Origin of the sequence: Wolbachia endosymbiont (group B) of Eucosma cana (assembly GCF_947250645.1) — a bacterium.
Taxonomy (GTDB): Bacteria; Pseudomonadota; Alphaproteobacteria; order Rickettsiales; family Anaplasmataceae; genus Wolbachia.
In genome coordinates this window covers 115,343-173,013 of the sequence record NZ_OX366334.1, presented here as the reverse complement: position 1 = coordinate 173,013, position 57,671 = coordinate 115,343, and the positions used below count along the sequence as shown (strand labels likewise).

General features: G+C 33.9%; 45 protein-coding genes, 1 tRNA gene and 1 pseudogene (1 of these 47 cut by a window edge). 17 read left to right on the top strand and 30 right to left on the bottom strand.

Going from position 1 to position 57,671, the window contains the following annotated elements:
- Positions 1–1,826 carry the 3' portion of an acetyl-CoA carboxylase biotin carboxylase subunit gene (locus OOK99_RS00855; RefSeq protein ID WP_264719892.1) on the top strand. It extends 154 nt beyond the left edge of the window, so only the last 1,826 of its 1,980 coding nucleotides appear in the window; the start codon falls outside the window, past its left edge; its stop codon occupies positions 1,824–1,826.
- Here the strand turns inward: OOK99_RS00855 and OOK99_RS00850 are convergent.
- The 6 genes from OOK99_RS00850 to OOK99_RS00825 are packed head-to-tail and all read right to left on the bottom strand — an operon-like array spanning position 1,809 to position 6,360.
- The gene (locus OOK99_RS00850; RefSeq protein ID WP_264719891.1) at positions 1,809–2,804 is read right to left on the bottom strand and encodes a COX15/CtaA family protein; all 996 of its coding nucleotides are present in this window, start codon (positions 2,802–2,804) and stop codon (positions 1,809–1,811) included. The two genes, OOK99_RS00855 and OOK99_RS00850, sit on opposite strands and share 18 nt — an antisense overlap.
- Positions 2,786–4,375, bottom strand: a complete 1,590-nt coding sequence (locus OOK99_RS00845; RefSeq protein WP_319803432.1) for a glycosyltransferase family 2 protein — start codon at positions 4,373–4,375, stop codon at positions 2,786–2,788. The genes OOK99_RS00850 and OOK99_RS00845 overlap by 19 nt, the downstream gene beginning before the upstream one ends.
- A 5-nt stretch (positions 4,376–4,380) precedes the next feature.
- A complete protein-coding gene (locus OOK99_RS00840; protein ID WP_052264897.1) occupies positions 4,381–4,857 on the bottom strand; it encodes a F0F1 ATP synthase subunit B family protein in 477 nt (158 codons plus the stop codon).
- A 7-nt stretch (positions 4,858–4,864) separates the two neighbouring features.
- Complete coding sequence (locus tag OOK99_RS00835) at positions 4,865–5,344, bottom strand: F0F1 ATP synthase subunit B family protein (RefSeq protein ID WP_007302046.1); 480 nt, start codon at positions 5,342–5,344, stop codon at positions 4,865–4,867.
- A gap of 3 nt (positions 5,345–5,347) precedes the next feature.
- Positions 5,348–5,575 (bottom strand): F0F1 ATP synthase subunit C, encoded by a 228-nt coding sequence (locus OOK99_RS00830; RefSeq protein WP_006014985.1) that lies wholly within the window; start codon positions 5,573–5,575, stop codon positions 5,348–5,350.
- A 59-nt stretch (positions 5,576–5,634) separates the two neighbouring features.
- A complete protein-coding gene (locus tag OOK99_RS00825; RefSeq protein WP_007302047.1) occupies positions 5,635–6,360 on the bottom strand; it encodes a F0F1 ATP synthase subunit A in 726 nt (241 codons plus the stop codon).
- Positions 6,361–6,576: 216 nt separating this feature from the next.
- On the opposite strand from OOK99_RS00825, the gene OOK99_RS00820 reads away from it, so the two are divergent.
- Together OOK99_RS00820 and pheT are read left to right on the top strand one after the other, a co-directional pair.
- A complete protein-coding gene (locus OOK99_RS00820) occupies positions 6,577–6,846 on the top strand; it encodes a hypothetical protein (RefSeq protein ID WP_254229521.1) in 270 nt (89 codons plus the stop codon).
- A gap of 110 nt (positions 6,847–6,956) precedes the next feature.
- Entirely contained in the window at positions 6,957–9,296 is a 2,340-nt protein-coding gene (gene pheT / locus OOK99_RS00815) for a phenylalanine--tRNA ligase subunit beta (protein WP_264719889.1), read from the top strand.
- On the opposite strand, the gene OOK99_RS00810 is transcribed toward pheT, so the two are convergent.
- From OOK99_RS00810 to miaB, 3 genes are all read right to left on the bottom strand, one after another.
- Positions 9,293–12,055 (bottom strand): hypothetical protein, encoded by a 2,763-nt coding sequence (locus tag OOK99_RS00810; protein WP_264719888.1) that lies wholly within the window; start codon positions 12,053–12,055, stop codon positions 9,293–9,295. The genes pheT and OOK99_RS00810 overlap by 4 nt on opposite strands.
- Positions 12,056–12,099: 44 nt before the next feature.
- Positions 12,100–15,270 carry an isoleucine--tRNA ligase gene (ileS, locus tag OOK99_RS00805; protein ID WP_264719887.1) on the bottom strand — a complete coding sequence of 1,057 codons (3,171 nt, stop codon included), beginning with the start codon at positions 15,268–15,270 and terminating at the stop codon, positions 12,100–12,102.
- 436 nt (positions 15,271–15,706) lie between these two features.
- Positions 15,707–17,029 (bottom strand): tRNA (N6-isopentenyl adenosine(37)-C2)-methylthiotransferase MiaB, encoded by a 1,323-nt coding sequence (miaB, locus tag OOK99_RS00800; RefSeq protein WP_264720205.1) that lies wholly within the window; start codon positions 17,027–17,029, stop codon positions 15,707–15,709.
- A 645-nt stretch (positions 17,030–17,674) separates the two neighbouring features.
- Here miaB and recJ point away from each other — a divergent pair.
- Complete coding sequence (gene recJ, locus OOK99_RS00795) at positions 17,675–19,414, top strand: single-stranded-DNA-specific exonuclease RecJ (RefSeq protein ID WP_264719886.1); 1,740 nt, start codon at positions 17,675–17,677, stop codon at positions 19,412–19,414.
- A gap of 18 nt (positions 19,415–19,432) precedes the next feature.
- Here recJ and OOK99_RS00790 read toward each other — a convergent pair whose 3' ends face one another.
- On the bottom strand, positions 19,433–20,605 hold the full coding sequence (locus tag OOK99_RS00790; RefSeq protein WP_264719885.1) for an NADH-quinone oxidoreductase subunit D: 1,173 nt from the start codon (positions 20,603–20,605) through the stop codon (positions 19,433–19,435).
- A 223-nt stretch (positions 20,606–20,828) separates the two neighbouring features.
- Here OOK99_RS00790 and OOK99_RS00785 point away from each other — a divergent pair, with 223 nt between their 5' ends.
- The 7 genes from OOK99_RS00785 to OOK99_RS00755 all read left to right on the top strand — a co-directional run bounded on the left by OOK99_RS00785 (position 20,829) and on the right by OOK99_RS00755 (position 30,926).
- Entirely contained in the window at positions 20,829–21,350 is a 522-nt protein-coding gene (locus OOK99_RS00785; RefSeq protein ID WP_264719884.1) for a cytochrome b, read from the top strand.
- A 5-nt stretch (positions 21,351–21,355) separates the two neighbouring features.
- On the top strand, positions 21,356–22,351 hold the full coding sequence (locus tag OOK99_RS00780) for an NAD(P)H-dependent flavin oxidoreductase (RefSeq protein ID WP_264719883.1): 996 nt from the start codon (positions 21,356–21,358) through the stop codon (positions 22,349–22,351).
- Between the two features lie 132 nt (positions 22,352–22,483).
- A complete protein-coding gene (locus OOK99_RS00775; RefSeq protein WP_264336243.1) occupies positions 22,484–23,851 on the top strand; it encodes a DUF350 domain-containing protein in 1,368 nt (455 codons plus the stop codon).
- Positions 23,852–23,955: 104 nt separating this feature from the next.
- Positions 23,956–24,321: a hypothetical protein gene (locus OOK99_RS00770; protein WP_226079535.1), complete on the top strand. Its 366-nt coding sequence runs from the start codon at positions 23,956–23,958 to the stop codon at positions 24,319–24,321.
- 51 nt (positions 24,322–24,372) lie between these two features.
- Positions 24,373–26,727, top strand: a complete 2,355-nt coding sequence (locus OOK99_RS00765) for a VirB4 family type IV secretion/conjugal transfer ATPase (RefSeq protein ID WP_264719882.1) — start codon at positions 24,373–24,375, stop codon at positions 26,725–26,727.
- Positions 26,708–29,530 carry a hypothetical protein gene (locus OOK99_RS00760; protein WP_264719881.1) on the top strand — a complete coding sequence of 941 codons (2,823 nt, stop codon included), beginning with the start codon at positions 26,708–26,710 and terminating at the stop codon, positions 29,528–29,530. The genes OOK99_RS00765 and OOK99_RS00760 overlap by 20 nt, the downstream gene beginning before the upstream one ends.
- A 281-nt stretch (positions 29,531–29,811) precedes the next feature.
- Positions 29,812–30,926, top strand: a protein-coding gene (locus tag OOK99_RS00755; RefSeq protein ID WP_214303219.1) for an IS3-like element ISWpi17 family transposase whose coding sequence is annotated in 2 segments (ribosomal slippage) — positions 29,812–30,085 and positions 30,085–30,926 — 1,116 coding nt in all. Because the reading frame shifts where the segments join, the coding sequence is not laid out codon by codon here.
- 106 nt (positions 30,927–31,032) lie between these two features.
- On the opposite strand, the gene OOK99_RS00750 is transcribed toward OOK99_RS00755, so the two are convergent.
- From OOK99_RS00750 to OOK99_RS00715, 8 genes are all read right to left on the bottom strand, one after another.
- On the bottom strand, positions 31,033–31,938 hold the full coding sequence (locus OOK99_RS00750) for an ankyrin repeat domain-containing protein (protein ID WP_264719880.1): 906 nt from the start codon (positions 31,936–31,938) through the stop codon (positions 31,033–31,035).
- A 90-nt stretch (positions 31,939–32,028) separates the two neighbouring features.
- Positions 32,029–32,808, bottom strand: coding sequence for an SDR family oxidoreductase (locus tag OOK99_RS00745; RefSeq protein ID WP_264719879.1), 780 nt, complete (start codon positions 32,806–32,808; stop codon positions 32,029–32,031).
- Between the two features lie 5 nt (positions 32,809–32,813).
- Positions 32,814–33,458 carry an alpha/beta hydrolase gene (locus OOK99_RS00740; RefSeq protein ID WP_017532167.1) on the bottom strand — a complete coding sequence of 215 codons (645 nt, stop codon included), beginning with the start codon at positions 33,456–33,458 and terminating at the stop codon, positions 32,814–32,816.
- A 97-nt stretch (positions 33,459–33,555) separates the two neighbouring features.
- Complete coding sequence (locus OOK99_RS00735; protein WP_250120040.1) at positions 33,556–33,921, bottom strand: arsenical pump-driving ATPase GET3; 366 nt, start codon at positions 33,919–33,921, stop codon at positions 33,556–33,558.
- Positions 33,922–34,015: 94 nt separating this feature from the next.
- Complete coding sequence (locus OOK99_RS00730) at positions 34,016–35,812, bottom strand: aminopeptidase P family protein (protein WP_264336247.1); 1,797 nt, start codon at positions 35,810–35,812, stop codon at positions 34,016–34,018.
- A gap of 1 nt (position 35,813) precedes the next feature.
- Positions 35,814–37,862: a tRNA uridine-5-carboxymethylaminomethyl(34) synthesis enzyme MnmG gene (gene mnmG / locus OOK99_RS00725; protein WP_264336248.1), complete on the bottom strand. Its 2,049-nt coding sequence runs from the start codon at positions 37,860–37,862 to the stop codon at positions 35,814–35,816.
- Between the two features lie 89 nt (positions 37,863–37,951).
- Positions 37,952–38,512, bottom strand: a complete 561-nt coding sequence (locus OOK99_RS00720; protein ID WP_264336249.1) for a hypothetical protein — start codon at positions 38,510–38,512, stop codon at positions 37,952–37,954.
- Between the two features lie 169 nt (positions 38,513–38,681).
- Positions 38,682–38,757, bottom strand: a tRNA-His gene (locus OOK99_RS00715).
- 144 nt (positions 38,758–38,901) lie between these two features.
- Here OOK99_RS00715 and murJ point away from each other — a divergent pair.
- Both murJ and OOK99_RS00705 read left to right on the top strand, forming a co-directional pair.
- Positions 38,902–40,398 (top strand): murein biosynthesis integral membrane protein MurJ, encoded by a 1,497-nt coding sequence (gene murJ / locus OOK99_RS00710; RefSeq protein ID WP_264719878.1) that lies wholly within the window; start codon positions 38,902–38,904, stop codon positions 40,396–40,398.
- A gap of 396 nt (positions 40,399–40,794) precedes the next feature.
- On the top strand, positions 40,795–43,278 hold the full coding sequence (locus OOK99_RS00705; RefSeq protein ID WP_264719877.1) for an AsmA-like C-terminal region-containing protein: 2,484 nt from the start codon (positions 40,795–40,797) through the stop codon (positions 43,276–43,278).
- A gap of 69 nt (positions 43,279–43,347) precedes the next feature.
- Here OOK99_RS00705 and OOK99_RS00700 read toward each other — a convergent pair whose 3' ends face one another.
- From OOK99_RS00700 to ligA, 6 genes and pseudogenes are all read right to left on the bottom strand, one after another.
- A complete protein-coding gene (locus OOK99_RS00700; protein WP_264719876.1) occupies positions 43,348–43,797 on the bottom strand; it encodes an ankyrin repeat domain-containing protein in 450 nt (149 codons plus the stop codon).
- Between the two features lie 36 nt (positions 43,798–43,833).
- Positions 43,834–44,845 (bottom strand): IS630 family transposase gene (locus OOK99_RS00695; RefSeq protein ID WP_264719384.1). Its coding sequence is split into 2 segments (ribosomal slippage): positions 43,834–44,382 and positions 44,384–44,845, totalling 1,011 coding nucleotides; the frame shifts between segments, so codons are not numbered across the junction.
- A gap of 186 nt (positions 44,846–45,031) precedes the next feature.
- Positions 45,032–45,508, bottom strand: a complete 477-nt coding sequence (locus OOK99_RS00690; RefSeq protein WP_264719875.1) for a hypothetical protein — start codon at positions 45,506–45,508, stop codon at positions 45,032–45,034.
- Positions 45,509–45,609: 101 nt separating this feature from the next.
- Positions 45,610–46,724 (bottom strand): IS3-like element ISWpi17 family transposase gene (locus tag OOK99_RS00685; protein ID WP_214303219.1). Its coding sequence is split into 2 segments (ribosomal slippage): positions 45,610–46,451 and positions 46,451–46,724, totalling 1,116 coding nucleotides; the frame shifts between segments, so codons are not numbered across the junction.
- Between the two features lie 57 nt (positions 46,725–46,781).
- A pseudogene (locus OOK99_RS00680) lies at positions 46,782–47,541 on the bottom strand (helix-turn-helix domain-containing protein); the annotation flags it as partial.
- A gap of 69 nt (positions 47,542–47,610) precedes the next feature.
- Positions 47,611–49,566, bottom strand: coding sequence for an NAD-dependent DNA ligase LigA (ligA, locus tag OOK99_RS00675; protein WP_264719874.1), 1,956 nt, complete (start codon positions 49,564–49,566; stop codon positions 47,611–47,613).
- A gap of 154 nt (positions 49,567–49,720) precedes the next feature.
- Between ligA and OOK99_RS00670 the strand changes: the two genes are divergently transcribed.
- The gene (locus OOK99_RS00670) at positions 49,721–50,293 is read left to right on the top strand and encodes a hypothetical protein (protein WP_264719873.1); all 573 of its coding nucleotides are present in this window, start codon (positions 49,721–49,723) and stop codon (positions 50,291–50,293) included.
- On the opposite strand, the gene OOK99_RS00665 is transcribed toward OOK99_RS00670, so the two are convergent.
- Positions 50,250–51,261 (bottom strand): IS630 family transposase gene (locus OOK99_RS00665; protein ID WP_264719384.1). Its coding sequence is split into 2 segments (ribosomal slippage): positions 50,250–50,798 and positions 50,800–51,261, totalling 1,011 coding nucleotides; the frame shifts between segments, so codons are not numbered across the junction. The genes OOK99_RS00670 and OOK99_RS00665 overlap by 44 nt on opposite strands.
- Positions 51,262–51,367: 106 nt before the next feature.
- On the opposite strand from OOK99_RS00665, the gene OOK99_RS00660 reads away from it, so the two are divergent.
- Complete coding sequence (locus OOK99_RS00660; RefSeq protein WP_264719872.1) at positions 51,368–51,556, top strand: hypothetical protein; 189 nt, start codon at positions 51,368–51,370, stop codon at positions 51,554–51,556.
- A gap of 346 nt (positions 51,557–51,902) precedes the next feature.
- Here OOK99_RS00660 and pyrE read toward each other — a convergent pair whose 3' ends face one another.
- Both pyrE and OOK99_RS00650 read right to left on the bottom strand, forming a co-directional pair.
- Positions 51,903–52,493, bottom strand: a complete 591-nt coding sequence (gene pyrE / locus OOK99_RS00655; protein ID WP_264719871.1) for an orotate phosphoribosyltransferase — start codon at positions 52,491–52,493, stop codon at positions 51,903–51,905.
- The gene (locus OOK99_RS00650; RefSeq protein ID WP_006015333.1) at positions 52,490–53,674 is read right to left on the bottom strand and encodes a dicarboxylate/amino acid:cation symporter; all 1,185 of its coding nucleotides are present in this window, start codon (positions 53,672–53,674) and stop codon (positions 52,490–52,492) included. Before OOK99_RS00650 ends, pyrE begins: the two co-directional genes overlap by 4 nt.
- Positions 53,675–53,795: 121 nt before the next feature.
- On the opposite strand from OOK99_RS00650, the gene OOK99_RS00645 reads away from it, so the two are divergent.
- Positions 53,796–54,029 carry a hypothetical protein gene (locus OOK99_RS00645; RefSeq protein ID WP_264719870.1) on the top strand — a complete coding sequence of 78 codons (234 nt, stop codon included), beginning with the start codon at positions 53,796–53,798 and terminating at the stop codon, positions 54,027–54,029.
- Positions 54,030–54,091: 62 nt separating this feature from the next.
- Positions 54,092–54,265, top strand: a complete 174-nt coding sequence (locus tag OOK99_RS00640) for a hypothetical protein (RefSeq protein ID WP_264719869.1) — start codon at positions 54,092–54,094, stop codon at positions 54,263–54,265.
- Between the two features lie 82 nt (positions 54,266–54,347).
- On the opposite strand, the gene murB is transcribed toward OOK99_RS00640, so the two are convergent.
- From murB to OOK99_RS00625, 3 genes are all read right to left on the bottom strand, one after another.
- Positions 54,348–55,232: a UDP-N-acetylmuramate dehydrogenase gene (gene murB / locus OOK99_RS00635; RefSeq protein WP_264719868.1), complete on the bottom strand. Its 885-nt coding sequence runs from the start codon at positions 55,230–55,232 to the stop codon at positions 54,348–54,350.
- Entirely contained in the window at positions 55,223–56,101 is an 879-nt protein-coding gene (gene hemC / locus OOK99_RS00630; protein WP_264683152.1) for a hydroxymethylbilane synthase, read from the bottom strand. The genes murB and hemC overlap by 10 nt, the downstream gene beginning before the upstream one ends.
- Before the next feature lie 260 nt (positions 56,102–56,361).
- Complete coding sequence (locus tag OOK99_RS00625) at positions 56,362–57,621, bottom strand: hypothetical protein (RefSeq protein WP_264719867.1); 1,260 nt, start codon at positions 57,619–57,621, stop codon at positions 56,362–56,364.
- Between the last annotated feature and the right edge of the window lie 50 nt (positions 57,622–57,671).

Genomic DNA, 57,671 nt, shown 5'->3' with positions numbered 1-57,671 from the left:
CAAGGCACATTGGCCCTTCGCCTGCTTATCTTAGTTACTTAAATATCGAAAAAATATGCGAAGTAGCAGTTGAAACAGGTGCCGAGGCGGTTCATCCTGGCTATGGGTTTTTAGCAGAAAATCCAGATTTTCCCCGTGCTCTGGAAAAACATAACATAGATTTCATTGGTCCAAGTGCAGAAACAATAGAAGTTACAGCCAACAAAATAACGGCAAAAGAAGAGGCAAGAAAGGCTGGAGTAAATGTAGTGCCAGGATATATGGGTAAGATCGAAAACGCTGACCATGCATCCATGGTTGCTGAAGAAATTGGTTTTCCCGTTATGCTCAAAGCTGCATCAGGTGGTGGTGGCAAAGGAATGCGAATTGTACATTCCAAAAAAGAAATTGAACTAGCATTTACATCAGCAACAAACGAAGCAGAAAAAAGTTTTAAAGATGGTAGTATTTTTATAGAGAAATATATAGAGCTGCCAAGACACATTGAAATACAAATTATAGCAGACAAATACGGGAATGTAGTGTGTCTTGGAGAGAGAGAATGTTCGATACAGAGAAACAACCAGAAAATAATAGAAGAAACTCCAAGTCCATTTATCAGTGAAAAGGTGAGACAAAAAATGTATGCTCAATGTGTCTCCCTTGCAAAACAAGTTGGCTATTTTTCAGCAGGCACTGTTGAGTTTGTTGTTGATAAAGACCAAAACTTCTATTTTCTTGAGGTAAATACGAGATTACAAGTTGAGCATCCAGTAACAGAATTCGTAACAGGAACAGACATAGTAGAAGAAATGATTAGAACTTCCTGTGGAGAAAAATTGAGATTCAATCAGGATGATATTAAACTTACTGGTTCTGCAATAGAAAGTAGAATTTGTGCTGAAGACCCATCAAAGAAATTTTTCCCTTCCAGCGGAAGAATAAAATATTACGATAAACCGGATGAAAATGATCATGTAAGAATAGATGATGGAGTAGCTAGCGGTTCAGAAATCAGCGTGTTCTACGACTCAATGATTGCAAAAGTTATAACCTATGGAAAAGATAGAATAGAAGCAATCAGCAGAATGCAAAGAGCTTTATCTGAGTGCTATATAGGAGAAGTAACAAACAACATAGAATTTCTAGAATCCATCTTCCATCATCCAAATTTTATTGCAGCAAAGCTCCACACGAGATTTATTCCCAACCATTATCCCAGTGGATTTCAAGGTGATTTTATCACAGAGGAATATATTAAAATATTTATTTTTACTGCACTGTATGTTCACTTAGAAAATGAGGAAAGGTATTACAGTAAGTCAATAGATGAAGCATTCATAGTGAAAATAGATGACAATGAGTATCCCGTAAATGCAAAATATCAAGATAACACATTAACAACAGTATATAACCACAATAAATACTCCGTGGTGGGTAAGTGGAAATCAAGTTACAGATTGCTATATATAACAATTAATGATGATAACAACATAGCACTTAAAATAGAAAGGCAAGGTAGCAAATACTGCATAAAACATGCGGGTATGAAAGTTGAATGTTTTGTATTGAAACCTTACATAGCTGAATTAAGCAGGTTAATGCTAAATAATGAAACTGAAGGGATTTCAGTAGATACTGTGAAATCTCCAATATCTGGTTTATTGGTTAAATTACATGTCAATGCTGGAGATCAGGTAGAGGTAGGACAACCTCTATTTGTTGTAGAGGCAATGAAAATGGAAAATATAATATGTGCTGAATCAGAAATGGTGATAAAAAATATCCCTGTTAAAGAAGGAAAAAATATACATGCTGGTGATTTGGTATTAGATCTGATTTCTTAAATAACGCAAGCAGTATAAACCTGATCCAAATAAGATAAATGAAAACATTTGATGGGCTATAGCAATAGCCATTGGTATATGCAGCAACAAAGTGACTATTCCTAGAATTACCTGAATGATGACAGAGAATAGCATAACATATAATGGTCTTATACTGGCATTTTTTATTGTGAGTATTGCTACCAGAACTAATATCAGCAATGCCAGTACTCTATGCACAAATTGCACTGTTGCTCTATTTTCAAAGATATTGAGCCATGTAGGCTGTAAGAAAAATAAATCTTCCGGAACAATTTGTCCATCCATCAGTGGAAAGGTATTGTAAATTAAACCAGCATTTAACCCTGCAACAAATGCACCGAAGATTATTTGTATTGCAACTAGGATTAAAATTATCCATATGTAACATGTAATGTTGCTATTAATTTTAATTATCTGTTTTGGTTTGATTTGGTAATTAAAAAATTGATATGACAATAATGCAAAGATACCCAATGCAAGCAGTAAGTGAAGTGCGAGCTTATAGTGACTAACATGAGGATTAGATACCAAACCGCTTTTAACCATATACCAACCGGCAAAAGCTTGTAAAATTCCAAATAATAGTGCTGTAGATAACCTTATTACTGCATTTTTAGGTATTCTTTTTTTTAGTGTAAAGTATATAAATGGTAAGATAAAAACTAAACCTGTCAGCCTTGCAATTAGTCTATGCACGTATTCTATTAAGTATATGGTGCGGAATTCTTCCATACTCATACCATAGTTAAATGCTTTATATTCAGGTGTAGCTTCATATTTTACTTTTTCTTTAATCCAGTCTTGTTCACTAAGCGGTGGCAATGTTCCGGTAATTGGTTTCCATTCCGTGATTGACAATCCTGCTTTTGAAAGTCTGGTAAATCCACCAATCCCCACCATGCAAATCACCATGAAAGAGCAGAGAAAAAGCCAAATAGCTACAGGTTTTGCTTCCATAAGCCATGCTGAGTTTTGTTCCATTGCTGAGGATGAATAACAAATTCCCACAAAGCGAGAAAAGCTGCAACGCTATGTAGTAGACTATAAACGGGAAAAAATATTGATATTATATAAAAATAAAAAGGCATTTTTTGCTGTTTGATAGCTATTATCAAAAAAATCAAGTTAATAACGTATACTACTATAAAATAATATAAAAATAATCCACTTAAAACTTGAGTTAGTATCAATGAAAGCAACAAAAAAGGAGTCATAAAAAACATCAAAGCTGAGGAACCAACAAAAAGGTTTAATAGCAAAATTCCTTTGAGTCCAGTGTGCTTAAAAAGTAATTTTATATTTTTTAAGTGAACAATGTAAGTTTGCATATAACCTTTAATCCAGCGTGCTCTTTGTTTGATCCAAGCAAACACAGTAGTTGGTGATTCTTCCAATGTTTCTGAATCAATAATCCTGGTTTTATATCCCATTTGCGCAAGTCTCAAACCAAGGTCAGCGTCTTCAGTGACATTGTAAGCATCCCAAAAAAGCACTTTCTTTAAAATTTCCACTGAAAAATGGTTACTGCTACCGCCCAAAGGTATTGGCATGTTCATTTTTTGAAATCCAGGCAAAAAATATTGAAACCAGTTCATATACTCGAGAGAAAAGAATTTTGTAAGAAAATTGCAACCAAAGTTATAGTAATTTAATTTCGCCTGTACACAAGCCAACTTTTCGTCGCCCTTATTAAATTCAATTAGTGCTTTTTTTAACTGCAACGGATCTGGCTTGTCATCTGCATCATATATTACCACATACTTTCCTCTAGCAAAGCTCATAGCATAATTGCATGACTTAGCTTTTGTTCTAGGCAGAGAATGAGGCACTTTTATTACTTCAAAATACTGTGGTAAAGTGCATTTTTCTATAGCTGCCAACATTTCTTGATCATCGCTCTCTATCACAAGCTTTACATCTAATTTTGATTTTAGATAATCCAAACTTTCAATGCTCTTAATCAATTGCTTTATAACCGCATTCTCTTTAAAAGCAGGCAATAAAATAGTATATATAGGTTCATTCATCTTATCATAATCTGCTTTTTGGTTAGAAATTTTACGCAAGCCAAAAATTTTAGTTACAAATTTGAATAAAGAACTAGAACATCCGATTATAAATATCAACACCAAAGCAAAATATGCATATTTTTTTGTCAGTGTTAAAGTCGAAATCATAACAAAGAAAGAGGAAAAAAAGATTGAACTGAGCCTAATGCTTTTAGCTGAAAAATTAGGATTCTTATAATATAAGTAGTTACTTGCGAATTCTGAAATACCAAAGTGTGAGTTAAGAAGATTTAAAATCTGTTTGCTATCTACTTTTATCAATACATATTCAATACCGTAATGAGATTCGACCCAAAGGTTGATATCTTGGCTTATGTCTTCAACCATAAAAAAAGTAGTATCATTTAATTTTTGCCAAGGAATTATATTAAACCTATAGTAGAAAAGTTTCTCTTGTTCTTTGCATAAACTAGAATCAAATTTAATTTTTTCTACATTATCAGTTTGAAGTACAGGCATTAAACTTAATGCAACTTTTTGCTCAAGTCACGTGAAAACGAAGATATAACCTCACTACTACGCTTATCATCTTTACGTTCATGCATTATTTTTTTTACAGCATCAGCAGCTATACTCGCTGTGTTAGCTTGTAAATCCCCAAGAGCTTTTTCAACTTGGTCAGTAACTTTCTTCAAATTAGAATGGGCATTTTCATCTAACGTTTGATCGAGTTGCTGTCTATTATGCTTAATAATACTATTAGCCTTATCAAGTGCTTCATTCATCATTTTGTTAACTTCTGCATCTAATTTTTTGTATTTTTCAGAAGATTTTTTGTAATACTCCAACATATCTTTTCTGAATTTTTCAGTTTCTTCACTTGAAAACTTGCTTTTGTTACGTTTATTGTTAAGCGCGTTTTTTATTACCTTCCTTAGCAATTTATATGAGAGGATAAAACCTACTAAAAAAGCAAGGCTTATAACTAGTAATGTAGACATAAAAACCCTAAAATTCTTTTGACACCAAGTCAGCAACAAATTCCTCTTCAATCTCAGAATTAGTTAACTTAGTATAGTAAATCAAAGCAATACTAGTAGCCATTTGTTTTAATTCACTAATATACTTAGATTTAAATTGTACTACCTTTTCTTCAACAAGTTTAATCATCTTCTTGTCTTCCTCTTCCAATATATCCTTAACATTCGCTCTCATTTCTTCTACTTGAGCAAATGCATCATCTATGATTTTTTTTGCCCGTACTCTAGCTTGATTTAAAGCTGCATTATACTTGGCAATTTGCTCTTCTGTAAGTCTTAAAAGGTGAATAGAACTATTAAATGAATCTAACACTTCTTTACTTCTAGTGCTTATTATTTCATCTAACTTCGGTAAAAACAAACAACTGACTACAAAAAAAAGTGAAGAGAAAAAAATTAAAAACCAAAAAATTTGAGAAGAGAAAGTTGAAACATCAAGCTGTGGCATCTGTTAAGCAGCAAATATTAATAACATTGCAAGTACAAACGCAAGCAACCCCATGATTTCAACCATGGCAGCACCAATATAAACGTAACTTTTCATTTTACCTTCTGACTCAGGATTTCTCGCAATCCCATTTAACATAGCAGAGAAGATATTAGCTATACCTAAACCAGCACCGAGCATTCCAAATACAGCCAAACCAATTGCTATAAATTTTAAAGCCACTAAATCCATATATTACCTTTAACTATTTCTTTATAATATAATTGTAAAATATTCTGCAAGGAAGTCAATTACTTTACTGCATCTGACAAATATACACATGTTAATATAGTAAATATATAAGCTTGCAAAACTGCAACAAATACTTCAAATCCTATTAGTGCAATTATAAACAAAAAAGGTGCAGGTGTAAAAAATATGTTCATATTTATGACGAATCCTGCTATCACTTTGATGATTGTATGACCCGCAATCATATTTGCTGCAAGCCTTATTGATAAACTAATCGGTCTTACTAAATAAGCAAATAATTTAATAATGATGATTATAGGTGCAAGCCACGAAGGAGTTCCTTTTGGTAGCAATATGCGTAAAAATTCTACTCCTCTTTCTTTAAACCCAACAATCGTTATATAAGTAAAAACCACCATTGATAAAGCGAAGGTAACTATCACATGACTTGTAACTGTGAAACTATAAGGAAGAACACCAACTAAATTACACGATAAAATGAAAATAAATACTGTAAATATCAAAGGAATGTGCTCCAAACCTTTGCTTCCAGTGTTACTTTCTATTATTGAAACAACAAAATCATATACATATTCAACTGCAGCTTGCAAATATCCTGGTATTACTGCACCTTTTCTTATTCCAAGGAGCAAAAACAGTACCATTAATATCACCGAGATCATCATAAAAAGAGATGAGTTGGTAAAGTTTATGTCATACCCAAATAATTTTGGTAGTTCTATTATTGTATATACTTTAAATTGTTCTAGCGGATTTAACGCCATTTTGACCCTGTATACTTAAACTGCAGCAGTAAATAAAGTATAAATTTTATAGAATAAAGTCAAGAATTAATATAAGGAGCTCTGTATTATTATAGCATTAACATATTAACAAAATATACAATTAAAATGCAAATTATAGTCAGCTACCAATCTTATTCTAAATTCTTGACTTAACATCTTATTTTAACTATAATTTAATTTTAATATGAGGCAATTATGAACGAAATAGATTTTACTAATCCACCTTTAAATTTAGAACAGGAATGTGGTAACGGGTACATCAAGTTTACAGATTATTCTTCTAACTCAGACACTGGTCTTTTCCACATGGCAGGTGAAATGCTAAATGAAAGCCATGATGTTATAGGAAATTTCACTGGTGATGCTTACATTTATAATTTCCATATAGATGATCACAATATGAACATTCAACTCTGCATGAAAATGGACTGCAAAGGTGATATAAAGAAAATTCTTTCTTTGTAGAAAGAGTAGGCTTCTCTGTTGTTTCTTGCAATATAGAAGCCACTTATTACAACAAACTTTAAAAACATCACATTTTACATTACAATGAATTGTTGTTTCTTGTTAGATAAATGAAGTTCACATTATCTTGGTTATTAGAGTACTTAGAAACCAATGCTAGTTTAGAGGAAATTACTGATAAATTAACTCACATAGGGTTGGAAGTAGAGAATGTGATCGACAATTCCAGATTGGCCGGGTTTGTTGTTGCAGAAGTATTAGAAGTCGCACCTCATCCAAATGCTGATAAATTAAAATTATGTAGAGTAAATGATGGAAGTAAAGTTCTGCAGATAGTCTGCGGAGCAAAAAATGTTAAAGAAGGCATGAAAACTGTACTTGCATTTCTTGGTAGCACATTGCCAGAAAGCAACTTTACAATTAAGCCTACAAAAATAAGAGGAGTGCTAAGTGAAGGGATGCTCTGCTCTGCCTCTGAGCTTTCGCTGACTCAAGATGAAAGTGAAGGAATAATCGAGCTTTCTGATGATTATAAAACAGGAGATAAATTTTTCAATTGCGATCCTGTAATTGACATAAACATCACTCCAAACCGTGGAGATTGCTTAGGTGTTTATGGAATAGCACGTGATCTAGCAGCAACTGGAATTGGAACGTTAAAGACTTTAATCATTCCACAACTTACCGCTTCTATGAACTCACTAATAAACGTCAAAGTCATCGATGGGGAGAGTTTTATTAGTGGAGTATATATCACTAATGTAAAAAATAAAGAGAGTCCAAAATGGCTAAAAGATAAATTGGAATCGATAGGAATGCGCTCCATTTCTGCAATAGTTGATATTACTAATTACATTATGATATCTTTCGGGCGCCCGATGCACGCGTATGATGCAAAAAAAATAGAAGGAGAGCTCATAGTACGCAAAGCAAATGACGAAGAAAAATTTATTGGTTTAAATGATAAAGAGTACTTATTAAACAAAGACATAAGCGTTATTTCTGATGATAAAAACGTTCAGGCAATTGCTGGAATTATGGGCAGTAAGTACAGTGAATGCACTCTTGAGACTACTGATATCTTTTTAGAGTCTGCTTGGTTTGACCCCATCTCTATCACTAAATCTTCAAGGCAGCTCAGCATCTCCACAGACTCAAGTTACAGGTTTGCACGCTCAGTTGATCATGGATTCATTCTTGATGGGCTGAATCTTGTAGCCCAGGTGATTTTGGAGTTATGTGGTGGAGAAGTGTCAAGTGTAGTGTCTGCTGGTAATCTGAATAAGGCTGATACCAAGATAAATTTTGATTATCAGAATGCAAACAAACTTGGAAGTGTATCTGCATCACCTGATGAAGTACTCAATATTTTAACAAAATTAGGGTTTAGTATTGATAAAAGAACTGAAAATAATTGGAGCGTACATGTACCAAGCTGGAGACCAGACATAACCATACCTGCTGACCTAGTTGAAGAGGTAGTAAGAATATACGGCTATGATAAAATAAAGGAAGAGCCATTAGCAGGCGATGTTGTGGTAGAATTTGATACACAGGATGATTTGCGCATTTTAATGACAAGCAGAGGATTTCATGAAGTGATGACTTGGTCTTTTATGAGTGAATCAATAGCTGAAAAGTTTGGTTACTTGAATAAGTTATTTATCATCGATAATCCATTTAATAATAACTTTAATACAATGAGGCCAAGTGTCATACCAAATTTGTTGCAAGTCACTGTAGATAATATTGCTCACGGGATATCTGATCTCGCAATTTTTGAAATTGGACCAATTTACAATGGTGAAGCTCAATCTAAGTACGTTTTAAGTGGAATTAGATCAGGAAATAATTTACCGCGAAACCATTATAACACTGATAGAAAAATAGATGTTTTTGACGCAAAGGCTGACCTCATAACGGCTTTGGAATTTTTTAACATTAATTGTGATAATTTAACAATAGAAAGAGCAGAAAAAGAATATTATCACCCAGGAAAGTCAGGCACCTTATCTTTTAGAAGTAAAATAGTTGGTTATTTTGGGGAATTGCACCCAAGTGTACTGGATTCTTTTGATATCAAACAAAAAATTGTAGCCTTTGAAGTGATGCTAGAAAACATTGAAAATTTACCTGTAAGTAAGAAAAAATTTATCGATTATAAATATCAAAGTGTAAAACGCGATTTTGCATTTATTGTGAGTAAAGACATAGTAGTAGGTAGCATAATCAATATGGTGAAAAAAAGCTCAGAGCTCATCACAGAAGTTTTGATATTCGATGTATACCATGGAAATAACATAGAGCCGAATAAGATGTCTATAGCATTGTCAGTTACTTTCTGCTCTCCAACTCACACTTTAACTGAAGAGGAAATCCAAAAAGAATCAAATATGATAGTCAACTTAGTGTGTGAAAATACTGAAGGAACTTTGAGAGCTCATCATTAAGCCGTAATCGCCGTTTCCTGATTTTGCTGTGTCACGTTTACTTCATCCAATTTATTCCCTATCTTGAATTCAATATCCTTGAAAAACCTATCCCACATTCCATGCAAATGCTCTTCTACTTTAGGCCATACATCATTTTTAAATGTCGTTCCATCATCAGAAAATAAATTACCCAAAAAAACTCCTACTTCCTCATAACTTGATTGAAAATGTTGAAGAAATGTCTCTACTTCCTTATGAGTATCATGTGCCACACTCAATGCTTTCCCTTCTGTGCTATTATCTTTGTTTACAGTAGCTGACCATCCAATCACATTATAATTAAAACCAACTTTGAGAGAGTTCCAAATCCTCCACACACCACTCTTATTATCTTTTGGTACATTATTTATTATAAGATTTGCTAATCTATCTACTAGAGGAGACAATAAATCTTGACAAAAGTGTTTGATATTATCTTTCATTTTAATTACAGGACTTTTTATGCACTTTTCTGCCAAATAGTACCCAAGCTCTGCTTTCTCTAGCAACTTCTTAATTGCTTCTTCATCAAAAATTTCATGCTCGAACGCCTCCAGTAAATCATCCTCTATTATTGCAAATTTTATTTTTTCACGAGATTCTAGCTCTTCTCTATAATTATTTTTTGTTTTTTCATTTATCAATAATCCTTCTTTTTCTAATTTTAACTGTTCTAATGCTTTTAGAATTTCTTTGTTATTTTCTAAGTGCTTCTGTATTAGCTTTGTATTTGGATGCTTTTCTCCTTTTCTCTTTCGCTCATCTTCTAAGTACTTATTTAAATCCTTACTTTCTTCTATTACTTCTCTTAACGATATAGGTTGATCTAAGCATTCTGCAATTTTCACTCGGTGCACATTAATCCTCTGTACTAAATCCGGCTCCTTTTCCTCTAACAGCTTACATGAATTCTCTATACCCTTTGCTTGACTTTTAAACAAATCTTGCGTTTTACGTTTCGTTATTTCTAAATACATCTTTGCTATAAAATCATTCACTTCATCTAAAGCTTCTTTTAAACTTTTCTTGCTAGAATGATGTTTTATCTTCTTTTCTAAACTTTGAAACTGATCTATTAAGCTAAGCATGCCTAATCGACCTAACTCACCCTTTGCTTTTTTCATTACTGATTTTATTAGCTTTTGCTCAACTTCTTGATCATTATACTCGAACTTAAAAAGATCCTCTAATTTCCTTTTTAAATCATTGTATGTTAAGTTATTTTTTCCTTCATCATATATTGCTTTCAATTTTTCATGTATCCTAATATATCTTTCCTGTCCTTCTTTTTTTAAACACTCAATCTCTCTTTTAGTGTTATCTAGAGCTTTCTTCGTTTCTTGAGGATATATATCCTCATAAACATCAATAATTGCCCTCTTAGATATTTTCCTTTCTTCTTTAAGCCGTTCCCATTCTGCTTTAAATACAGGAAGCTCACTATCTTCTAAGATATCTGGTACTTTTGCTCCTGCTTTTCTCAGATCTTTTATTATCATCTCTTTCTCATTTGGTAATTCCTTACCTTGACTTTCTAATTTCTGTTTCACTAAAGTATTTTTTAGCTCATCCTCCAGTAAAAAATCTTCTTCCCGTCTATTTTGATGAAACTTAATTGCTTGTATAAAAGCAACTTGATAAGCATTTTCTATTAAGTGAGTTGTCAACTTAGAATCTATGCTACTCACCACTTTCAGCCTGAATTCACTCAATAATTCCTTCAGTTTATCATGTGTAATATCTTTCTTTTTTAGCTTCATCAGCTCTTCCATAGTTCTTGCGCATTCTTGAATCGAAGTTGCAAGCACATTCTTGATTTCACTATGTAAGGGCTTAAGACCATTTTTTAAATTGATGTTAGTTGACAATTTCAGTACGATATTGCGCTCTGAATCCCGCGTTACACTAAACCACTGATTATTTTCATTATCGCACAAATCTCTAAGTAATTGTTTAAATTGCGGTGGAAACTTTATTTCCATATCATATGCAATGCTTGACTCAGAAACCTCCATTTCATGAAAAGATACCTCTATATTTTGGTGCTTATTAGAATACTGCCCCATAGTTATTTTAAGAGCAGTAACTAAAGAGCGAGATAAATCTCTATTTAAAAGATAAAAAGTAGCCAAAGCAACTGTTGCAGGAACGATTAAGGCTACAAGCACAGTCACATTAACAAAAATTGCCATTGCAGCAAGAGCGCCATATGCCAATCTTTTTGGCACACCTGTTTCACTCTTTTTTGTCTTATCTTCCACTACACCTTCTTGTGTCTTGCTATTTGCTTTAAATCTACTGTATATGACTAACCCCAGTGCAGTAAAAGCAATATAAGGGAGCATTAAAACTGACAGAGCTAAATTTAATACTTTCTTCTCTGGGCAAGCTCTGTTTATCTCTTTCAATATTTCGCTTGACATATTATACCAAGAGGTAAAAAAGTCAGAGTCATAATCCTTATAATGGAATATACTGAGCGGAACATTAAAAGCAGCTATTTGTTTAATTAACCAATCCTGCTTACTTACAGCATCAAAAAACTCTTCTTTCTCTTCTGAATTAGCAAGACCTAAATCATTCCCTTCTTCTACATTAGAAACATCTTCCATAGCATCAAAAAACTCTTCTTCCTCTTCCAAAGCAACATTGGAAATAGATTCTACTTTACCTAAACCATCACTATTGTTATTTAAATCAATAACTTCTCTATGACCATCTGCAACAACTTGATTCATATCACCACCCTACTTAAAGCAATTTAAGTATAGCATAAACATTACTAACTTTGCAACTTTATTAACTTAATACCAACTGTCAAACCTTGGTATTCCTTAGAATAGAAATCGGCCTCGATCTCTTTATTAGTGTCCAAAGATAAGGCAAGGGTCTGATCTTTTATATATTCAACCCATGTATTTATTGCTTCCTTAATTTTTTCATCTTCTGTTTTTATTATTACTTTGATTCTGTCTGATATATCGAAATCAGCTTGTTTTCTAGTTTCTTGAATAAGCCTCACAACATCTCTTGCGAGTCCTTCTAGAATTAGTTCGTCATTGAGCTCAGTAGTCAGAACAACAATCCCTTTATTGTTATCAAATACAGAAGAATATTCACTGTTTGCTTTTAACAATAGTTCATATTCACCTGTTTCTATAGTATAGTTCTCTGTTTCATCCCCCAGAAATATTTGCTCATTCTCAATTTGCTTCCACTTTTCTTCTTTGACATATTGAACTAGTTTCTTGATTTTATCTGCAACCTTCTTACCAAGTAGCGGAAAATTTAGTTTTAGCTCTAGTGATGCAATATCTTCAAGTCTGTTTACTAATTCTAATTTTTTTACATTTACCTCATCTCTTATTATCTCTTGATATTCATTTTCAAGGAAATCGCAGGAAGACCTATGATAAATGGTCATACTGCCAAGTGGCTGCCTGATGCGCATGTTAAACGTATTTCTGATGGATAATGCAGAGTTACATATCTCTCTTACCAAATCCATCTTGGCAATGAGCTGACTATTATATCTCTCTAATTGTGGGAAACCAGCCAAATGAACAGATGTTTCTTCATACCTAAGCCCCTGCCATATAGTCTCTGTTATAAGTGGCAATAAAGGAGCTGCAGCCCGAAGCATGTAATAAAAAACTGTGTATAGCACATTATAAGCGTCAGTTTTGTCTTGATCTAAATCACCTTTCCAAAAACGCTCACGACTGCGACGAATATACCAGTTATTTAGCACTTCAAAGAAATCTGTCAGGATTTTGCAAGCCTCCTGTGAGTTATAGTTGTTCATAGAAGCTTGGATACCTTCCACAGCTTCAAAACATTTTGAAATCATGTAGCGATCAATAGTACTTTGATAATCTTGACAAATCTCAGCTTTAATTCCATCTGCATTTGCATACATAGTAAAAAAGTGATAACTGTTCCAAATAGGTTTTATTACGTTTTTTAGAACATCACGAACTAAATTTCCTTCTTTGTCGAGTAGTAAATTACCACCGCAGACAATGGAACCAGACAGCATAAGAAAACGCAGCGCATCAGAACCATATTTGTCAAACACTTCCATTGGGTCCGCATAATTATTCAGACGTTTGGATAATTTCTGCCCTTTTACATCCAAAACAACGCCGTGGCATATGCAGTTCTTAAATGGCTCACTATCAAATAAAGCAGTGGAAAGTACAAAAAGCGTATAGAACCATCCTCTTGTTTGTGCTATATACTCGGTGATAAAATCTGCAGGAAAATTACTCTCAAACCACTCCTTATTTTCAAACGGATAGTGAACTTGCGCAAATGGCATTGAGCCAGATTCAAACCAACAGTCAAATACATCAGGTACACGACGCATAACTGATTTTCCTGTTGGATCATCAGGATTTGGTCTCGTCAAAGTATCGATAAACGGTCTGTGCAAGTCATCTATCTTAACATTAAAGTCTCGCTCTAGTTCTGCTATTGAGCCATACACATCCACTCTTGGATATTTTGCATCGTCTGATTTCCACACAGGAATTGGAGTACCCCAGAATCGATTGCGTGAAATAGACCAGTCGTGCGCTCCTTCAAGCCATTTTCCAAATTGACCATCTCTTATATGATTTGGCATCCAATTAACTCTCTTATTTAGCTCTGTCATTCTTCCCTTAAACTTTGTCACAGCAACATACCAAGAAGGCATAGTGCGGTAGATTAAAGGAGTGTCAGTTCTCCAGCAGTGTGGATAATTGTGAATATATTGCTCAGTTTTCAACCAGCTCCCCTGCCTTTTTAATTTCTTGATTACTGTATCATTAGCATCAAAAACATGAACTCCTGCCAAATCTGAAACTTCAGCAGTAAACTTTCCAGCGTTATCAATTGGACAAACAGCCCGAATATCATGTCTTTGGCAAAGGTAAAAATCTTCTTCACCAAATCCAGGAGCAGTGTGCACAACACCAGTACCATCTTCTCCTGTAACATAATCAGCAATGAAAACACGGAACGCATTCTTTGTATCTTTAAAGTAATCAAACAGTGGTTTATAGGAAAGACCTGCAAGATCACTCGCTTTAAGTTTTGTATTACAGTTTTCATATTGAATATTGCTTTGTTCACAGTGGCTGACAAATTTCTCTAAATAACTTTCAGCAAAGATGCAGACTTCACCATTTACTAACACCATACAATACTCAATATCCTCCCCTACTGCCAGTGCGAGGTTGCTTGGCAACGTCCAAGGGGTTGTAGTCCAAGCAAGCAACTTACATTTTTGTTTAAATTGCTTTGGGTTTTCTAAAAGTTCAAAAGCAACAGTTACAGCTTTGCTAATTTTTTCTCTATATGCATTATCAAGCCTTGTTTCAAAATTAGAGAGTGGAGTTTCGCACGCCCAGCTATAGGGAACAACGCGTATTGATTCATACACCAGACCTTTATCATAAAGCTGCTTAAATGCCCACATGACCGACTCCATGAATGACTTATCCATAGTCTTATAGTCATTGTGAAAATCTACCCATCTTGCTTGTCTATTTACATACTTCTCCCATTCTGATGAAAATTTCATCACAGAAGTACGGCAATGATTATTGAATTTTTCAATGCCAAATTTCTCTATCTCAGTTCTACCAGATATTCTAAGTTCCTTTTCCGCGCCCATCTCAGCCGGTAGCCCATGGCAATCCCAACCAAATCTGCGTTCAACCCTTTTTTGCAGCATAGTTTGATATCTTGCAAATGCATCTTTTATAAAACCAGTAAGCAAGTGTCCGTAATGCGGAAGTCCATTTGCAAACGGAGGCCCATCATAAAATACAAAACAATGATCCTTGGAACGTTTCTCGACTGACTGCTCAAAAATTTTATTTTCCTGCCAAAATTTTATGATTTCCTTTTCTAGCAATGAAAAATCAGGACTGCTGCTTGTATCAGGATAATACTTCATATTCATTTTAACTGGATAAAATCAAAAAATATAGAGCTTTCCAGAAAATTACAAATCCAAAAACTCTGTTTCTATAAACATTGATAGGTGTTGACATTATTATACAGCATATTAATAAATCAGACTTATTTACTTAAGTTAAAGATGAATAAAGACAATAACAGTTGACCTTATCAGAAATTTCACGATGCTAACAAAAATAATAGTAAAAGCAGCGTTATTTGGAGATCGCTTTCTTATGAATATAATAATTCTGGAAAGGTTGAAAAAGTACACTATCAGTGGGAAAAGAAAAAAAATCCCGCAAATCTATTATATCAAGTCTCATATGATTGCGTAACAGAGAGTTGTAGTCCTTTAAGGATTAAATCTAGATAGCTTATAAACTTATAAAAACACACAAAGTGCTTCTACATGAGACCATGGGAGCACTTTTCTCTAATTAGGCAGCGCATCCCAACAAACTATTTTGCCGAGCTTCCAATATCCTTACATTTACTATTTTATCTTTGTATTTATCGTCAGGATCATCAACGCATACTGATTGCATGTATGGGCTTTTACCAATAATTTGATTTTGGTGTTTACCTTTTTTATCACTGAATAGAACAGGAATAGTTTTTCCTATCATACTCTGATTAAATTCAAGTTGTTGCTTGCTAATTAATTCCTGTAAACGAAGAAGACGCTCTGTTTTAACCTCTTCTGGTACTTGATCTTTTCTTTCCGCCCCTGGCGTTCCTGGCCTTGGGCTATATTTAAAACTATAAGCCTGAGCGTACTTTACTTTTTCTACTAACTTCATAGTTTCCTCAAAATCTTTTTCAGTTTCTCCAGGAAAACCAACAATAAAATCAGAAGAAAATTCGATTTCAGGTTTCAATTTGCGCAATCTGTCTATTATTTCCAAATACTCCTCTGCAGTGTGTTTCCTGTTCATTGCATGCAATATTTTATTCGAACCTGACTGCACAGGTAGGTGAACAAACGGCATGAGTTTTGATTCCTCCGCATGTACCAAATAGAGAGATTCGTGCATATCTCTTGGATGAGAAGTTGTGTAGCGGATTCTTTCTAGCTTTTCAATTTTAGCAATGTGACTAATTAATTTTCCTAAATCCCACACCTCTCCTTCGCACTCTCCATGATAAGCATTGACGTTCTGACCAAGTAAAGTAATTTCCTTTGCTCCGTTTTTAACCAAATTCAATGCTTCACGAAATATTTCATTTACTGGTCGTGAGTACTCAGCCCCGCGAGTGTAAGGCACCACACAAAACGTACAAAATTTATCACAACCTTCTTGTATAGCAAGAAACGCAGAAGACCCTTGATTATTGCCATAACATTCATCCGGCAATTTATCAAACTTTGCAACTTCTGGAAAATCAGTATTTATTATATGACCTTTACTTCTACTTGCTTTGACTATCAACTCCGGTAAAGCAGGAATACTCTGCGGACCAACAACAATATCAACAAAAGGAGCCCTTCTGAACACTTCTTCTCCCTCTGCTTGCGCTACACATCCAGCCACCACTATAGTAATTTCCTTATTTTTTTGTGATGAATGAATCCTTCCAAGCTCTGAATAAAGTTTTTCTGTTGCCTTCTCTCTAATATGACAAGTATTTAATATCACCAAATCAGCTTGTTCTGCATCACTCACAACACTGAACCCTAGAGGCTTAACTATATTCTCCATTAAAACAGAGTCATAAACGTTCATCTGACAGCCGTAAGTTTTAATGTATAGGCCTTTCATATTAAAATTCTTCATATAAATCCTAGTAAATTATATGAAAAACTGGATTCCAGTACAACAGCCAATAAAGATTGCTTGACAAACCTTCTCGCTTTCCTTACTCTAACAGTAGGGGTATTTTAAGAGCTCAAAAATCTATCTCAGTCTGCAGACTTTTCAGTCAATTTCTCAATAAAAAGTGTAGCGTATCTTCTTCGGTTTATACTGTAGTATGTCTTTCTAATCTTTCAGGAGGATTTTATGTCCAGAATTCCAGATACTTAACCTTTATTCTTAAGCTAAAAACCGATTGGTACCTATGGTTTTTATAAAGAAAGTGCAAAAAATACTTTAAAGAATATGAAATAAAGGTAGAAAAGGCTTAAGTAGCCAAAAACTGTTTCCAGGCATAAATTTGTCATGTATACCAAAAAGTAATTACACTAATATAATATTCACACTTATATACTAATATGGATATAATACTAATTAAAGAGCATGTTATGCAAGAAGAAGTATCAGATTCTGCAGATGCTCTTTATCAAAATAAATGTGATTCCTTTCGAGTGACACTCTCCTATATCTTTCTTTAGGTTATACAGAAGTCTAACACAATTATAGAACAAGCTTAAAAGTTCTGGTAAAGTAGTTTTATTTATAAAGAGCATGCTACTTGATATTGAAAAACGCAGCATAACAAATGCACTTTGGAAGTTACAAGAAGCAGATCAAAGGGAGATTTTAACTCTTATACAGAGATTTGAGTTGCCAGAAATATTAGCAAGAATATTAGTTGCTCGTGGTGTTAACATAGAAAATGCACATGACTTCTTATATCCACTAATCAAATCGCTATTACCAGATCCCTTTCACCTCCTTGATATGGATAAAGCTGTTTCTCGTATAATACGGGCAATAAAAAATAATGAAAAAATTGCAATATTTGGTGATTATGATGTTGATGGTGCAACGTCATCAGCATTGATTAATAGGTACCTAAGAGCGATTGGAACACGCTCTATAATCTATATTCCAGATCGTGTTGATGAGGGCTATGGATTGAACACAGATGCTTTATTACAACTTAAAAAGAACGGAATTGATTTATGTATTTCTGTTGATTGCGGTACGCTTGCATATCAACCAATAGAAGATGCAAAAGTCTTTGGACTTGATATTATAGTTGTCGACCATCACCTTGGAACAGAAAAACTACCAATCGCTGTAGCGATTGTTAACCCAAACCGCCTTGATGAGAGCTCTCCTTATACTAATCTTGCAGCAGTTGGAGTGTCATTTCTGCTAATTGTTGCTCTTAACAGAAGCCTACGTGAGCAAGGATTTTTTACCAACAAAAAAGAACCAGATTTATTTGATCTACTGGATTTGGTTGCTCTTGGAACTGTCTGTGATGTTATGCAGATTACAGGCCTAAATAGGGCTTTTGTTTTACAAGGATTAAAAGTTATGTCAGCAAGAAAAAATGTTGGCTTACGTGTTTTGTTTGACGCTTTGGGAATCCTTGAAAAACCAAGTGTTTCACGATTAGGGTTTAGTATTGGGCCATGTATAAATGCCGGAGGAAGAATTGGAGAAGCATCGCTCGGTGCAAGGTTGCTTTCCACCGATGATGATGATGATGCACATTCAATCGCGCTAAAACTAATAGATTTGAATAATGCAAGAAAAATGCTAGAAAATGAGGCTATTTTGGAAGCTACAACACAAGCGGAAAATTTTGCCCACTTAGGTGTAAATTTTATAATGGTAAGTGGTAATTGGCACCAGGGAATAATTGGTATCATTGCATCAAGACTAAAAGAGCAGTTTCACTTACCAACGATAGTGATATCTTTAAACAATGGAATAGGAAAAGCAAGCTGCAGGTCAATTTCTGGGATAGATATTGGCGCTGCGGTTCTTTCTGCAAAATTTACCAACCTAATCATTGAAGGTGGTGGTCACAGTATGGCAGCAGGATTTTCGATTGAGGAAGGTAAAATAGGTGATCTATATGATTTTTTTACTGAAAGATTTGCAAACTCTACAAATGACAAAATCATAAAAGCCGATGGCATAGTAACAGCTAAAGCAATAAACTTATCCTTGTGGAATCAATTGCAACGCTTAGAGCCATTTGGTGTTGGCAATCCTGAACCGAGATTCATCATTCAAGGGGCAAAGATAAGAAAGCCGGAAGTTATAGGAGTTGATCATATAAAATGTTTTATTGCTGATGATAATGTTATGGTAAAAGCTATTGCGTTTCGCTCTGCAAATACTGAGCTTGGCTCTGCTATCATGCAGGGAAATGTTAAATCAATTTTAGGTAAAATCTCTATGAATTACTGGAATGGCAATGAATTTGTGCAGTTTTTGATAGAAGATGTCTTAACCATTAGTTAAGTTACTATTTTAAAATAATTACCTATCAATCTCACCAAAGACTATGTCGAGTGAACCGATAATTGCTGCAATGTCAGCAAGCATGTGTCCTTTTGCCATGAAATCTAAGGCCTGTAAATGCGCAAAACCAGGTGCTCTTATTCGACATCTATAAGGTCTATTGGTACCATCTGAAACTATATATACTCCGAATTCGCCTTTTGGCGCTTCAACAGCCACATAAGCCTCACCTTCTGGCACATGATATCCTTCTGAGTAAAGTTTAAAATGGTGAATCAGAGCTTCCATAGATTTTTTCATCTCTGCTCTTGGTGGTGGAGAAATTTTTCTATCTTCAGTTTTTATTGGGCCTCCAGGCATTTTCTCTATACACTGCTTCACCAAGCTGATAGATTGCCTAATCTCTGCCATTCTTACTAAATAACGGTCATAACAGTCACCATTTTGACCGATAGGTATATCAAAATCTAGCTGATCATATATCTCATATGGCTGGCTTTTCCGCAAGTCCCAAGCGAGACCAGCAGCACGCAGCATTGGTCCACTAAAGCCCCAATCAAGCGCCTGTTTTATTGATATTTCACTAATTCCTACAGTTCGTTGCTTCCATATCCTATTTTCTGTCAGAAGACCATCAACATCATCTATATACTTTGGAAATTGCTCTATAAATTTTGCAATATCCTCAATCAAACCTTCTGGAATATCTGCTGCAACTCCACCTGGTCTTATATAAGCTGCGTGAAATCTTGCACCTGAGGCCCTTTCATAGAACTCGAGTATTTTTTCTCTCTCTTCAAAGAGCCATAAAAGAGGAGTCATTGCTCCAACATCAAGCGCTTGGGAAGAGATGTTTAGTAAATGATTTAGTATTCTTGTCAGCTCACAAAATAGAACACGCAAATATTTTGCCCTAATCGGAACTTCGCACTGCAATAATTTCTCTACACATAACGAATATGCATGCTCTTGTGACATTGGTGACACATAATCAAGGCGGTCAAAATATGGCAAAGCTTGAAGATAGGTTTTATATTCTATCAATTTTTCAGTGCCACGGTGCAAAAGCCCAATATGAGGGTCTGCCCTCTCAATCACTTCACCATCCATTTCTAAAACAAGACGTAACACCCCGTGTGCAGCTGGATGCTGCGGTCCAAAGTTTAACATCATTGTCTTTAGATCAGGCATATTTGGCAGTTTAAGGTATTAAAGTTGTATAGGATAAAATGTGTTTAAAGTCAATACAATAGAAAAACTCCTTAAAAGTTCACCATCTCCTCATGATCTGATAGACAATATTTATTTGAACTACAATTATTATACTTGTGTTGATTAAGGTAGCAAAATTATGTATAGATAATTTTGACTAAAAAATAGTTTTTCAAGTCCTATTTTGGAGTAATCAAAATTAATGAAAGACAATAAATATAACTTAGGTTTAAGAATCATTCATTGGTTAATGTCTGCTCTTATTATTGGTATGCTTTGTTCTGGACTGTACATGAAAAGTTTGCCGATTAGCAGTGAAATTAAATTCAGCATATACGCTATTCATAAGGCTTGCGGTATCACCGTTCTTGGATTAATTATAGTACGCATATTTTTTCGCGTCTTTACTTATGTTCCACCACTTCCAGCCAATTTTTCTCGATTCGTAATTAATGCGAGCAAAACGATACACTTTGGTTTGTATGCTTTGATGATGCTAATGCCACTATCTGGTTATGTCATGTCTTCTGCTTCTAGTAAAGAGATCAAATATTTTGTTCATATCCCTTTGTTAATCAATGAAAACAAAGAGCTAGCTAGTGCAGCTAATCAGCTACATTCGATACTTGCGTATTTTATGGTACTCTTTATAGTCTTACATATACTTGGCGCTTTGAAACATACATTCATAGATAAACAAAACATTTTTAAACGTATGATATAGGCTATATGTTGAGCAGGCTTTGGAAGAAAGGAACGAATTTTCTCGGTAGTGAATTTTCAATAATGGGTGGTGCTATGAGCTGGGTTTCAGAGAGAAATTTAGTTTCGGCAATTTCAAATGCCGGTGGTTTTGGTGTAATTGCATGTGGTGCGATGTTCCCAGACTTACTGAAAAAAGAAATCATAGAAACACAGAAATTAACTAACAAGCCATTTGGTATAAACCTAATTACTATGCACCCAAAGTTGAGTGAGTTGATAGATGTGTGTATTGAAACGAAAGTAAGCCATATAGTGCTTGCTGGCGGATTACCAACAAAGCCTAATATAGAAAAAATCAAGAGTGCAGGCATTAAAGTTATGTGCTTTGCACCAGCATTAAGCCTTGCGAAAAGGCTAGTAAAAATGGGAGTAGATGCGTTAATAATAGAGGGAATGGAAGCAGGCGGGCACATAGGGCCAGTTAGCACTTCTGTTCTTGCACAAGAGATATTGCCTCATTTTAAAAATGAACAAATACCAGTGTTTGTCGCAGGTGGAATAGGAAGAGGCGAAATGATAGTGAACTACCTAGAAATGGGAGCAAGTGGCTGTCAAATAGGTACATTATTTGTCTGCACGAATGAGTCAATCGCTCACAAAAATTTTAAAGAAGTATTCATCAAATCAGCTGCGCGTAATGCTGTATCTTCTGTGCAGATTAGTGCTGATTTCCCTGTAATTCCAGTAAGAGCTATAGCCAACAAAGCAAGTGATGATTTTATGAAGCATCAAAGAGACATTATCGATAAATATCAAAATGGAGAAATCTCAAAAGAAGAGGGGCAACTTGAAATAGAAAAGTTCTGGGCTGGAGCTTTAAGAAGAGCAGTAATTGATGGAGATGTTGAAACAGGATCTTTAATGGCCGGTCAAAGTGTTGGCATGGTTGATAGAGAAAAGCCTGTAAAAGAAGTGATAGATATGCTAGTTCAACAGGCAAGCAATTATGTTGAAATGTAAAACCAGTAATCAGCAAAGCAAATAGTTAGCAAATTGCTATAATTATCCGTAATAAGGCATAACCGCTTAGTTTTAATGTAAAATTAACGCTAAAGAGGTATCTATACATTTTGTTATGTATGGAGAGATGTTATGCTAAGTACTTCAAAAAAAACTCAGAGTAATGAAGTAGATATTAACCAAAAATTGTACGACACTATATACAAGAAGGTAACAAAAAAAACACATAGCAATCAAAGTCCAAAAAAAGATGGAGATGGAACTATCAAAAAATGCATAGAGTTGTTCAACAATGGAGCTGATCCCAATGTATTAATTCAATTAGAAAAATTACTGAGAGAGCAAGAAGAATATCAAAAATATTATAATTATTACACTGAGAAATTTCTTCCAGCATTGAAAAAAAAAGTGATAGAGTCAGGGGAATTAATGAAACCTTCAGTACTTAACAATGAAGAAAAATCATCACAAAGATCACCAACAATAAAAGGGAAAACATTAAAAATAATTTCAGAGATTACTAAAAAGAGCAACAATAAAGATCATTCTAGTAGCACTATTCAAAATCAGAAAAGTCTTAGAAGTAATCAAGCAAATAGACAAAATAATACTATGGAACTATTTAACAAACAAAGTCTTTCTGGTGAAGTTGAAATTCCCAAAAATTCAGGTATTAATCCTCTGGAAAAGGATTCTTTAGCTAAGGGTGTAAGTGGAAAAGGAACCCCTGGAAAATACAATACCTTGAGAAATTCAGGTTATTATGGTGCTTCAGCACATCCTACATCAAAACAATCGCAAGCAAGAAAGGAGATCGCACAATCACAATTGAATAGTCAATCTGATCTTTCGATTGATAGTAAAGATTTAAAAAATGAAAAGCCTAATATAACTGTGAATGCTGTAGAAGTGCCAAGCGGTGCAAATACTTCTAAACTCAGTAGTAGTAGTGATTTAGATAGTGGAATAAATTCATCTAGCTTGGCATCAAGTAGCAGAAGGAGCAGCTTAACTTCAGTAACAAGCATTTCATCTGAGGAAAGTGTACACTTAAAATTAAACCCTGCTGAGGAAGATAATAGTTTGCAACTAGAAGATGAAGGAAAAACAAAATTAGCACATCCGAACAAAACAAGGCCCAAAGGCCCAAGCGGAAGAATATCCCCTTCTAAACATTATAAGAAGACTGAAGAAGGGCCTCATTGTGTGATCTCAGTGACAGGCAGTAAGGTAAAAGATACAATGCAATCCAATAATTATGAAAATAATAGTAAAAACAAAAATCTTCACGTCGCACTTGTAACAAGTTCTGCTCTCTTAGCAATAGGGTGCATTGTTGCAGGAGCAATGACATCAGGATTAGTAGGAGCAGGACTGTTTGTGGTGGCTGCGGTGTTTGCTACAGCAGCTGCTGCTGAATTGTGTTCAAACTTTCTGTCAAGTAAATTGACATCCATTAGTGTGAGTCCTCTTGTTGATAATAAAGAGCTAACACGGTGATAAAAGTTAAATATGAGTTACTTATGGTGAGCAAGTGAATTCGGTTCTTGCCTATTGATGTAAAAATTGTTACATTTGAGGAGTATCTTAAAGGTATTTAGCTGATGCATATTCAATTGGGTAGAGTTTTTGCTATTGTAGCCCTGTTAAGTTTTATCTTCATGTCATGTTCTAGCAAAGCAAGTGATGAATTGAAAAATATACCAGGAACGTTGAAAGAACTTATTTCTTCATTTTCAGTTAAAGATACTGTAGAAAATATGAGTCCCTCAACAATTATAGGTTTATGTATAGCTACAGTGATACTTGCAGTAGTGTTCAGAGGCCTAATTTTTTTCATGATAATATTTGGCGTACTGATCATGATGTTTGGAAGCACAGAAAAGGCAACAGATTACCTGAAAGAAAAATTCAACTTTGCAAAGGACATACAGTTACAATCCAATAACAAAAAAGAAGATAAGGATTAAGTAAGATAGATGATTCTTTATTATCTTTTTATTGAATACGCATGATATTGTATGCAACCAAAAGTACCAGCCACTAGATCTAATTCTGAAAAAAAGAACAATTTAGCGTTACTAGAAAGTATTAATTTAGATTTTATCCCTTATGCTTGCCACTACGATGAAGAAACTATACTAACAAAACAGGGGGAATTATTAAAAATAATCAAATTAGAAGACTATTCTTCAGTTGATAACTATGGTGATCTTAGAACTGAAATTAGAAAAAGTATATCAAAAAATATCAAGAGTTTATATTTTACCGTTTGGATTCACACTGTCCGTAAGCGCAATAAACTGAGCTTACAGTGGAATAAAACTTCAGACTTTTCCGATCAGCTACACTCAACGTGGTTTAATAAACTAGTTGATAGTAAACTACAGTATATAAATGAGCTATACATTGTGGTGTTACTTAGTGATTTTGGCAAACATATTAATAATGCATTTTTTTTTGGCGGGATAAAGAATAGGCACAAGTTATTTTTACAAAAAAATCATCAAGAATTACAAAAAATAACTGACCTGATTCAAAAAGATTTAGAACCTTTTGGAGCTAAAAAACTGGGCCTTAGATCTAGTGAAGGCAAAATATATTCTCAAATGATGGAATTTCTCCATTACATTATTACATTAACGCACAAAGATTATCCAATATGTGAAAGGGATCTATCGCAGCATGTTAAAAATTTAAAAGTAGCTTTTGGTTTCAATAAATTTCAAACATCGTTTGAAGGTCAACAGAAGTTTGGTTCTATTTTTTGCATAAAGGAATATCGAGAAATCCCCTTAGAAAATATAAATAGGTGTTTGCAACTTGACTCTGAGCTTATCATCACAGAAATAATAATATTTACTAGTAATAATAAAGCAGTAAAAGAATTCAAAAAACAAATTAATATACTGCAAATCAGTGAGGACAATACCTTACTTCAAAACTCAGGAATAAATGAAATAATAGAGCTTGAAAAAATTTCTGCTATGGATTTTTGTCAACAGAAAATTATTGTTACAATCTTTGCAGATGATAAGAATAGGTTAGCTAAAAATATCAGCGATTTATCCTCTGTAATGTCGTTAATCGGGTTGATGATGTTTAGAACTGATTTGCACATGGAAAATCATTTTTGGGCACAGCTTCCTGGAAACTTTGCTTTTGTTACACAACCAAAAAATATATTAGAAAAATATGCTTGCAGCTTTGCTATGTTGCATGATTTTACATCAGGTACGTTAAAAGGAGGAAGATGGAAAGAAGCAGTAACAGTTTTTTTTTCAAAAAAAGGCAGTCCTTACTTTTTTAACTTTCATGGAAAGAAAAATAATGGTCATACCACAATACTTGGAGCTCCAAATTCAGGTAGAACCTCACTGATCAATTTCTTACTTTCGGAATCAAGAAAATTTAACCCTAGGATTGTTATATTGGATAATACTGGAAAATCAATAATATTTACTAAAGCAGTAAGCGGCCAATATTACATAATTGATCCAAAATATAAAGATAAAAGTCTAAAATTTAACCCACTGAACATTGAAGATAGTGCTTCTAATCGCAATATGCTTGTTGAATTGATCAAAAGGATGGTTGCAGATGCAAGTTTGGTAGACGTAGAAGAAAAGACAAAAAAAATTGTAGATTCTATATTTGCTATACCAAGAGAATCGCGCTCTATTTCTCAAATTTCTGAAGTGCTTTTACTTCTTGGGGGTAAAATAAGTAAATGGTGTGGTGATGGTGAATTTGCTTACTTATTCCAAGATGGTGATGAGTCAGACATTGACTGGGAAACAAAAACTATATCCCTCAATACTGCGAATCTCACTAAGCAAAAAGAATGTATGTCCGTGATACTTTACTATTTCTTATACTCTTTCGAAGCAAAATGTGATGGCTCACCTGCAATACTTGTTTTGGATGAAGCATGGGAGATAAGTAATATTTTTCCTACAGAGGGAGAGTTTGACAACTGGATGCAAAGAATGACAAAGTTAAATGTTGTAGTAATTCTAAGTACTGAAAACTTAAACCTAGCATTTGCTAGCAAGTTTACTCAATATTTAGATAAGCATGTCGATACCAGGATTCTGATGCCGAACATCAATGCAAACAGATTATACATGAAGGCATTTTCTCTGTCGAAAGAGGAACTGAATGTCATTTTGCAAACACCAACACAGGAAGGTTTATTTTTGATCAAGCAATACAAAGGTTTAGTAACTTTAAATCTAGATTTGAAAAATATGAAAGAAATACATGTACTTTCAGCTAATAAAGAGACTATAAAGTATATGTATGAGGCGATGAAGGAAAAAGGCGAAAAAGTGAGTAAGTGGTTACCGGTGTTCTATGAAAAATGTAAAGCTTAATTTTTTATTGATATTCTCCTTGATATTTTGTCTTTCTTACCAAGGATATGCTGATTGTCCAACATTTGTAAAAAGTAATACTGAAATTGAAGCTGCAGGAAGTAAAGCAGGAAAAGGTATTGCAAATTTTTTTAAAGGCAAGTGGAGCGATTTAGACTTTGACGAAAAATTATTGCAATTTATTAAAGTTACAGCAGTAAATAATCAGGGACCAGAAGGTTACTTCGATCCAAAGATTAAGGTCTGCGATTACGAAGGAAACGACAACTGTTATATATTATCCAGTGGAACATTCTGCCGCCAGATATATGGAACGCAGAGTACAGGTGCTGGAGTTTCTGCAGCAGCTTTTATCGATTGGGAAGGGGATAAAATTCTGAATGATGGAAAGATTCATGGACAGATGACACAGGGTCTTGAGTGGGAATGGGCAGATGGTGTTACTGATGAAGAAAAAGTAAAATTTGCTAATTCTCCTAAGATATGTGCTTGTAGCCAAAAGGGTGCTTGCATGTCAGGAATTTCTTCATGGGGCTCTAGAGTATTTTCTGGGGAAAATATTTTTCGTCCTGGAGAGATGGAAAAAGTTTGTGATACATGCTATCAAACAAAAGTAAAGTGTGCCCCTGTGCAACTTGCACCTGGCCCACCTCCATTTTGTGAACAACTTGCGATGTCACCACCACAAGTTAGAATTGTCCCTATAACAAATGAAGAAAATGATTATTTCCATCCAAGAGTTGGAGTCATTATTGGTGAGCTGAAAGAAAGAAGGGAGATATATGTTCCATCTGCTGTTTCAAATCACAAGAATATTCCAAGTTGGACATATCCTATTCCAGATAAAGATACTATCCATTATTTCAAAACCTATAGAAAGAAAGATCAGCTCTGCGCTGAATATTATGGTACTGAAAAAGAAGAATCAAAAAGAAAATTACAATTTCCTGCCCGTTGTTTTCCATCACCAACTGCTCCAAAGCCTGAGGAAATAAAGGTAGTAAATGAAAATACGCTAAAAGTAAAAATGAAGATGAGTGAGAACGTTTGTACTTATGACGCACGTGGAACTCACAGTAATGGCATCTGTACTTTTTATGTTAATAAAAATTCTCCTACATACATTGGCCATCTGCCTTTAATAGTAGTAAAGCCAGCAATAGTAAAAAAAACAACTGGTAACGGTAACATAAAAAGCGATATCGATAACATAATAGAAGGTATATTAAAAAATAACTCTCAGTTTGAGGTTTTAAAAAAGTATGGATATGTTCCCGATATTGAAACAGAATGCAAAGAGCTTCAGAATGGTAAGTGCAAACTAGATGACTCAGGATATCCAAAAGTAGAAATAAAATATAAAGAAAATCCTAAAAGTAAAATGCTCTGCCTTTCTGGTTGGCAGCCGGAACCAGAAGAGCTTGTTCTTGAAAAAGGAAGTGAGCTAATATCGCTGAAGTCAGTAGGAGCAAGCTATGCTAAACACAATACTGTTTACTCGAAAGAATCAAATCAATCTTATTATTTTCCTTGCAAAAAAGGGGAAATTATTGAATTAGTTGATGTTTTAGCAAAGCCACAAGATGCACTGAATGAAATAATATTTAATAAAAAAGGATATATTTCTATTCCTGAAGAAAATAAGCCTAGAGACAATTGCATGGCAAAAGAGGATAAAGAGGTAGATACAAAACAAAATTGTGACAAATGCAAGATAGTATATGAATTAACAGATGGGAAACACAAAAAAGAATGTAAGCAAGGTGATGATGGTTGCCTCTGCTTTGATGGAGTGTGTAGTCGCTCAACACAGTATGTGAACAAGGACAACAAGCCTTTTTACCTAAGAGTTTCACAGGATGAAAATGGAGTTGTAAAGAAGTTAGATAATCCAATTAAAGCAAATAGAACAGAAGTCTTTTTCGCTGATAAATTATGCAGGTTCGATTTAGACGGTTTAAAAAAAAGATTGCGTGAAATAATAGTAACACAATTGAAACATAAGAAGCAGATTATTGAAGACAGGGATCAAAAACTTTATGAGCTTGGAGATGGCTATACAGATGATCTGTCAATGTATGATTACGTTGAAATAGAAGCATGGGGAGGTGGTGAAGCTGGTCATATAGCTGATAAAGCTCAGTCTACTGTAAGTAGACCAGGAATGCCAGGTGATTACATTAAAGCTAAACTGAGAGTCAACCCTAGTTATCCATATATTAAAGTAAAAGTAACAGAAGGAGGTGGTGGACAAGAAAATGATAAATCTAACAAGGATGGAGGACCTACTTTAATAAAAATGTGCAGAGACCTTTCAGAAACAATTTGTAAAGATTTAATTACTGTTGCAGGCGGGGGCACGTACAGAACGTATGGGAGAAGAAATTACAAAGATACAATAATTCATGAACAAAATTTAAAGCTAGAAGAAAAAGTTATAAAAGGAGATGGGCTAAACTCTACTGAAGACAATAAAATAGCATATATAAAGAATGGTGAGATTAAATATAAAGATGTAGAAGAATGTAGTAAAAGTTATACTAATGAAGTATACGGTGCTGGCGGTTGTATCAATCAAAACACAGGGACTTATAGTAAAGGTGCTCCTGGTTATGTGAAGATTAAACCTATGTTTGAGAAAATTAATAAAGGAAGAGTAAAAAAAATAGATGATGCTATTGAAAAAATGATACAAAATCCAGATGACATCACAGGTATTGATGATTCCTTAATAAATAAACTTGATCAAAAGATTATTTATACAATTAAAGAAGAAATTAGAAAAGAATTGTTAGGATTATAGTCAAAGGACCCTGATGGTTGCAAATGGGGTAAAGTTGAATTTACATCACTGAGACAGATGCATGTGAAACCAGTGTTTCTTTTCTTGTCATCACAGCTTCCATAATGTCATCTCAGTGAGTGATGCACAGCTGTATAGAAATTGAAGATGTCATTCCAGTGCGTGACACCCACTTCTTTCTAGTGCTTCCTTCCTTGTCATCACAGCTTCCTATAATGCACCCCATAAACTAGACCAAAAAAAAATGGTTGATCCGAGTAGGAAGGTAAAGGGGTAAAAGTATGGCAACAAAAAAATATGAACCAGAGTTAAAAGCAAAGATAGCTTTGGAAGCAATAAAAAATCAAAAAAGCACAGCTGAGATATGTAGTGAATATAAAATACCATCAACAAATCTATATGATTGGCGTGATAGAGTATTGGCAAGGTTAAAAGACCTATTTGTTGAAGAAAGTGAAAGTGCGAGAAAACAAAGAATCTTAGCGCAAGAAATAGAAAGTTTACATAAAGTAATAGGAGAATTGACAGTGGAAAATAGCTATTTGAAAAAAAAATTACTGAAATAAGCAAAAAAGATAGAGTAAGGTTTATAGAAAAAGATTCTGATCTGTCAATTAGGAAACAGGCTGATTTATTGGGGATTTGCAGATCTAGCCTATATTATAGGCCTATAATTAATAACGAAAGTGAAGTAGCAAATTTGATTCAAGAAGTATATTTGGCTTCTGATTGCCGTTATGGATATCGTAAAATTACTGCTGAAATCATAGCGAGTGGAGTAGTAGTCAATCACAAAAAAATCTTAAGAATTATGAAAAAAATGAAGATTAGTGGGCTGTATTGTAGAAAAAGATGTAATACAAGTATTAAAGAAAAAAAGCATAAAATATATCCTTATTTACTCAAAGATTTGATTATTTGTAGAGTTAATCAGGTATGGGCTACTGATATAACATATATTATGGTAGAAGGTAAGTTTATCTATTTTGTGGCAATAATGGACTTGTATAGTCGCTATATTATTGCTCATTCATTATCACCATATCTCGATGCTGGATTTTGCCTTTATACTCTCAAAGAAGCTCTAAAACAAGGTAAACCTGAGATTTTTAATAGTGATCAGGGGGTGCAGTTTACTAGCTACAACTTTATTATGGAATTAGAGCGTGCTAATATTAAAATCAGTATGGACCATAAAGGACGTTGCTTCGACAATATATTTGTTGAGCGCTTATGGAGAACTTTAAAGCAAGAAGCTATATATTATTATAGACCAAATAGTATCAGAGATTTAAATCTTATAATAAATGATTTTGTTGCTTGGTATAACTATAGAAGGCGACATCAGACTCTACATTATAAAGTTCCTGCTGATCTTTATTATCATAAACAGTAAATGAATATATTGATAAATACTTTAAATGTGTGTCGACGTATTTATCAACATATTCATTTTAAAAATCGGATCACTTTGAAAAAAATGGTCTAGACAAATGGGTGCATTATACATTTGGAGGATTATCATGCCAGCTAATTTTTCTTATGTATTCAGCAGCTTGTAAGGAAGTATCTCCTGAAAGGTTTTTAATATTAGGATCAGCACCTTTTTCTAGCAGTAATCTTGCCATTTTTTCATTACCTTTCATAGCTGCTATATGTAGAGGTGTATTGCCAAGCTGATTGCCAATATTGACATCCACCCCTTCTACACTAAGTAATAATTGAGCTACCTCGTCATGGCCATTATCAATAGCTACACACAAAGGATTCATACTGGTATCACAGCCATTGACTTTAGCACCATTATCAAGAAGCAACTTAACTACTGCTGCATGCCCATTCTGAGCAGCTAGATACAAGGGTGTGACATTATTTTTTTTATCTACTATGTTAACATCAGCATTTTTTGTGCTAATTAATAGTTCAACTATTTCAGTATGTCCGTTCTGAGAGGCTAAGTACAGAGCTGTTATACCAAATTCATTGTCTTTAGCATCAATCTCAATTTCTTGAGTATTAAGTAACACCTTTACAACTTCTACAAGTCCATTTTGAGCAGCAATATGTAAAGGTGTCTTACCATCAGTACAGTCTTTTATATTGGGATCAGCTCCCGCTTTAATTAACTCCTCTACTATAGCTTTGCTTTTAGCTACAACAGCAAAGTGTAAAACTGTACTGCCTTTAGTAGTTCTTGCATGAATATTAGCTTCTTTACTGATTAGTAACTTTACTACGTCTAAATGTCCTGAATAAACAGCAAAATGCAAGGCTGTAAATCCTTTTTTATCCTTGATATTGATATCAGTTTTTACATTAAGTAATAACCTAACTTCATTTATGTTACCATTATAAGCGGCTTGATGTAATAGAATATTTTCAACCGGGAGCGATTGAGTGCTGAACATATTTACCTCTATATAATAGTATGCCTAGTGGTATTACATCAAAACAAGGAACATTCAAGAAAAATTTTTGCATCTGGCAATCTATTTTCTCTATTCTAATATATACAAACTCTTTAAACCCACCTTGTAATTAGGATAAACTAGAGAGACACCAAGATCTTTTTTAATTTTAGTATTGCTTACTTTTTTTGACCCTAAATAAAAACCCCGTGCGTAATTTGGTACGGAAGAAATCTCAACTGGCTCTGGAGGGCTAATATTGAGAAGCTCGGCTGCATACGTGACCACTTCAGATTGCGTAGCAGGTAAATCATCTGCACAATTGTATATCTCATAAGGCTTTATATTTTGCATGGAAGAAAATAAAATATTCGATATATCTTCAACATGAACACGAGAAAAAATTTTTTTCACATTTCTTGCTTTGCCAAGCTGCAGGTCAATTAGCGCATTTCTACCAGGACCATATATCCCAGCCAAACGAAAAATATGTACAGGCAATTTGCTACTTAGCCACTTCTTTTCAGACTCAAGGCGCTTTTCTCCTCTAATTTCTATAGGCTTTGTTTCAGATTCCTCATTCACCCAATTACCACAGTGGTCACCATAAACATTAGTTGCAGACAGATAACCAAGCCATTTAATATTCTCCAGACAATGACCGTATCTCTCCATAACATCATCGCCGTCTGGAGGAATAGAAACTAAAACATGTGTTACGCTTTTAAGCAGATCTTGATCAACCTTTTCATAATCAAAAAGTTGTATATCTTTATTTCTTGATGTACCGTTAACTTTCCAGCCTAAATTTAGCAATTTTTTCGATAGAAATTTAGCTACATATCCGTAACCAAAGCAAAACAAGTGCATGGAAATTAATTTCCAAAATTCTTCTTGATAAACTCAACCCCTAACCTTATTCCTTCTTCATTAATAATATGGCCTAATCCATGAATTGGGTATCCTTGAGCGTTTACTCCATTTTCTTTCAGAGCTTTAACCGCTAAATCAAGGGAAGAAAAAGGTACCACATCATCAGCGTCACCATGAATAACACATATGCTGGGTTTTGATTTGATCTCCGGTGCAATTTTTGAAGGTGAAAGAAACCTACCAGAATATGCAACAACCGATGCACAAGACTGAAGCCGGGTAAGAGCCACATGTATTGCAAGCATTGCCCCTTGAGAAAATCCAACTAAAGAAAGCTGAGTATCTTTTAAATTAAGCTCCTTTAATTTTGTATCAATAAAATGATTTACAATTGATGCAGCATTTTTCACCCCATTATATAGTGCTTCTTCACTACGATCCTCTAAACTAAACCACTGATAACCATCACCTATTTCCCTCTCAAACGGAGCATTCGGTACCACAAAACATGAATCGGGTAAAAATTTGCTCATAACTTTAGCAAGGTGAGCGAAATTATCGCCACTTGAACCCCAACCATGAAAAAAAATAATCAAATTTTTCTTATTTCCATTTGGACAAATTTCTTGGCTTTTAAGTTCAATCATCTCTTCATCCCTTTATGTTTATATTTAACTCTATGGTAATACTAAATTTGAGGAACAAGACCTCACTACTGCTATAGCTCTTTGATATGAATAAATACTACTTAGCTTCAACTTTCTCTATCAATTTCTTGACCAAGCCTCTCAACCTTCTGCTGGAATCATCAAGCTCTTGAATTTGTGAAGGATCTTTTCCCATGAGCTCTTTGTGATTACTCTTTATGTAATCATACATTTCCTTCATCTGAGCAATCATCTTGTTGATATCCATACCACCCATATCAGGTATCATGCTAGGCATATTTCCTTCTAGCATACCGCCAGCCATAAGTTGCTGAGACATTTGCATGAATGGCTTTAAGGTCTGTTGAAGCAAATTAGGGTCGCTTGCCAATTTTTCTATTTGCTCTTTGCAAGTATCCATGTACTGCTTCATAAATTCATCATCTTGCACTTTATCTGTCATAATTACACCTATTTGAAACTAATATTATATATTGTTTTTAATTAAAAACAATACAAGAACAACTATATTAATACTTTATTAAATGACAAATTAACTATTTTAAAGGTTCACATACTCTCTTTAACCATTCCTTATCTTTTATGCCATTTTCTATATTTTTATAAACAAATTGGTGATAGCTATTTATCCATTTAACTTCATCTTCAGTAAGCATTTGTATATCTATTAGCTTTTTATCATAAGGAACAGAGGTCAATTGTTTAAAGCTTAAAAAGACGTTTTCTCGCCTTTCAATATACATCAGATTCTCAATTCTTATTCCATACTTTCCTGGAATATAATAACCAGGCTCGTTAGAAAGTATCATGCCTGGAATGAGTTCCACTTTATTTCCTCTTGATATTGCTTGCGGTCCTTCATGTACCGAAAGGTAACTTCCTACTCCATGTCCTGTACCGTGCATGTAATCCATTCCAAATTTCCATAAATGTATACGCGCTAATATGTCCAATTCCCCACCAGTGGTGCCAGGGAGAAAGACTGCACTTGCTATCGAAATGTGAGCTTTTAGTACTATTGTGTAGTGAGCTCGTTGCTCATTGGTTGGACTACCAACTGCTATAGTTCTTGTAATATCGGTTGTACCATCAAGGTACTGACCACCAGAATCGATCAAATATAGTCCATCTTTTTTAATAGCTTTATTTGTCTTATTGCTTGCACGATAATGAATGATTGCTCCATTCTCGTTGAATGCTGAAATTGTTGGAAAACTCGATTGCTTAAACAAATTCTGCTCTTTTCTGTATTCTAAAACTTTTTCTTCAGCTTCAAGCTCAGTAATTTCACTGTCAATATTGTTTTCAAGCCAATATAGAAAATTTGTAACTGCTACTCCATCTTTGATGTGCGCACTTATAGCTCCAGTTATTTCAGTTTGATTTTTTACCGCTTTGTGAATCAAACAAGGATCCTCCTTCTCAATTATCTGCTTATTTTCTATTAGACCTCTTTCATTACTTATTGTCATCCCAGTACTTGACACTGGGATCCATGCTTTTTTATTTCTGGTCAAGCACTGGAATGACACCGAAGCTGATTTTTCATTTAAATAATGGTTATACAAGGAATCTATTGCATTCATAATGCTCATTGGAGTCGTGCTTGGATCTATCACCACCAAATTTAACTTATGTAGTGAATTTTCTAGCTCACTAATATCAAAAACATTTATATGGTTATCAAAATTTGCTTTTATAGTTGAATGTTCTTTATCTTGAATAAATAAATCAACATTGGCATTTTTATACAATATAGCACGACCCAATATACAAGGAGTATATTCAGCACTTTCATTTCTTAAATTTAATAACCACGAAATTGAATTTGGATCAGTCAGAAGCACTGCTTCAGCCTCTATGTTTTTAGCTACTCTTTCACATTTATCCTTACTACTCTCACCAGATACATGTGAGACTATTGTTTGTGCTTTATGACTACTATCTTTTTTAATTAAGTATGGTACTAGTTTACAAATGCCTTCATATTTTCTTATGTCCTTCATAGTAAAATATTGCGGATAGTAACCCAGTGAGGTAGTCAATGTTAAGTTTGCTTTTACCCATTTGTGTGGATCCTCTTCTTGTATATTATATACTCGAAAACTGCCCTGATCGAGCTGACTGCGAGCTTGTGTGATATAGCGTCCATCTGTAAAAAATGGGCACTTATTACTCTTTGTAACGATAAGTAGCCCATTTGTTCCCGTGAAGCCACATAACTCTGCTAACTCTTTTGAATATTCATTTAAATACTCGTCTTTAGTATGCAACATAAATGCATCAACATTTATTTCGTGCATAAAAGAGCGAAATTCTTCGATTTTTGACATGTTACGCAGAATTAGCAGCTATTTTCGTTTTCTTATTCCTAAGGTACACTAATATGCTAACTATTGCTGCTGGAGTGATGCCCTGTATTTGCTTTGCAATGCCAATTGTTGCCGGTTTTATTGATTGCAACTTCTCTATCACTTCAGTTGACAAGCCTTTAATCTGTGAGTAGTTGAAATTAGTTGGAATTTGAGTATTAACTTCCTCTTGTAGAAACTTCATATCTGCTTCTTGTCTTACTAAATAAGGCTTGTATTTTGCTTCAATTGCAACTGCTTCATATATTTCATTCTTGGCTATGCTATCAGTTATAGTGTTATTCCAGCACATGACGCTGGAATCTACATTTTTTTCAGTGTCAACTGCATCCATTCCATCATCATTCAAGTACTGGATCCCAGTGTCAGCTACTTGGATGACAGGAAGAGGTGCTTTGGCGTTATGCAAGTAACTGACACTGGAACCCATGTTTAACTCTGGCCATATTTCTCGTAATTTATTCCAGTCAATATTTGGATAACCGAGCAAATCTAATGCTGTTTTTCTTATTCCATCATAAGATATTTTAATGCCATAGGACCTGAGCTGCTCAGGAGTAATTGTTAGGCTCTCTAATTTCTCCTCAAGTTGCTTAATGGATTTAAGTTTACCCTGCAAAACAGAGTATCTCTCATGCGATACAAGGGAAATGTCATAACCTTTTTGTGTCAACCTTCTATCTGCATTATCTGACCTAATCGCCAGCCTGTACTCTGCGCGTGAGGTGAATAATCTGTAAGGCTCAGCAACTCCCTTAGTGACCAAGTCGTCTATCATTACACCGATATATGAGTCTGTACGATGAAGAACAAAACTTTTTTGAGATAAAGAGAGTGCTGCATTGATTCCGGCAATAATTCCCTGCCCGGCTGCTTCTTCATATCCAGTGGTACCATTAATTTGACCAGCAAAATATAGTCCTTTAATTTTCTTAGTTTCGAGAGTATGAAATAGCTCTCGTGGATCGATATAATCGTATTCAACTGCATATCCAGGTCTTAATATTTCTGCATTTTCAAGCCCTTTTATACTCTTTATCATTTCATACTGCACTTCGATGGGCAATGAATTTGAAATTCCATTTGGATATATAGTGTTATCATCAATCCCTTCTGGTTCTAGAAATATTTGGTGATTATTTTTTTCTGCAAATTTTTTAACTTTAGTTTCAATTGATGGGCAGTATCTTGGTGCAATAACGTTATCTAAATATGAAGAAGCTGATCTGTGAAGATTCTCTCGAATTACTTTGTGTGTATGTTCATTAGTATGAGTAATAAAACATGAAACCTGAGGCTGGTTAATTTTCTCTGTAAGATAAGAAAATGGTGTAGGTGGATTGTCACCCACTTGTTCTTGTAATACCGACCAGTTTATAGTGCCACGATCAAGCCTCGGTGGAGTTCCGGTACGTAATCTGCCCAGTTTAAAATCATACTTCTTTAGCGTGTTTGCAAGCTCTATTGCAGGTTTATCTCCCATTCTTCCAGAAGGAGTTGTTTGCTCTCCTATATGAATCACACCACGTAAAAAAGTCCCTGTAGTCAAAACAACTCTGCTTGTCAGTATACGTTCACCTGAGTCTGTTATTACAGCTTTTATATAAGATTCTCCATTGCTATCACTTTCGATAAGAAAATCGTCAACTGACTCTTCTTTTACTGTCAAGTTGTTATAATTTAGAATAATTTCCTGTATTGCTTTTTTGTATAATTTTCGGTCTGCCTGTGCACGTGGGCCCCATACCGCTGCGCCTCTGCTGCCATTTAAAACGACCGAGTGTATGCTTGCTCGGTCGATAGCTCTCCCCATTATTCCATCAAGGGCGTCTACTTCTCTAACTACAACACCCTTTGCAACTCCTCCAATTGCTGGATTACAAGACATCTCTCCTATAGTTGAAATTTTGTGAGTTATAAGTAGTGTGTTTGCACCAAGGCGAGCTGCAGCTGTAGCTGCTTCACACCCGGCATGACCGCCACCTACTACCACTACATCGTACTTATGCATCTTCTTGAGTAATTCCTACTCTATAATATTCCAACTATCAGTGATTGATGTCAAATTTTACAGATTACAACATTGCACACTAACTTAGCTCAAACTGCCGTCTCTCTCGCAGAAAAAACTTTTTCAACTTTGGGAAAGATGATACTTTTATTAACTTCTTCTTCCGGAAAGGTAATACATTCATCTACTTCTTCTTCCTGAGATATTTTGACATATGTAGAATCTGTAATAGAAATTGCACTTACTGCAGATGTAATTGCTGTTTTATCTGCACAATGCATTATAGCTACAGTTGCAAAAAGCCCTAAAATCGGTGCTATTAGACCTATTATTGTACCTATAAATGTAAATCCTATTATTGGATTAGGAAAAATAGAAGCTGCACCTGCAGTAAGTGTAATTCCAATTATAGCACTTGCAGATATAGTAATACTCAAAAGAATTGCTGCTTTTTCATGCTTTTCCCCAACAGGATCTCTTTTGCAAAACTTATATAGCAAACATGCTACGTGAAAAACCGCAATCAATGCTGGAGCTATACAACCAGCAATTCCACCTATGGCTAAAGGTGATGAAGTGTCAAAACTTAACCACCAAGCTAATACTCCTAGTGCTGACACTATACTATAAGTTAACAAACAAATATACATACAATCCCCTCGCTAATTAAGAAAATGCCATTTTACTCTGAATCATAAACTACTCTCTTCACTCTCAGCCATCTAAGCAGCACATTGGAGTGACAAAAAATGCTACCGGCAAATAATGGCTTTGCAAAAATAGAGAATGTTTATATTTATGTAAAGTGGAAATTTTTAGTGGGGCGAGCGACCAGGATTGAACTGGCGACATTCAGTACCACAAACTGACGCTCTACCAACTGAGCTACGCCCGCCAAGGTATAAAATTTCTAACACACAAGCATAAATAGTCAATTAATTATTTATGCTACCTACTTTTGCATAGAGTTTTAAGTTTAGCGAATAAACATTTTCATTTATGCTTTTAGCATTATAGTTAATCGTATTGAAATCGTGATATGTTTAAAAGTATTTTCACATTTAGTTTTTTTACAGCTATTTCAAGAATTTTAGGGCTAATAAGAGATGTATTGATTGCTACGGTTATTGGTGCAACCTCTCTTGCAGATATATTCTTTTCCTCGTTTCGCTTTGCTAATTTATTTCGATCGTTTTTTGCAGAGGGAGCATTTACTACCTCATTCATACCATTATACTCTGCAGAGTCATATGATAATAAAAAGGCATTTAATTTCGCAAGTAGTGTAATATCCATTACGTTTATTATTCTAGTAATTTTTTGCCTTATCACACAAACCTTCTTCCCTTACATGATCAAAACCTTCACTCCTGGATTTGACCAAAATAAATTTACCTTTACTGTAACTTTGTCGAAAATTATGATGCCCTACATAATCTTCGTGTCAATCGCATCACTTATTGGTGGAATGTTGCAAGTAAAACAGCATTTTGCTTCAACAGCTATTTCACCAATCATTTTGAACCTCTGTTTAATCATCAGTTTGTTTTTACCTTACATTGAAACACCGGCTCATAACCTTTCTATAGCCGTCCTGATTGGAGGGATTTTGCAGCTACTTTTAATAATATTTAGTGCATACAAATTAAAGGCTTTCTTTTCTTTTAGTTTAGAATTAAGTAACGAAGTGAAGTTGTTTTTCAAGCGTGTGATACCTGCAATTATCAACAATTGTGTAATACAAATAAGTGTATGGATTGACACAATCATGGCGAGTTTTATACCAAATGCAGTTTCTTATATATATTATGCCGATAGACTAAATCAACTACCGCAAGGAGTAATTGGCACTGCAATTGGTACAGTACTTCTTCCTCTGATTTCAAAACGAATAAATGATACTGAGAATATAGTCAAAATACAGAACAAGGCCCTTAATATAGGGTTAATATTAATTATGCCAATAACTGCTGCTTTTATCATTATTCCTGACATAATTTTACTTACGCTTTTTTCTTACGGCCGATTTGATTATTATGCAGTGCAGCAAACTGTTCCTACATTAGTAGCATTTTCTCTTTCTTTACCCGCATCTATTATAAATAAAGTATTGCTACCCACATTCTTTGCTAGGGGAAAGCTAAAAATACCAACTATGTTCTCATTAACGTGCCTTGGAATTAATGTAATACTAAATCTCATATTAATGAACAAATACCAACATATAGGAATTGCTATTGCTACTTCCATTTCCACTTGGATAAATTCTATTTTATTGATTAATTATTTAACAATAAATAAGATGTATAAGATTAGCCAAGCATTATTAATAAATATTGTAAAAATTCTCACTGCAACATTGGTTATGTCAATAGTTCTTTATCTCTCTAATTACTTATCAGCAGGGTTGTTTTTCGATAGAGGGCTAGCTCGTATTGTTTATTTAGTAACTTTAATAGCTTTGAGTGTTATTATTTATTCTATCACTCTTTACCTAATTTTTAGAGGAAATTTGAATAATTTGAAATATGTATAAATTACACCCTTTGTATTGCTATATGTCATTTCAGCTACTATTCCAATATCCACTCCTTTCATCCCATAACCTATTCCTGTCATTCCAGCACCTATTCCTGTCATCCCAGTGCTTGACACTGGGATCCAGAAATTTTGTTGATTATATAATCTGGAAAACCTTATTTAAGTCACACTGGATCACAGTGTCACACACACAACTGTATAAGTGTTGTGGTTTGAGAGCAATTTCCACTGGGAACCCAGTGCTCATCAGACCAGCTTCTCATGTAAAAATGCTGTGTTTTAACATAAGAATAGCTACTTTTTTGCTAATTAACTTAATGTCTAATCAAATTTCCTGGATCCCAGACTGGGATGACAAGAAGAGAAGGGATGCTGGAATGAGAGGTCTATTATGAAACTTTCTTTATACGCCATATTATCAATCTCGTTGCTATTAATTCTCATGCACGTTGCTGCAACTTTTAAGGATTGGAGTGGCTACAGAGAATATATCGTAAAAGAGTTAGAGAAGACGTATGATGCTAAAGTACATGTTGGAGGAAAAATTGAAGTTTCGCTCATTACTCCAAAACTTACTATTCACAATGTATATGTACAATACAACAAAAACAAGGAGCAAAAATTATCAGATTTAATTAGTGCAAAAAAAATTGAAATAAGGCCATCGTTGTTTTCATTTTCATTGCAACCAAAGTCAATCTCATTTTTGGGCATGAAAAGCAACAAAGAAAATTTACTTAATATTATAAATACGAAAGCCAATGATAATATAGTTGATATATTAATAAAGGACAGCCAAATAAGTTTTAACGCCGATACTATTAACATCAAGGAAGTTGCTATAAAAAAAAATAAGCAGTTTTTTGGTGAAGTACAGATTGGTGACAACAATTACGATTTTTCTGGAAAGGTTAATGTCACAAAAAATAATGTACACATTAGTGTTGATTCAAATTTTGCAAATTTGCTATTTAAAGGTAATAGAAATCAACAGGGTAATTTAATACTGACAATCAATAACAGTTCCGGTTCTGTGAGCAATTTAGCAAAAATCATTAATCTTAGCTTCCTTTCTTATGTGATTCCCAGCGAAAATATTGAGATATCATCCAATATCAATCTCAATGAAAGCGAGTTTACGGCAACTGATTTAAAAATTGAGTCCAAAAGCATGCAAGGCACTGGTATAATACAAAATGATAGAAAAAGTGATCATACTAATATCAATATTAGTTTTAGTAAAGTCGACCTAAAAAACGGCTCACACAAAACAACAGATATGAAGGGTCTTTTAGAATCTTTTAGAGAGGTTGTGCCAAAGAACCTGAGCTTGGATTTTAATATGGAAGCTTCAAATATTCAATATCAAAACAGGATATTGGACAAATTTCATGCTACGCTAAAATTTGCTAATGGCGAAATAAACGTTGATACTCTTCTTCAGTTTCCTGGAACCAATAATATATCTCGCTTATCAGGAAAAGTTTCAAACAATGGCAACTTGTCTGAATTTAATGGTGATATATTGATAAAGGGTGAGTCGTTCATTTCACATATTTTACCTTCTATCAAGATGCAAGAAAGAGAGAAAAGTCAATTTACAGCAAGTTCTAAACTATATTTAGCACCTAGAATATTATCTCTTTCAGATATCAGATTGCTAAATAACAAAGAATCTTGGCAAGGATCAATTAAGGTAAATCACACAAAAAAACACAATATGATCGATAGTAAATTTAGCATGCATAACATTAATATAGATAAATATGATTATTCATTATTCAGCAAAGTGCAATGGCTGAAAAATCTTAAATATGATGTAAATATAAGAACTAGTGTTAAAGATTCTATATTCAATGGTACAAAAATTGAAGATTTGGATTTTTCATTAAAAATACAAGAGAACAAGCTAGTTGCAGATAAAATAAAGTTATTCGGAGAAGATTTCGACATTACCGGTAGTGTAAAAATATTAGTGGATCAAAAATACACTAAGCCTTTATTAGACGTAAACCTTACAGGTAATAAATTTAATGGAAATATCTTTAAATTACCAAAACTATTAGAGGTAAAAAGAAACTCAAGAAATGAAATAAATCAAATTCAATGGTCAACAAAGCAGCTTAATTTTTTAGATGAGAAAGGAGATTTTGATGCAAACGTGCAAATCAAAACTACAGAATTTAAAATTGGGCAAAACGTCTTAAAAGATTTTAACTTGGATACAGTGATAAGAAACAACACTATCACTATCAAACAGATAAGTTACATACTAGAACATGGACAAATGTTTTTTCAGGGTTATCTAAAAGCAGGCTCAATTCACACAAAATTTTCTATTGCAAATTTGGACACCAAGGAAGTTATAGGAGTTAATAACATAAATGGCAAGATAAGCTTAAGTGGTGAAATCAAAACTCAAGGAACAAGCTTTGATGATTGGGCTAGTAACTTATCAGGAAATGTAAACTTTCAAGCACAGAAAATAGAATTTACTAATGTGGATTTTAATTCATTCATCACTAAGTTGTTAAGCAGTAAGAATAAACCTGAAATTTCCAAGCTTGCTTATGTTGATATATACAATGGCAGTACGCTTTTTGAAAATATTAGTGGAAAAGTAAGTATTAACAGTGGTGTATGTTCAACTAGTTCACAGTTTAGTATCGATCAAGCATCAGGTTCTATCTCTTCTAATTTAATCTTATCTAATTTCTCCTTAACTTCTATATTCAGACTCTTTTTCATACTACCAAATCATAATAGTCCTCTTTATATCGAGGCACACTTAGATGGCCCTATTTGGCACCCTAAGATGAGTTTTGATGTAGATCAAATCTTTACCACTTTATTAGTTAGCAAGAAAAATAGTTAACTCATTTAGATATAGGATTTAAGGGACCATCTATCTTTAAGTTAGACCTTAGTAAAAGATGTTCTACTCTCACCAATGATAAGACTGATTGATTGTTTGTACATTCTCAATGCTTGCGTCGCTGCAGCTTGTGCTTGGACTCTCTGTCTCTCCAAGCAATAAACGTGTTATCTCCCTATAGTCTTCGCGAACAGATAAATGTAAAACAGTAACACAAGAATTACTTGATGTATTAATATCTGCTCCTTTTTCAAGCAATAATTTTACCATACTTGTGTGGCCTGAACGAACAGCATAGTATAAAGGAGTATAACCGAAACGATTTTTTATATCAATAACTGCTCCTTTTTCAAGCAATAATTTCACTTGCTCTAAGCGATTTCTTTTAGCAGCGTAATGTAAAGGAGTTTCACCATTACGATCTGCTGCATTAATATTTGCTTTGCGTCTCGATGACAATTCTATATGAGGAAGAGTAAATAGAGAATTACTTACTGAATTTCCTTGTTCTTGATACATAAAATACCCCCAGTTTATTACAGCTTATACCAATTCTCATTGTTGTGGAGTCAAATAGGAAACAGAGCAGAGTTGTTTAATTGTAGAAGTAGCAAGAGAGGTAAGAAATTTGCATAAAGTGCTCTCAAGCAAAGCAATAGTACTGTATATTTTATTGCGCAAAATGTTCTGTTTTATATATAACCAAAGCCTCTCAACAGGATTAAGTTCAGGTGAATATGGAGGTAGGTATATAATCTCAATGTTTTTAGGTACCTTTAAATTTTTTGACTTATGCCAACTAGCACAGTCCATAACAAGAACAGCTTCTCTTGTCCCTAGATATTGCAACATTTGCTCAAGAAATATATTCATGCAATCAGTGTTAACATTTGGTGCAAATAAGCTAAAACTCTCTCCATTTTTAGGATTAACTGCACTGTAGAGATAAAAATTATGCCTACCTAACTTTATTTTAACCCGAGTTCTAGTACCTTTTTTAAACCATCCATGCCCAACTTTCGAATGTGTGCCAAACCTTGATTCATCAAAGAAAAATAGCTCTTTTTCAGGATACTTTCCAATAACTTCATTGAGATTTTTTTTTGAATTCCTCTTGTTTACTTTTATCTTGTACGTTGTGTACTGGTCTTGGTGTAATATATGAAAATTTCATCTTTTGCATATGGCGGTGTACTGTAGATTTGCTAATATTTAAGTCGAACTTTTCCTGTATTCTTATTCTCATTTCTTTAATGGTAATATTAGGGTTTTCTTCTATCCATGCTTCAATTTGCTGTAGTTGAGCCTGATTTAATTTAGTTTTTCTTCGGCGTGATCGAGGAGCAAACAGTTTTTCTTCTCTGCCAAATTTCAAGAGTTTTATCCACGAAGTTAGTGCCTTTCTTGAAATGCAATATATTTTTGCTACAGACGTTATACTGTACTTTTTTGCTGCAATTACAGCGTTTAGTTTTTTTGAAACATATGCATTATTCCTTACTTTCTTCAGCATCTCTTTTGCTGATTTTACTACTTCTTCATCCAATAATTTTGATCTGAGTGCCATTTATACCTAAACTATTTCACTTATTTCATTATGGCTTTTCTTCCATTATTGTCTATCTGTTTCCCGTATAACGGGAATTGGTATTAGTATAAATATCTACACTATATAAACATCAATTCAACTTATCACCAGGGTAATGGTAAAACTTTCTCCTTTTATAATGAGCATAGGCCTGTGTACATTACTCTAATTATGAGCTTGAGCAGCTGCTTGAAGTTGTTCAGCACTTGGATTATCCAAATTCTGACTTGGAAATGCCTCTATAATGTTCTTTAACTCTTTATCTGTTAAGTGATAAGTTACTTCGTCAAAAACTTGATGTAACACCCACAAATTAGAACTCTCTATAGCTGCTTTACTTTTATCTAATAAATCCCTTCTGTCCGATGCCTTATCAAATTGGCTTACTATTGTATCAGCGTGTTCAGGAAATTCTGATATATATTCCAATGCGTCAGAACATCTTATTTCATCATATTCTCTATCAGACAAATAACCTGCTAATTTATTCTCATCAGTCTCTCGCAGAAACTGATATAATGATATAGTGCTGTTACTAAGTTTAACGTCCTCCATCCTCTTCTTATAAGAATCCCAAAATTCGGACAATTCACTATTGTTAACAATACACTCTGGTTTCGTTGTGATACCACTATAATGCACCCATTTGTCCAGACCATTTTTTTCAAAGTGATCCGATTTTTAAAATGAATATGTTGATAAATACGTCGACACACATTTAAAGTATTTATCAATATATTCATTTACTGTTTATGATAATAAAGATCAGCAGGAACTTTATAATGTAGAGTCTGATGTCGCCTTCTATAGTTATACCAAGCAACAAAATCATTTATTATAAGATTTAAATCTCTGATACTATTTGGTCTATAATAATATATAGCTTCTTGCTTTAAAGTTCTCCATAAGCGCTCAACAAATATATTGTCGAAGCAACGTCCTTTATGGTCCATACTGATTTTAATATTAGCACGCTCTAATTCCATAATAAAGTTGTAGCTAGTAAACTGCACCCCCTGATCACTATTAAAAATCTCAGGTTTACCTTGTTTTAGAGCTTCTTTGAGAGTATAAAGGCAAAATCCAGCATCGAGATATGGTGATAATGAATGAGCAATAATATAGCGACTATACAAGTCCATTATTGCCACAAAATAGATAAACTTACCTTCTACCATAATATATGTTATATCAGTAGCCCATACCTGATTAACTCTACAAATAATCAAATCTTTGAGTAAATAAGGATATATTTTATGCTTTTTTTCTTTAATACTTGTATTACATCTTTTTCTACAATACAGCCCACTAATCTTCATTTTTTTCATAATTCTTAAGATTTTTTTGTGATTGACTACTACTCCACTCGCTATGATTTCAGCAGTAATTTTACGATATCCATAACGGCAATCAGAAGCCAAATATACTTCTTGAATCAAATTTGCTACTTCACTTTCGTTATTAATTATAGGCCTATAATATAGGCTAGATCTGCAAATCCCCAATAAATCAGCCTGTTTCCTAATTGACAGATCAGAATCTTTTTCTATAAACCTTACTCTATCTTTTTTGCTTATTTCAGTAATTTTTTTTTCAAATAGCTATTTTCCACTGTCAATTCTCCTATTACTTTATGTAAACTTTCTATTTCTTGCGCTAAGATTCTTTGTTTTCTCGCACTTTCACTTTCTTCAACAAATAGGTCTTTTAACCTTGCCAATACTCTATCACGCCAATCATATAGATTTGTTGATGGTATTTTATATTCACTACATATCTCAGCTGTGCTTTTTTGATTTTTTATTGCTTCCAAAGCTATCTTTGCTTTTAACTCTGGTTCATATTTTTTTGTTGCCATACTTTTACCCCTTTACCTTCCTACTCGGATCAACCATTTTTTTTTGGTCTAGTTTATGGGGTGCATTATATTGGTTCTAGAATGATCAATATTTTCTACTCCCAAATATAACTGGTACGCATGATTCCCTGGTTTGCCACAATACTCTGTACCCCTATCAGTTAAAATGCGTAGCAATGGAACTTTCTGTTCATCAAAAAATGGTATATTGAGAAGATCTGCAGCTGTGATAGCAGTTTTCTCCGTATAAAGCTTAGCGAAAGCCACTCTAGAGTAGGTGTCAATAAAAGTTTGTTGATACAATACCTTTGATATTGCCTACATAATAGGTATCTTGACTACCTAAGTATCCAGGGTGTTGTGTCTCAATTTCGCCATTGGCTTCTTTTTGTTCCTTAGTTTTTTCTAAAGCAGCAACTTGCTCCTCTGTTAAAATTATACCGTCTTGGACCACCTTTGCTTCCAGGGCTTTCAATCTCTTTTTAAAATTTTCGAGTTTGCCATATTGACCTTATGCCGCTAGCAGATATTAGAATTCCTTTTTTCTTTAATTCATTAGCTGCTCTTTCTTGTCCATATGCTGGAAACTCTACTAACTACTGCTTCTTCTGTATCCTTTGGTACTCTATTGGCAAGTAATGGTTTGCTTTTGTTTATCTCGTATAATGCTTTTTCCCCTCCTGTTTCATACAGCTCTTTGAAGCGGTAAAATGTATCCCTTCATTACTCTACACGCCTGTGATACATTTCCTAATTGCTTTGCAAGTTCTAGCAACCCCAACTTTGGTTTTAGTATTTTTTCTTGTGTTTTACTCATATCTGACACTCCTTTAAAATTTATTTATATTTTTATCTTACTTTGTTAATCTGTCAGATCAAGTTGTGTCTAGCATAATTTATTCCACTGATCTTCGTTTAAAATTTCCACACCTAACTCAATTGCTTTTTTATATTTTGACCCTGGATCTTCTCCTGCAATTAGATAGTCAGTTTTAGCAGAAAGACTTGAACTGATCTTTGCCCCTAGAGCTTTAGCTCTTACTTTTGCCTCTCCTCTACTCATAGCACGTAGCTTACCAGTAAACACTATAATTTTGTTATTCAAAAAAGAATCGCTAGAGTTGGAGCTCACGGGAAGAATTTGCAGATATGCAGTAAGATCATTTAACATTTTAATGTTACGTTCCTGAGAAAAAAACGATTTTAAAGATTCAGCTACTTTTTCTCCTATACCATCTATACCTACCAACTCAACATCATTTGATGACATCGAATTATACCAGTTATCATAAGATACATAATAATTTGCGAGCAATTCTGCTGCAACTTGGCCGATAAATCTGATACCCAAAGAAAATATGAACCTATCTAGAGAGATTACTCTTCTGCTTTGTATAGCACTTAATAGATTAGCTATTGACTTCTCGCCCCAACCATGATGCTCTTTTAAGGAAAACTCTTTTAATCTTTCCTCTAAAATAAAAATGTCTGGAATTTGTCTTATTAGTTCCAGGTCATAAAAAAACTTTATTTGTTTTTCACCAAGGCCAACAATGTCAAATGCATCTTTTGACACAAAATGTTTTAGTTTTTCTACTATTTGAGCCTTGCAATTAAATTCTTTAGGACATCTTACTGCAACTCCTTCAATCTGCACTTTACTACCACATTCAGGACATATGTCAGGAAACACAAATTCAGGCATATTTGCATGACGAGAACCTTCATCTACTTTGACAATTTGAGGAATTACATCCCCAGCCCTTTTAATTGTTACAACATCTCCCTCTCTTATATCTTTACGTTTTATCTCATCTTGGTTATGTAGACTTGCTCTGCTAACTAATACTCCACCAATATTGACTGGTACTAAATCTGCAACTGGAGTTAAAACCCCCGTTCTACCCACCTGTATAAATATTTTATTTAACTTTGTCTTTGCATAAACCGCAGAAAATTTATATGCAAGCGCTGAGCGTGGCGCTTTGTGTGTACTTCCCAGACGACTTTGTAGCACCAAATCATTCACTTTATAGACTATCCCATCGATATCATAATCCAAGTTATAACGATAATCATAGATCTCGTTATAGAACTTTAGCATTCCATTCAAACTACTTGTTAAGAAGCGATGCTCATTTACATAAAAGCCAAGTTCCTCAAGTCTATCTAGTACCTCACTTTGACTTTTCTCTATTCCACCAATTAAAGAATAAGCAAAATATCTAAGAGGCCTTTTTGCTGTAATGTTCGCATTCAATTGCTTTAAAGAACCAGCAGCTGCATTTCGAGGATTAGCGAATTCATTATTTTCATTTAACTTTAAAAAGTCGCTGTTACTGATATATATTTCACCCCTTACTTCTAGTCTTCCTTGCACATCTTGTAAAAACTTAGGAAAGCCTTTTATTGTTGCAACATTGTGAGTTACATCCTCTCCTACAAAACCGTCACCTCGAGTTGCAGCTTTAACAAATTTCCCATCTTCATAAATTGCAGAAAATGACAATCCATCAATTTTTGGCTCACATAATATCTCTATTTCATCTGCAATTAAAAATCTCTTTATTTTAGACAAAAATTTTTCTACACCTTGTTCATCATAAGCATTCTCAAGAGAAAGCATAGGTTCTTGATGTTCCACCTTAGAAAATCTCTCATCAGGCGGAGCACCAACACTATCTTGTGTTGCATAAGCTTCTGGCTCTATTGCAGCTAACTTTTTTTTCAGTTCATCATATTCAGCATCACTTATCTCTGGATTACTTTTTTGATAATATAAGATATTATGATAATTAATTTGATTTTGCAGTTTTTCTCTCATCTTTTCCAAGTCAGTCATGATACCAATATAATGCTCTTTGCCGTCAAGTCATGAATTTTTTCAAAAGGTACTATAAATTTATACTACTGCCCTGAAAAGCAATACTAATATTAATATAATTTTTGTACTTGTATATTAATGTTAGTATAGTTTTTAAATTAAGGAGTACATTATGAAAGAATACAATTACAAAAATTTGGCTGACGAATCAAACTTCGGCTCTCAAGTGTATCGTGCAGGAATGTTTGATAAAATTCTTGGTATAAGCAAAACAGCAAAAGAAGCTGCGAATCAAGTAATATCTCAAATGGGTAACGATTTAAAACTAGAAGCTAGAAAAGCAGCTCAAGATGAAGTAAAAAAAATAGAAGGAAAAATGCTAACTTTAGCTGAAGAGAAAGCTAACAAAATAGCTACCGAAAAAGCTAATCAAATAGAAAAAAAAATATCGACTTCAATTGATAAGACAGTAAAGTCAGTAGAAGCAAATTCTGAAAAAGCAGCAAAAAATGCAGCTGAAAAAGCAGTGAAAAAAGTAGGACCAGAAGTTGCAGATTTGCTAAAGCCAGAAATAAAAACTCAGGTAGAAGAAGAAGTAAAAAAATATACTGAAGAAAAAATTGAAAGCCTTATAAAACCTGAAATTACAAGCAAAATAAATGATCTTGTCACTACACAAAGTAAAGAAGTAATACCAATTCTCATTGTTGTGGAGTCAAATAGGAAACAGAGCAGAGTTGTTTAATTGTAGAAGTAGCAAGAGAGGTAAGAAATTTGCATAAAGTGCTCTCAAGCAAAGCAATAGTACTGTATATTTTATTGCGCAAAATGTTCTGTTTTATATATAACCAAAGCCTCTCAACAGGATTAAGTTCAGGTGAATATGGAGGTAGGTATATAATCTCAATGTTTTTAGGTACCTTTAAATTTTTTGACTTATGCCAACTAGCACAGTCCATAACAAGAACAGCTTCTCTTGTCCCTAGATATTGCAACATTTGCTCAAGAAATATATTCATGCAATCAGTGTTAACATTTGGTGCAAATAAGCTAAAACTCTCTCCATTTTTAGGATTAACTGCACTGTAGAGATAAAAATTATGCCTACCTAACTTTATTTTAACCCGAGTTCTAGTACCTTTTTTAAACCATCCATGCCCAACTTTCGAATGTGTGCCAAACCTTGATTCATCAAAGAAAAATAGCTCTTTTTCAGGATACTTTCCAATAACTTCATTGAGATTTTTTTTTGAATTCCTCTTGTTTACTTTTATCTTGTACGTTGTGTACTGGTCTTGGTGTAATATATGAAAATTTCATCTTTTGCATATGGCGGTGTACTGTAGATTTGCTAATATTTAAGTCGAACTTTTCCTGTATTCTTATTCTCATTTCTTTAATGGTAATATTAGGGTTTTCTTCTATCCATGCTTCAATTTGCTGTAGTTGAGCCTGATTTAATTTAGTTTTTCTTCGGCGTGATCGAGGAGCAAACAGTTTTTCTTCTCTGCCAAATTTCAAGAGTTTTATCCACGAAGTTAGTGCCTTTCTTGAAATGCAATATATTTTTGCTACAGACGTTATACTGTACTTTTTTGCTGCAATTACAGCGTTTAGTTTTTTTGAAACATATGCATTATTCCTTACTTTCTTCAGCATCTCTTTTGCTGATTTTACTACTTCTTCATCCAATAATTTTGATCTGAGTGCCATTTATACCTAAACTATTTCACTTATTTCATTATGGCTTTTCTTCCATTATTGTCTATCTGTTTCCCGTGTAACGGGAATTGGTATAAGTACACTTTTAGAAGATGAAATGAATAAATTAGTCGAAGATGCACATAAAAATTTGAATGGGAAAATAGATCAGATTAAATGTGAACTTACAAAAGTAAAATCTGATCTCTTAGAAGCTAGTGCAAACAGTTTCCTTGAGAGCACAAAATTATTGTCGCTTATGGCAGAAAATGAAACATGTGAAAACCAAGATTTAGTGTATTTTTAATCACAACAGGGGTTTTATATAAGGTTTTTATGGGTTTTTTAACCCATAAAAACCTTAGGATAAATGAAGAGAAAAGTATCTGTTAAGTTGCATGGCTACTGTGCAAAATATTGAAGCAAAAAGGTTTCATCCCAGTGCTCAGACACTGGGATCCATTGTTCCTTTCTGGATTACAGCGTCACGCGCTGGAATGACACCTATTATTGTTTTTACTTTATATCTTTATTTGTCTATCTTATTTTGCCATTCTGTTGAACGAATACAGGAAAATAAACTGTAATATCTAACTTTGATGCAAAAAATATAACACGTAAAAGTTACTGAATCACTTTAGCCATATATAGAATTATTTTGTTAAATATTCTCTACTCCCAGGTTTCATTATGGGTAATTGTTTTAATTCACTTGGCAGTTCTTCCTCGCTATAGTTTTTGATATTTAGTTCAATCAAAGATATGATAGGAAAAGGTAGTTTTGTTTCACTATTTCTCTTGATCAAAGAAGCTCCAGCAACAACTTTACCTCCCTTCTCTTCTGCACATTTTACTGCTTCAAGTGAAGATTTACCTGTGGTAATCACATCTTCAATTAGTAATATCTTCTCACCTTGTTTAATCTTAAATCCACGGCGTAATTCAAATTTACCATTAACACGTTCGCAAAATATTGTTCGGATTCCAAGCTGTCTACCAATCTCATAACCCACGATTATTCCACCAATTGCAGGAGATAGTATTAAATCTATGGGTTCAATAAGCTCTTTTCTTATTTTATTCGCCAATAGCTCACAAACGTTCATTGCTCTGCTTGAATTTTCAAAAATTTTAGCGCATTGTATGTAAGTGTTGCTGTGCAGCCCTGACGAGAGTACAAAATGTCCGTGCAAAATCGCACCAGCCTCTTCAAATTCTTTTATTATTGTATTATCTAATATCATTCTTGAGTTTTAAATTCTTTATTAATTATCTGTGTTATACAGATATCAGACCACACATTTATTGCAGTTTCAAACATATCAATGATTGTATAAATAGGCAAAATCAATCCCATAATGTACAAAGGAACATTCATTGATACCAAATAACTAGTTGCCATAAAATAGCACCCCATCGGCACTCCAGCGTTACCAATTGCAGCTCCTGTAGCTAAAAAAATCCATATGAACATCTCACTTAAGGAAAATGTGTGCCCATTCATCTCTGCAACAAACATCACTGTGATTAAAATAAATGCAGCACACGCATTCATATTAACTGTTGTGCATATTGGTAGAATAAAAGATGACAATTTCTTTGGTACCTTTAGCTGATTTTGCACACATTCTATAGTTGTAGGCAGCGTTGCACTAGATGATTTAGAAAAAAATGCAAGTGTAAGTGCTGGCATAACACCTTTCATCGTTTGAATTGGTGATATACCTTTATGCCACATGAGTAGTGGCAAAATCACAAATGCTTGCACGAAATTTGCAGACATTATGCAAGCAAAATACCAAAAAAGACTATGGAATTCGCTGCCACCTTTTAACTCGTATAAAAAACATGTGATAAAAGACCATACAGCAAGAGGAATAAACTTTAATAACCCTTGAGCAATTCTAAGAAGTGTATCAAATAGTGCAGAAAATATTTGGTGTAATATATCTTGTTTTTCTTTTGAGAGCGAAATAATAGCTCCACCCATCAAAAAAGCAATCAATATGCTGCCAATAACATTATTTTCAAGAAAAACTTGCACAAAATTCGAAGGAATGAGTGATTTTAAGTATGAAAAGTAATTGTGGTTGCTGTCACTCACACTTTCTATTGTGTTACTTATGAAATTTTTTCTTACTGGATCTATGAATAAATAGAAAGATAGCGCAACAAATGCAGCTATAATGGTTGTAAGCAGCGTATAAAACAGTGTCTTCTTAAGTAATACTTTAATTTCAATTGAGTCTTTAAGTCCCGAAATTGTGGACACGATAGATAGAAAAACTAAAGGTAAGCTAATCAATTTCAATAAACTGATGAATATATCACTAAGTAGCCTTGCTACTTCAAATATCACTTCATTGTTTAAATAGTAAGCAACTATTGCAAACAATATAGAAAAGAACACTGCAAACTTATGCACTGGAAATAAAACCTCAAATTGATATTATACAACAATTTTTGGAATTAGGTTAATATAACTTTACAGATGAAGGAAGAATGAGTAACATTTCATTATTAATTAAATATACATAGAAGGAGGTATGGGTCCAGAAATTAAAAAGCGTTTAAAGTCTTATGGGATAGCAGCTATAATAGGAACACTTATAGGCTTTAGTTTAAACTTTGCAGCTTTATCACCTTTAATCATAGGCGGAATTATTTCTTTGGTTTCTACATACTCATTTCTCATTTTAATTACTTCCAGAGAAGATAGTCTTAAGCATTATGAAAAAACAAGCCAAACAAAGCTAATAGCTTATTTTTATGTACCTTAGCTACCACTGCCGTAGTAGGGATTGGTCTTGGTGCAGCTATAGGTACTATTTTTCCTACTGTAATGTTAAATATAGAATCAGCAGCTTTGATGAGTGCAACAATAGAAGTTATTGCACCATTTTTAAGTCTTTTTGCATTAGGTTTATTAGCATTGACGGCTGAAAAAATAAATGAATGTATTATAGAACCTACAGTCGAAAAAGTAAAAGAATGCTTTTCTTTAAAGGAAGCATAAATTATCCTCGCAAAATAGTGTACCTTGGACTTAAATTGAAGTGTACTCAATTGAAATAGGTCATATTAGAGAAGGTTAGAAGTTACCTACCCAAAACCCTTATCTCCCACTCAAGTTCAATGTTAAATTTATCTTTTACTGCATCTTTTACTCTGTTGCCAAGGTTTTCTAAGTCAAGTGCAGTTGCATTATTGTAATTGAGTAGAAAATTACAATGTTTCTTAGAAATTTTAGCTACACCATTATCTAATCCTCGGCAGCCAGATTCATCAATCAGTTTCCATGCCTTGCAGCCTATTGGATTTTTGAATATACAACCAGCAGTTTTTCCTCTTACTGGTTGGCTTTTATTTTTTTTATCAATAACTTCTTTCAATCTTTGAAATATAAGCTCATACTCTGAACTTACTCCTTTAAATTCAGCTTCAATAAAAATCCAATTTCCTTTTAAGCTATGTCCACGATAAAAATATCCCATTTCTTCACTGGAAAATTCATATAAATTTCCATCTTCTAGATTCACTGCCCTTATAAACTTTACAACACTCGCAATATCACTACCATATGCACCTGCATTCATCTCTATCCCACCGCCAACTGTTCCTGGAATTCCAGCAAGAAACTCAAGCCCACTAATTTGCTGTTCCCCGGCAAAGTACGCAAGGTTACTAAGCAGTGCAGCACCACCTGCAACTATGGAGCTATTATCTTTACATTTAATATACGCAAATTCCTTACCTAATTTCACCGTTATTCCTCGAATGCCACTATCTTGCACTATTATGTTAGATGTTGCACCGATAATGCTAATTGGTAACTCAGTATCTTTTATCAAGCACATTAGATCTTCAACGTCACGTGGCTTAAATAGTACATCAGCTTGGCCACCAACATTTAACCAAGTCATTTTAGACATTGAAACATTATAACGGTAGATTCCACATACTTTAGGTAAGCTTATAAGCATTTTGATTTTAACTCTAATCCTGCATCCATACCCATTTTTTCTGCATCTTCTACAAACGAAGTGCGTTCAGTAAAGTATATAACTCTCTCGCCCGCTAACATACAATAAAGATGTAGCATGTTTTCACTCACATATTCTGCTAAAGCTGCAAGCGGTGTAAAGCATGAACCATTTACTGTCTTCATGAAACTGCGCTCTGATTTTGCCCTTATAAAAGACATATTATTATTAATTTTCTCTAAAAGATCGATAACTTTTATATCATTCTTTCGGCATTGAATGCAAATTGCCCCCTGCCCTACTGCGCTTAACATGACTTTTGGTGGCAATACCTCTGTAATTAAGTGATATTTTTTTAATCTTATCAGCCCTGCTTCAGCTAAAATCATTCCATCAAAATTCTGATTTTGCAGTCTAGTTGTCACATTTCCACGCAGTGGCACTACATTTAAGTCTGGCCTGAGATTTAACAGCTGAACTTTTCTTCTTATTGAAGAAGTTGCAATTGTAGCCTGCTGTGGCAAAGTTTTTAGGCTCTTATATTTATGAGAAATAAATACATCACATGGACTTAGCCTCTCTAAAACACAAGGAATTGTTAAGTCCTTCGAGAAAAACGCAGGTACATCTTTTAGCGAATGAACCGCCATATCTATATTATTTTTGAGTAATTCAGCCTCAATCTCCCTGAGGAACAGTCCTTTACCTCCTATTTCAGCAAGGGTTACATTAGCATATTTATCACCAGAAGTTTTGATTTTAATGATCTCAACGGATAGATTAGGAAAAGACTCTAATAATCTTTGTTTTGCTTCCAAAGCTTGGATGATCGCAAGGTCGCTTCCTCTCGTACCTATTTTAACTAGCATATATCCTTCATATTATATGTCTATATTCTATGTCCATTTTTTATTATCTCCAGTTTAGTTATTGAATACTTTATAATTAGTGCATAGTATCACGAACATTTAGTAATCGACGAGTATGTATGTTTGATATTTTAAAAGATTCTTATGGCAAATTTAATAAAAAAAATGTTTTACCTCTTGTATGTACTACTGTCGCTGGTACCATAACAGCATTTATGCTAAAATAGCTACAGCATTTATCTTTGTAATATATATCAGAATTAAGGATTTAAACTTGATTTTAAATGTTTAATACTATCTATTTGGGTTACTCGCAAGGTATTCTTTATAAAATCATTAGCTTGGTCTTCACTCATAACAACCGCATGCTCTTTTTCCTTACTGATATAGTTATACTCTTTTAAGTCTAAGATTTCTTTCATCCGGTCGAAGTCATCTTTATGACGAAAGGATATGTTAGCACCAAGAATCTTTTTTTGTTCATTGTGTTCAATAGTAATACTTGGCTTATGACCATAATTAGCTCCAATTATTTTCCTTATTAAATGCTCAATTACCATCTTTGCTATCTTAGAATTTTTGTTAATTGAATACTCAATTGCTACCTCTGAATCTTCGTCTTTTAGAATAAGGGATGGTTCATAATTTCTAAAAAAAATTCCCTGCCATTGCCGTTTATTAAGAGAGAGTTTCTTTCTATACTGCTCATTATACTTTTTTACTTTAGAAAAATATCTTTCATATTCAGTAAGTCCATCTTTTCCTCTGATCTCCATTCTACTCAAGAATTTCTCTACAGACTCTTGTTTAGCTGAAATTTTACGTATAAGAGGAATATTTTTCATCATTCTACTTAAACTGCTAAGGCAAACTACTTTTGCATCATTTGAAAACAGATTTTTGAATCTCTTCACTACACTATATAAGTTTGCTGGTGTTGGTGTATAATGTCCACTATTGTTATCTACGTATGTTATCTTGCCATTAACTACTTTTATTAAACCAGAGCATAATATTGCTTTACCACCTACAAGTGTTGAGTGACGATAAGATTCTTTTACACCTTTTTCAGCTTTTATATGTTCATGAACCACTAGCTTGCCATCCAGTGTTAATACATAAGCCACACATCCCTCTTCTTCTTTACTGTGCTTATTACTTGTATCATATAGCCTACCTTTTGAATCATAAAATTTAGAATCTCCATTTTGGTTGATAATATCCAAGGTATGCTCCTTTTGCTCTTTTGAAGTAAAATATTTAACGATGGCTCCAGTAGCTGGGTCTTTTCTCTTCTCAGTTCCAACTTCAGAAAAGAAGTGACGATTAAAACCAAATTTGTCTCGTATCCACTGTAAAATTCTGCTTATAATGTCAAAAGATTTTCTATTACCCAAGTTAATCGAAAGCTGCTCTTCTTTTGGTACTATTTGATGATCAGATCTTGTACCAACTTTACCAAACTCTGTTGCAGCATGTTTAAGCTTTTTTCTTAAATATTCTTTGCGTTCTTGTGACATCAGCATACTTAACTTCATTAACCTTTAATCTTGATTGTATATTAAATAAT

What these genes read in the sequence shown, in the direction of transcription:
- OOK99_RS00840 (WP_052264897.1), bottom strand. Translation starts at nt 4,857, where the DNA reads ATGTCTACATTACTAGTTATAAGCCTTGCTTTTTTAGTAGGTTTTATC.
- ligA (WP_264719874.1), bottom strand. Translation starts at nt 49,566, where the DNA reads ATGACTGACTTGGAAAAGATGAGAGAAAAACTGCAAAATCAAATTAAT.
- OOK99_RS00845 (WP_319803432.1), bottom strand. Translation starts at nt 4,375, where the DNA reads ATGCCTGTACTTCAAACTGATAATGTAGAAAAAATTAAATTTGATTCT.
- OOK99_RS00750 (WP_264719880.1), bottom strand. Translation starts at nt 31,938, where the DNA reads ATGTTCAGCACTCAATCGCTCCCGGTTGAAAATATTCTATTACATCAA.
- murJ (WP_264719878.1), top strand. Translation starts at nt 38,902, where the DNA reads ATGTTTAAAAGTATTTTCACATTTAGTTTTTTTACAGCTATTTCAAGA.
- OOK99_RS00785 (WP_264719884.1), top strand. Translation starts at nt 20,829, where the DNA reads ATGAAAGACAATAAATATAACTTAGGTTTAAGAATCATTCATTGGTTA.
- OOK99_RS00850 (WP_264719891.1), bottom strand. Translation starts at nt 2,804, where the DNA reads ATGGAAGCAAAACCTGTAGCTATTTGGCTTTTTCTCTGCTCTTTCATG.
- OOK99_RS00670 (WP_264719873.1), top strand. Translation starts at nt 49,721, where the DNA reads ATGAAAGAATACAATTACAAAAATTTGGCTGACGAATCAAACTTCGGC.
- OOK99_RS00645 (WP_264719870.1), top strand. Translation starts at nt 53,796, where the DNA reads ATGGGTCCAGAAATTAAAAAGCGTTTAAAGTCTTATGGGATAGCAGCT.
- OOK99_RS00745 (WP_264719879.1), bottom strand. Translation starts at nt 32,808, where the DNA reads ATGCACTTGTTTTGCTTTGGTTACGGATATGTAGCTAAATTTCTATCG.
- OOK99_RS00625 (WP_264719867.1), bottom strand. Translation starts at nt 57,621, where the DNA reads ATGTCACAAGAACGCAAAGAATATTTAAGAAAAAAGCTTAAACATGCT.
- ileS (WP_264719887.1), bottom strand. Translation starts at nt 15,270, where the DNA reads ATGAATATGAAGTATTATCCTGATACAAGCAGCAGTCCTGATTTTTCA.
- OOK99_RS00770 (WP_226079535.1), top strand. Translation starts at nt 23,956, where the DNA reads ATGCATATTCAATTGGGTAGAGTTTTTGCTATTGTAGCCCTGTTAAGT.
- OOK99_RS00790 (WP_264719885.1), bottom strand. Translation starts at nt 20,605, where the DNA reads ATGCCTGATCTAAAGACAATGATGTTAAACTTTGGACCGCAGCATCCA.
- OOK99_RS00660 (WP_264719872.1), top strand. Translation starts at nt 51,368, where the DNA reads ATGAATAAATTAGTCGAAGATGCACATAAAAATTTGAATGGGAAAATA.
- hemC (WP_264683152.1), bottom strand. Translation starts at nt 56,101, where the DNA reads ATGCTAGTTAAAATAGGTACGAGAGGAAGCGACCTTGCGATCATCCAA.
- OOK99_RS00740 (WP_017532167.1), bottom strand. Translation starts at nt 33,458, where the DNA reads ATGATTGAACTTAAAAGCCAAGAAATTTGTCCAAATGGAAATAAGAAA.
- OOK99_RS00735 (WP_250120040.1), bottom strand. Translation starts at nt 33,921, where the DNA reads ATGACAGATAAAGTGCAAGATGATGAATTTATGAAGCAGTACATGGAT.
- OOK99_RS00640 (WP_264719869.1), top strand. Translation starts at nt 54,092, where the DNA reads ATGTTAAATATAGAATCAGCAGCTTTGATGAGTGCAACAATAGAAGTT.
- OOK99_RS00720 (WP_264336249.1), bottom strand. Translation starts at nt 38,512, where the DNA reads ATGTATATTTGTTTGTTAACTTATAGTATAGTGTCAGCACTAGGAGTA.
- OOK99_RS00705 (WP_264719877.1), top strand. Translation starts at nt 40,795, where the DNA reads ATGAAACTTTCTTTATACGCCATATTATCAATCTCGTTGCTATTAATT.
- recJ (WP_264719886.1), top strand. Translation starts at nt 17,675, where the DNA reads ATGCTACTTGATATTGAAAAACGCAGCATAACAAATGCACTTTGGAAG.
- miaB (WP_264720205.1), bottom strand. Translation starts at nt 17,029, where the DNA reads ATGAAAGGCCTATACATTAAAACTTACGGCTGTCAGATGAACGTTTAT.
- pyrE (WP_264719871.1), bottom strand. Translation starts at nt 52,493, where the DNA reads ATGATATTAGATAATACAATAATAAAAGAATTTGAAGAGGCTGGTGCG.
- OOK99_RS00775 (WP_264336243.1), top strand. Translation starts at nt 22,484, where the DNA reads ATGCTAAGTACTTCAAAAAAAACTCAGAGTAATGAAGTAGATATTAAC.
- OOK99_RS00730 (WP_264336247.1), bottom strand. Translation starts at nt 35,812, where the DNA reads ATGTCAAAAATCGAAGAATTTCGCTCTTTTATGCACGAAATAAATGTT.
- mnmG (WP_264336248.1), bottom strand. Translation starts at nt 37,862, where the DNA reads ATGCATAAGTACGATGTAGTGGTAGTAGGTGGCGGTCATGCCGGGTGT.
- OOK99_RS00765 (WP_264719882.1), top strand. Translation starts at nt 24,373, where the DNA reads ATGCAACCAAAAGTACCAGCCACTAGATCTAATTCTGAAAAAAAGAAC.
- OOK99_RS00835 (WP_007302046.1), bottom strand. Translation starts at nt 5,344, where the DNA reads ATGCCACAGCTTGATGTTTCAACTTTCTCTTCTCAAATTTTTTGGTTT.
- OOK99_RS00810 (WP_264719888.1), bottom strand. Translation starts at nt 12,055, where the DNA reads ATGAATCAAGTTGTTGCAGATGGTCATAGAGAAGTTATTGATTTAAAT.
- OOK99_RS00760 (WP_264719881.1), top strand. Translation starts at nt 26,708, where the DNA reads ATGAAAAATGTAAAGCTTAATTTTTTATTGATATTCTCCTTGATATTT.
- pheT (WP_264719889.1), top strand. Translation starts at nt 6,957, where the DNA reads ATGAAGTTCACATTATCTTGGTTATTAGAGTACTTAGAAACCAATGCT.
- OOK99_RS00825 (WP_007302047.1), bottom strand. Translation starts at nt 6,360, where the DNA reads ATGGCGTTAAATCCGCTAGAACAATTTAAAGTATATACAATAATAGAA.
- OOK99_RS00820 (WP_254229521.1), top strand. Translation starts at nt 6,577, where the DNA reads ATGAACGAAATAGATTTTACTAATCCACCTTTAAATTTAGAACAGGAA.
- OOK99_RS00830 (WP_006014985.1), bottom strand. Translation starts at nt 5,575, where the DNA reads ATGGATTTAGTGGCTTTAAAATTTATAGCAATTGGTTTGGCTGTATTT.
- OOK99_RS00700 (WP_264719876.1), bottom strand. Translation starts at nt 43,797, where the DNA reads ATGTATCAAGAACAAGGAAATTCAGTAAGTAATTCTCTATTTACTCTT.
- murB (WP_264719868.1), bottom strand. Translation starts at nt 55,232, where the DNA reads ATGCTTATAAGCTTACCTAAAGTATGTGGAATCTACCGTTATAATGTT.
- OOK99_RS00780 (WP_264719883.1), top strand. Translation starts at nt 21,356, where the DNA reads ATGTTGAGCAGGCTTTGGAAGAAAGGAACGAATTTTCTCGGTAGTGAA.